General features: G+C 74.8%; 53 protein-coding genes (1 of these 53 cut by a window edge). 23 read left to right on the top strand and 30 right to left on the bottom strand.

From position 1 onward, the window contains the following. On the bottom strand, positions 1–36 hold the beginning of the coding sequence (locus tag LWC33_RS19515) for an NAD(P)/FAD-dependent oxidoreductase (protein WP_233305849.1). The gene continues 1,317 nt to the left of window position 1, outside the view; only the first 36 of its 1,353 coding nucleotides appear in the window; its start codon is at positions 34–36; its stop codon lies beyond the left edge, outside the window. A gap of 221 nt (positions 37–257) precedes the next feature. On the opposite strand from LWC33_RS19515, the gene LWC33_RS19510 reads away from it, so the two are divergent. Next, a complete protein-coding gene (locus tag LWC33_RS19510; protein ID WP_233305848.1) occupies positions 258–1,082 on the top strand; it encodes an SDR family oxidoreductase in 825 nt (274 codons plus the stop codon). 70 nt (positions 1,083–1,152) lie between these two features. On the opposite strand, the gene LWC33_RS19505 is transcribed toward LWC33_RS19510, so the two are convergent. Next, a complete protein-coding gene (locus tag LWC33_RS19505; RefSeq protein WP_233305847.1) occupies positions 1,153–1,725 on the bottom strand; it encodes a histidine phosphatase family protein in 573 nt (190 codons plus the stop codon). Positions 1,726–1,842: 117 nt separating this feature from the next. Here LWC33_RS19505 and LWC33_RS19500 point away from each other — a divergent pair, with 117 nt between their 5' ends. Then, positions 1,843–2,958 (top strand): NDMA-dependent alcohol dehydrogenase, encoded by a 1,116-nt coding sequence (locus tag LWC33_RS19500; protein ID WP_233305846.1) that lies wholly within the window; start codon positions 1,843–1,845, stop codon positions 2,956–2,958. Positions 2,959–2,965: 7 nt separating this feature from the next. Here LWC33_RS19500 and LWC33_RS19495 read toward each other — a convergent pair whose 3' ends face one another. Both LWC33_RS19495 and LWC33_RS19490 read right to left on the bottom strand, forming a co-directional pair. Continuing rightward, positions 2,966–3,604 carry a biliverdin-producing heme oxygenase gene (locus LWC33_RS19495; protein ID WP_233305845.1) on the bottom strand — a complete coding sequence of 213 codons (639 nt, stop codon included), beginning with the start codon at positions 3,602–3,604 and terminating at the stop codon, positions 2,966–2,968. 71 nt (positions 3,605–3,675) lie between these two features. Further along, on the bottom strand, positions 3,676–4,272 hold the full coding sequence (locus tag LWC33_RS19490; RefSeq protein ID WP_233305844.1) for a TetR/AcrR family transcriptional regulator: 597 nt from the start codon (positions 4,270–4,272) through the stop codon (positions 3,676–3,678). Between the two features lie 184 nt (positions 4,273–4,456). On the opposite strand from LWC33_RS19490, the gene LWC33_RS19485 reads away from it, so the two are divergent. Together LWC33_RS19485 and LWC33_RS19480 are read left to right on the top strand one after the other, a co-directional pair. Continuing rightward, positions 4,457–4,825: an STAS domain-containing protein gene (locus LWC33_RS19485; protein ID WP_233305843.1), complete on the top strand. Its 369-nt coding sequence runs from the start codon at positions 4,457–4,459 to the stop codon at positions 4,823–4,825. Between the two features lie 28 nt (positions 4,826–4,853). After that, complete coding sequence (locus tag LWC33_RS19480; protein ID WP_233305842.1) at positions 4,854–5,780, top strand: TIGR03564 family F420-dependent LLM class oxidoreductase; 927 nt, start codon at positions 4,854–4,856, stop codon at positions 5,778–5,780. A gap of 13 nt (positions 5,781–5,793) precedes the next feature. On the opposite strand, the gene LWC33_RS19475 is transcribed toward LWC33_RS19480, so the two are convergent. Beyond that, the gene (locus tag LWC33_RS19475) at positions 5,794–6,501 is read right to left on the bottom strand and encodes a dienelactone hydrolase family protein (RefSeq protein ID WP_233305841.1); all 708 of its coding nucleotides are present in this window, start codon (positions 6,499–6,501) and stop codon (positions 5,794–5,796) included. Between the two features lie 292 nt (positions 6,502–6,793). Between LWC33_RS19475 and LWC33_RS19470 the strand changes: the two genes are divergently transcribed. After that, positions 6,794–7,687 carry an acyl-CoA desaturase gene (locus LWC33_RS19470; protein ID WP_233305887.1) on the top strand — a complete coding sequence of 298 codons (894 nt, stop codon included), beginning with the start codon at positions 6,794–6,796 and terminating at the stop codon, positions 7,685–7,687. 3 nt (positions 7,688–7,690) lie between these two features. On the opposite strand, the gene LWC33_RS19465 is transcribed toward LWC33_RS19470, so the two are convergent. The 4 genes from LWC33_RS19465 to LWC33_RS19450 form a co-directional block, all read right to left on the bottom strand. Continuing rightward, entirely contained in the window at positions 7,691–7,924 is a 234-nt protein-coding gene (locus tag LWC33_RS19465; protein ID WP_233305840.1) for a hypothetical protein, read from the bottom strand. 71 nt (positions 7,925–7,995) lie between these two features. Continuing rightward, a complete protein-coding gene (locus tag LWC33_RS19460) occupies positions 7,996–9,150 on the bottom strand; it encodes a polysaccharide pyruvyl transferase family protein (RefSeq protein ID WP_233305839.1) in 1,155 nt (384 codons plus the stop codon). A 25-nt stretch (positions 9,151–9,175) separates the two neighbouring features. Continuing rightward, complete coding sequence (locus tag LWC33_RS19455; RefSeq protein ID WP_233305838.1) at positions 9,176–9,973, bottom strand: SDR family NAD(P)-dependent oxidoreductase; 798 nt, start codon at positions 9,971–9,973, stop codon at positions 9,176–9,178. A gap of 42 nt (positions 9,974–10,015) precedes the next feature. Further along, positions 10,016–10,519 (bottom strand): mycothiol transferase, encoded by a 504-nt coding sequence (locus LWC33_RS19450; protein WP_233305837.1) that lies wholly within the window; start codon positions 10,517–10,519, stop codon positions 10,016–10,018. Positions 10,520–10,636: 117 nt separating this feature from the next. Between LWC33_RS19450 and LWC33_RS19445 the strand changes: the two genes are divergently transcribed. The 3 genes from LWC33_RS19445 to LWC33_RS19435 all read left to right on the top strand — a co-directional run bounded on the left by LWC33_RS19445 (position 10,637) and on the right by LWC33_RS19435 (position 14,666). Next, positions 10,637–11,266 carry an L-threonylcarbamoyladenylate synthase gene (locus LWC33_RS19445; protein ID WP_233305836.1) on the top strand — a complete coding sequence of 210 codons (630 nt, stop codon included), beginning with the start codon at positions 10,637–10,639 and terminating at the stop codon, positions 11,264–11,266. Between the two features lie 427 nt (positions 11,267–11,693). Continuing rightward, positions 11,694–13,328, top strand: coding sequence for an ATP-binding protein (locus tag LWC33_RS19440; protein ID WP_233305835.1), 1,635 nt, complete (start codon positions 11,694–11,696; stop codon positions 13,326–13,328). Between the two features lie 120 nt (positions 13,329–13,448). Continuing rightward, positions 13,449–14,666 carry a cytochrome P450 family protein gene (locus LWC33_RS19435; RefSeq protein WP_233305834.1) on the top strand — a complete coding sequence of 406 codons (1,218 nt, stop codon included), beginning with the start codon at positions 13,449–13,451 and terminating at the stop codon, positions 14,664–14,666. Between the two features lie 48 nt (positions 14,667–14,714). Here LWC33_RS19435 and LWC33_RS19430 read toward each other — a convergent pair whose 3' ends face one another. The 4 genes from LWC33_RS19430 to LWC33_RS19415 form a co-directional block, all read right to left on the bottom strand. Then, positions 14,715–16,217 (bottom strand): CoA transferase, encoded by a 1,503-nt coding sequence (locus tag LWC33_RS19430; RefSeq protein WP_233305833.1) that lies wholly within the window; start codon positions 16,215–16,217, stop codon positions 14,715–14,717. Then, complete coding sequence (locus LWC33_RS19425; RefSeq protein ID WP_233305832.1) at positions 16,214–17,959, bottom strand: acyclic terpene utilization AtuA family protein; 1,746 nt, start codon at positions 17,957–17,959, stop codon at positions 16,214–16,216. The genes LWC33_RS19430 and LWC33_RS19425 overlap by 4 nt, the downstream gene beginning before the upstream one ends. A 171-nt stretch (positions 17,960–18,130) precedes the next feature. Continuing rightward, entirely contained in the window at positions 18,131–18,805 is a 675-nt protein-coding gene (locus LWC33_RS19420) for a COG4315 family predicted lipoprotein (RefSeq protein WP_233305831.1), read from the bottom strand. Positions 18,806–19,071: 266 nt separating this feature from the next. Then, complete coding sequence (locus LWC33_RS19415) at positions 19,072–20,001, bottom strand: RluA family pseudouridine synthase (protein ID WP_233305830.1); 930 nt, start codon at positions 19,999–20,001, stop codon at positions 19,072–19,074. A 157-nt stretch (positions 20,002–20,158) separates the two neighbouring features. On the opposite strand from LWC33_RS19415, the gene LWC33_RS19410 reads away from it, so the two are divergent. The 4 genes from LWC33_RS19410 (at position 20,159) to LWC33_RS19395 (ending at position 23,288) form a co-directional block, all read left to right on the top strand. Continuing rightward, the gene (locus LWC33_RS19410) at positions 20,159–21,577 is read left to right on the top strand and encodes a PP2C family protein-serine/threonine phosphatase (RefSeq protein ID WP_233305829.1); all 1,419 of its coding nucleotides are present in this window, start codon (positions 20,159–20,161) and stop codon (positions 21,575–21,577) included. Continuing rightward, positions 21,574–22,059, top strand: a complete 486-nt coding sequence (locus LWC33_RS19405; RefSeq protein WP_233305828.1) for a cobalamin B12-binding domain-containing protein — start codon at positions 21,574–21,576, stop codon at positions 22,057–22,059. Before LWC33_RS19410 ends, LWC33_RS19405 begins: the two co-directional genes overlap by 4 nt. Beyond that, on the top strand, positions 22,056–22,460 hold the full coding sequence (locus LWC33_RS19400; protein WP_233305827.1) for an STAS domain-containing protein: 405 nt from the start codon (positions 22,056–22,058) through the stop codon (positions 22,458–22,460). Before LWC33_RS19405 ends, LWC33_RS19400 begins: the two co-directional genes overlap by 4 nt. Before the next feature lie 114 nt (positions 22,461–22,574). Beyond that, positions 22,575–23,288, top strand: coding sequence for a DUF4253 domain-containing protein (locus LWC33_RS19395; protein WP_233305826.1), 714 nt, complete (start codon positions 22,575–22,577; stop codon positions 23,286–23,288). Positions 23,289–23,291: 3 nt separating this feature from the next. On the opposite strand, the gene LWC33_RS19390 is transcribed toward LWC33_RS19395, so the two are convergent. After that, positions 23,292–23,768 (bottom strand): hypothetical protein, encoded by a 477-nt coding sequence (locus tag LWC33_RS19390; protein WP_233305825.1) that lies wholly within the window; start codon positions 23,766–23,768, stop codon positions 23,292–23,294. A 174-nt stretch (positions 23,769–23,942) separates the two neighbouring features. On the opposite strand from LWC33_RS19390, the gene LWC33_RS19385 reads away from it, so the two are divergent. Both LWC33_RS19385 and LWC33_RS19380 read left to right on the top strand, forming a co-directional pair. After that, entirely contained in the window at positions 23,943–24,428 is a 486-nt protein-coding gene (locus tag LWC33_RS19385; protein ID WP_233305824.1) for a peroxiredoxin, read from the top strand. Positions 24,429–24,493: 65 nt separating this feature from the next. After that, the gene (locus LWC33_RS19380; protein ID WP_233305823.1) at positions 24,494–25,468 is read left to right on the top strand and encodes an NADPH:quinone oxidoreductase family protein; all 975 of its coding nucleotides are present in this window, start codon (positions 24,494–24,496) and stop codon (positions 25,466–25,468) included. A 49-nt stretch (positions 25,469–25,517) separates the two neighbouring features. On the opposite strand, the gene LWC33_RS19375 is transcribed toward LWC33_RS19380, so the two are convergent. Genes LWC33_RS19375 through LWC33_RS19360 form a run of 4 tightly spaced genes read right to left on the bottom strand, consistent with a single transcriptional unit; the run spans position 25,518 to position 31,529 of the window. Next, a complete protein-coding gene (locus tag LWC33_RS19375; protein WP_233305822.1) occupies positions 25,518–27,776 on the bottom strand; it encodes a DEAD/DEAH box helicase family protein in 2,259 nt (752 codons plus the stop codon). Next, on the bottom strand, positions 27,777–29,393 hold the full coding sequence (locus tag LWC33_RS19370; protein WP_233305886.1) for a site-specific DNA-methyltransferase: 1,617 nt from the start codon (positions 29,391–29,393) through the stop codon (positions 27,777–27,779). Between the two features lie 13 nt (positions 29,394–29,406). Then, a complete protein-coding gene (locus LWC33_RS19365; RefSeq protein ID WP_233305821.1) occupies positions 29,407–31,389 on the bottom strand; it encodes a M13 family metallopeptidase in 1,983 nt (660 codons plus the stop codon). Then, positions 31,386–31,529, bottom strand: coding sequence for a hypothetical protein (locus tag LWC33_RS19360; protein WP_233305820.1), 144 nt, complete (start codon positions 31,527–31,529; stop codon positions 31,386–31,388). The genes LWC33_RS19365 and LWC33_RS19360 overlap by 4 nt, the downstream gene beginning before the upstream one ends. A gap of 420 nt (positions 31,530–31,949) precedes the next feature. Here LWC33_RS19360 and LWC33_RS19355 point away from each other — a divergent pair, with 420 nt between their 5' ends. Then, complete coding sequence (locus LWC33_RS19355; protein WP_233305819.1) at positions 31,950–32,855, top strand: TauD/TfdA dioxygenase family protein; 906 nt, start codon at positions 31,950–31,952, stop codon at positions 32,853–32,855. A gap of 63 nt (positions 32,856–32,918) precedes the next feature. After that, positions 32,919–33,857 (top strand): NADP-dependent oxidoreductase, encoded by a 939-nt coding sequence (locus tag LWC33_RS19350; protein ID WP_233305818.1) that lies wholly within the window; start codon positions 32,919–32,921, stop codon positions 33,855–33,857. 36 nt (positions 33,858–33,893) lie between these two features. Here LWC33_RS19350 and LWC33_RS19345 read toward each other — a convergent pair whose 3' ends face one another. Further along, on the bottom strand, positions 33,894–35,621 hold the full coding sequence (locus tag LWC33_RS19345) for a flavin-containing monooxygenase (protein ID WP_233305817.1): 1,728 nt from the start codon (positions 35,619–35,621) through the stop codon (positions 33,894–33,896). Between the two features lie 185 nt (positions 35,622–35,806). After that, positions 35,807–36,298, bottom strand: coding sequence for a nuclear transport factor 2 family protein (locus LWC33_RS19340; protein ID WP_233305816.1), 492 nt, complete (start codon positions 36,296–36,298; stop codon positions 35,807–35,809). A gap of 112 nt (positions 36,299–36,410) precedes the next feature. Between LWC33_RS19340 and LWC33_RS19335 the strand changes: the two genes are divergently transcribed. Beyond that, positions 36,411–37,628, top strand: a complete 1,218-nt coding sequence (locus LWC33_RS19335) for a CoA transferase (RefSeq protein WP_233305815.1) — start codon at positions 36,411–36,413, stop codon at positions 37,626–37,628. A gap of 112 nt (positions 37,629–37,740) precedes the next feature. Further along, on the top strand, positions 37,741–38,787 hold the full coding sequence (locus tag LWC33_RS19330; protein ID WP_233305814.1) for an alcohol dehydrogenase catalytic domain-containing protein: 1,047 nt from the start codon (positions 37,741–37,743) through the stop codon (positions 38,785–38,787). A 76-nt stretch (positions 38,788–38,863) separates the two neighbouring features. Here LWC33_RS19330 and LWC33_RS19325 read toward each other — a convergent pair whose 3' ends face one another. From LWC33_RS19325 to LWC33_RS19295, 7 genes are all read right to left on the bottom strand, one after another. Next, positions 38,864–40,258 (bottom strand): amidase, encoded by a 1,395-nt coding sequence (locus LWC33_RS19325; protein ID WP_233305813.1) that lies wholly within the window; start codon positions 40,256–40,258, stop codon positions 38,864–38,866. Positions 40,259–40,561: 303 nt separating this feature from the next. Continuing rightward, positions 40,562–40,888, bottom strand: a complete 327-nt coding sequence (locus tag LWC33_RS19320; protein ID WP_233305812.1) for a DUF3311 domain-containing protein — start codon at positions 40,886–40,888, stop codon at positions 40,562–40,564. 119 nt (positions 40,889–41,007) lie between these two features. Next, positions 41,008–42,375 (bottom strand): L-serine ammonia-lyase, encoded by a 1,368-nt coding sequence (locus tag LWC33_RS19315; protein WP_233305811.1) that lies wholly within the window; start codon positions 42,373–42,375, stop codon positions 41,008–41,010. An 18-nt stretch (positions 42,376–42,393) separates the two neighbouring features. After that, a complete protein-coding gene (locus tag LWC33_RS19310; RefSeq protein ID WP_233305810.1) occupies positions 42,394–42,966 on the bottom strand; it encodes a sarcosine oxidase subunit gamma in 573 nt (190 codons plus the stop codon). 4 nt (positions 42,967–42,970) lie between these two features. Then, positions 42,971–45,712, bottom strand: coding sequence for a 2Fe-2S iron-sulfur cluster-binding protein (locus tag LWC33_RS19305; protein WP_233305809.1), 2,742 nt, complete (start codon positions 45,710–45,712; stop codon positions 42,971–42,973). Further along, entirely contained in the window at positions 45,709–45,951 is a 243-nt protein-coding gene (locus LWC33_RS19300; protein ID WP_233305808.1) for a sarcosine oxidase subunit delta, read from the bottom strand. Before LWC33_RS19300 ends, LWC33_RS19305 begins: the two co-directional genes overlap by 4 nt. A 23-nt stretch (positions 45,952–45,974) precedes the next feature. Next, positions 45,975–47,210 (bottom strand): sarcosine oxidase subunit beta family protein, encoded by a 1,236-nt coding sequence (locus LWC33_RS19295; protein WP_233305807.1) that lies wholly within the window; start codon positions 47,208–47,210, stop codon positions 45,975–45,977. A gap of 114 nt (positions 47,211–47,324) precedes the next feature. Between LWC33_RS19295 and LWC33_RS19290 the strand changes: the two genes are divergently transcribed. Continuing rightward, a complete protein-coding gene (locus tag LWC33_RS19290) occupies positions 47,325–47,978 on the top strand; it encodes a GntR family transcriptional regulator (protein WP_233305806.1) in 654 nt (217 codons plus the stop codon). A 112-nt stretch (positions 47,979–48,090) separates the two neighbouring features. On the opposite strand, the gene LWC33_RS19285 is transcribed toward LWC33_RS19290, so the two are convergent. Genes LWC33_RS19285 through LWC33_RS19275 form a run of 3 tightly spaced genes read right to left on the bottom strand, consistent with a single transcriptional unit; the run spans position 48,091 to position 51,385 of the window. Then, positions 48,091–50,235 (bottom strand): TPM domain-containing protein, encoded by a 2,145-nt coding sequence (locus tag LWC33_RS19285; protein ID WP_233305805.1) that lies wholly within the window; start codon positions 50,233–50,235, stop codon positions 48,091–48,093. A gap of 22 nt (positions 50,236–50,257) precedes the next feature. After that, a complete protein-coding gene (locus LWC33_RS19280; RefSeq protein WP_233305804.1) occupies positions 50,258–50,740 on the bottom strand; it encodes an HIT family protein in 483 nt (160 codons plus the stop codon). A gap of 9 nt (positions 50,741–50,749) precedes the next feature. Further along, entirely contained in the window at positions 50,750–51,385 is a 636-nt protein-coding gene (locus tag LWC33_RS19275) for a TetR family transcriptional regulator C-terminal domain-containing protein (RefSeq protein WP_233305803.1), read from the bottom strand. Between the two features lie 86 nt (positions 51,386–51,471). Between LWC33_RS19275 and LWC33_RS19270 the strand changes: the two genes are divergently transcribed. From LWC33_RS19270 to LWC33_RS19255, 4 genes are all read left to right on the top strand, one after another. Beyond that, positions 51,472–53,082: an FAD-dependent oxidoreductase gene (locus LWC33_RS19270; protein WP_233305802.1), complete on the top strand. Its 1,611-nt coding sequence runs from the start codon at positions 51,472–51,474 to the stop codon at positions 53,080–53,082. Continuing rightward, the gene (locus tag LWC33_RS19265) at positions 53,082–54,701 is read left to right on the top strand and encodes a class I adenylate-forming enzyme family protein (RefSeq protein WP_233305801.1); all 1,620 of its coding nucleotides are present in this window, start codon (positions 53,082–53,084) and stop codon (positions 54,699–54,701) included. Before LWC33_RS19270 ends, LWC33_RS19265 begins: the two co-directional genes overlap by 1 nt. 72 nt (positions 54,702–54,773) lie before the next feature. Continuing rightward, positions 54,774–55,178 carry an SRPBCC family protein gene (locus LWC33_RS19260; RefSeq protein ID WP_233305800.1) on the top strand — a complete coding sequence of 135 codons (405 nt, stop codon included), beginning with the start codon at positions 54,774–54,776 and terminating at the stop codon, positions 55,176–55,178. Further along, a complete protein-coding gene (locus tag LWC33_RS19255; RefSeq protein ID WP_233305799.1) occupies positions 55,175–56,137 on the top strand; it encodes a PfkB family carbohydrate kinase in 963 nt (320 codons plus the stop codon). Before LWC33_RS19260 ends, LWC33_RS19255 begins: the two co-directional genes overlap by 4 nt. Positions 56,138–56,224 lie beyond the last annotated feature (87 nt).

The following is a 56,224-nucleotide window of genomic DNA, read 5'->3' as shown; positions in this document are numbered from 1 at the left end:
CTTCCGGACCTTGCGCACCACGTCCGCGATCGCCATCTCGTGCTCCTCCGTCGGTCGTGTCCAGGGCTACCGGGCCCCTACCCGACCACCCCGGGTCCGACACGGCAAGCGGGTGGCCGTCGACGCGTCGGGATGGCTGATCCTCGACCGGACCGTCGGGTGCCGGTGGGTGTGAGCGCGGCCACCGTCCGAAATACGGAGGAGCCTCCGCTCCTTGTGCGGGACGGCAGACTTGCCGATCCGGAGAAGGTGGAGACATGAAGGTCTGGTTCGTCACCGGTGCGTCCCGCGGCTTCGGTCGCGAGTGGACGATCGCGGCGTTGGAGCGCGGCGACTCGGTCGCCGCCACGGCACGCGACGCGTCCACGCTGGACGACCTGGTCACGAAGTACGGCGACAGCATCCTGCCGCTCACCCTCGACGTCGACGACCGGGAGGCCGACTTCGCCGCGGTGGCGAAGGCGCACGAGCACTTCGGCCGGCTCGACGTCGTGGTGAACAACGCCGGCTACGGGCAGTTCGGCATGATCGAGGAGCTCTCCGAAGAGGAGGCCCGCGCGCAGATCGAGACGAACGTGTTCGGGGCGCTCTGGGTGACCCAGGCGGCCCTGCCGTTCCTGCGGGCGCAGGGGTCCGGGCACATCCTGCAGGTCAGCTCGATCGGCGGGATCTCGGCGTTCCCGAACATCGGGATCTACAACGCGTCCAAGTGGGCGCTCGAGGGCTTCAGCCAGGCCCTCGCCCAGGAGGTCACGGACTTCGGCGTCCACGTGACGCTGATCGAGCCGGGCGGCTTCGACACCGACTGGGGCGGCGCCTCGGCCAAGCACGCCATGAAGAACCCGGCGTACGACGAGTTCCGCGTCAAGGCCGCGGAGCAGCGCAAGTCCCGCACCGCGAAGTCCGGCGACCCGGCGGCGTCCAGCGCCGCGGTCCTGAAGCTCGTCGACTCGGAGAACCCGCCGCTGCGGGCCTTCTTCGGCGAGGTGCCCCTGAGCATCGCGGAAGCGGACTACGAGCGCCGGCTCGCGTCGTGGCGCGAGTACCAGCCGCTCGCGGTCGAGGCCGGCGGCCGGGACTGAGACAGGCGGTGGCCCGGGCCGGATGACTCCGGGCCGGGCGCCAATGGTCGGCTGCCACGGGGCGGTGTGCTCAGGGCGGGGTGCCGTCGGCGCCCCGCCCGGGCCCGGTCCGCAGGGCGCGCAGGTTCCAGCGCCCCGGCTCCCCGACCAACACGGCCACCGACAGCGGGTCGACGTCGATGCGCCAGACCGCCGTCGCGGGTGCGCCCAGGGCGTGGGCCAGGGCGGCCCGCACCACGGCAGGATCGACCACCGCGAGGAGCCCGCGGGGCCGGTGCGGCACCACGCGCAGCCACGCGCCGATCCGCCCGACGAAGGCGGCCATCGACTCCCCGCCGTGCGGCACGGCGTCGGGGTCGGTGAGCCAGCGGGTGAGGCCGTCCGGGTCGGCGGCGGCGACGTCGTCGAGCGCCCGGCCGGCCCAGCCGCCGTGGTCGAGGCCCGTGAGCCCGGCGTCGACGGCGGCGGGCAGGCCCAGCGCGTCGGCGGTCTGCCGGCAGCGCAGCGACGGGGCGCAGCGGACCTCCTCGTAGCGGGGGAGGCCCGGGACCTCGAGCTCGGTCGTCTCAAGCCCCTCGTCGTCGGCGAACCCGGACCGCCGGGTGGCCGCCGTGGCGGCGTGGGCCAGCAGCACGAGTCGCACAGTTCCAGTGTGGACCGGGGTGGAGGGACGTCGCCCCGCAGGGTCCTCCGACGCGCCGGTGCCGGCCGGTCCGCTGCGCACGTGAGCCGAGGGCTGAGGCTGGCGTAGCGTGATCCCGTGTTGACGCGAGGCGCGGTGCTGCGCGAGGTCCCGGGCAGGTTCGAGGTCGTCGAGCTCGAGGTCGACGACCCCCGGCCGGGCGAGATCCGGGTGAAGATGGTGGCGAGCGGGCTCTGCCACTCCGACGACCACCACGCCACCGGCGACCAGAAGGTGGGGATCCTGCCGTTCGCCGGCGGGCACGAGGGGGCCGGGATCGTCGAGGCCGTCGGGCCGGGGACCACCGGGTTCGCCGAGGGCGACCACGTCGTGTTCTCGTTCCTGCCCGCGTGCGGGCGCTGCCGCTGGTGCGCGCACGGCATGCAGAACCTCTGCGACCTCGGGGCCTCGCTGGCGACGAACGCGCGCTGGGAGGACCCGACGTCGTTCCGGCTCGCCCTCGACGGGATGCCGGTCGGGCAGATGTGCGGACTGTCGACCTTCTGCGAGTACACGACGGTCTCGACGGCATCGGCGGTCAAGGTCGACCCGTCGATCCCGCTCGAGATCGCCTGTCTGACCGGCTGCGGCGTCGGCACCGGCTGGGGCGCGGCGGTCAACTCCGCCGAGGTGCGGCCCGGCCAGGTCGTGATCGTGATGGGGATCGGCGGGATCGGGATCAACGCCGTGCAGGGCGCGGCGCACGCGGGCGCGTCCGCGGTGATCGCCGTCGACCCTGTGGCGTTCAAGCGGGAGTCGGCGCTCGGGCTCGGCGCGACGCACGCCGTCGAGGACATCCGCGAGGCCGCCGAGATCGGCCGCTCGCTGACCAACGGCCAGGGGGCTGACGCGTCGATCGTCACCGTCGGCGTGACCCGCGGTTCGCACGTGGGGCAGGCACTGCGGGCGGTCCGCAAGGGCGGGACGTGCGTGGTCGTCGGGCTGGGCGACGTGCGCAGCCGCGAGGGCGACATCCCGTTGATGGAGCTGACGCTCTACCAGAAGCGGCTGCAGGGCTCGCTGTTCGGCGCCAGCGCCCCGACCGCCGACATCCCCGCACAGCTGGAGCTCTACCGGCAGGGCGCGCTCAAGCTCGACGAGCTGATCACCACCCGGTACACGCTCGACGAGGTCGCCACCGGCTTCGACGACATGCACGCCGGCCGCAACCTGCGCGGCGTGATCGTCTTCTGAGCAGGCCTCAGGCGGCGGCGGGCAGCCCGGTCGCCTCGGCCAGCTCGTCGAACACCGCGATGTTCAGCTCGAACGCCCGGACCGCCTCGTCGGCGGCCCGGCGCTGCTCGATCTCGTCGAACGGGGCGCCGTCGAGCAGGGTGCGGTAGCGCTTGCGGAACACCGACGGGCTGCCGAGCGCCGAGAAGTCGTAGAACAGCGCGCCGGGGCCGGTCACGCCGTAGGTGCGCTCCAGCATCCTGCGCACGACCTGGCCACCGGCGAGATCGCCCAGGTAGCGGGTGTAGTGGTGAGCCACGAAGACCGGCGCGTCGGTCGCGGCCTCGCGCAGGCGGGCCACGTACGCCCCGGTCGCGGGCAGGACCCGCGGCGAGTCGACCGATCCGCCCAGGGCGGTGACGTCCCGGCGCAGGGCGGGGAGCCGGCGCAGCTCGTCGATCACGAACGGACCCGCGGCCGGGTCGGCGGCCAACGCGTCGCCCGTGGCCTCGAGGGCGCCGTAGATCGCGAGGTACTGCTGGGCGAGCAGGGTGTACGCGGACAGCGGGAGACGCCCGTCGAGCAGGGCGGCCATGTAGGTGGACCGGTGGGCACGCTCGTGGATCTCGGCCGTCGCCCGTCGCAGGCCGGTGGAGAGCTCGCCCATGCCGTTCCTCCCGCATCTTCCTGACACCGTGTCAGAAAGATGCTAGAGCACCCGCTGGACCGAGGCCAGCCTCAGCTCGTCGGCCGGACCATGCCCAGCACGACCCGCACGGCCGCCTGAACCGAGTCCGTCAGCTCGTCGGGCGGCACGTCCACGATCTGCCGGGCGGACAGCGCCGCGCCGATCATCGCCACGAGCACGGCCGGGTCCTCGGCGGCCATCTCACCCGCCTCGATCCCCTCCCGCACGATCCGGGCCAGTCGGTCGCCGATCGGGTCCGCGTGCGCCGCGATCCGCCGGTAGGCCTCGGGATCGAGGGTCCCGGCGAGGCCCTGGCCCGGGGGCAGGTGGAACTCCGCGAGCCGGTGCAGCTGCAGCCGTGCGAAGACGGCGAGCCGCTCGGTCGGCGTGGCCGCCGCGGTCAGCGCCCCCTCGAGCTCGGCGACGTACCGGTCCGCCTCGTGCTCCACGAACGCCACGAGCAGCGCCTGGCGGTCCGGGAAGTGGTTGTAGATCGACGTCCGGCCCACGCCGGCCGCGGCCGCGACCCCGGCGAGGGTGACGGCGTCGAACCCGCGCTCGTAGAGCAGCTCGCGCAGCGCGGCGAACACGCGGGCGCGGACCTCGTCGCGATGGGCGGCGAGCGACCCCCCGAGCACCTTCGGCACGCCGGCCTCCTCCCGCCGTCGGGACCCAGGGTAGAGGGATGCCGTGCGCCGGCGCGGGTGTCACGTGTAGCCCGTCGCGGCGTCGGGCAAACGTGGTGATCACGTCACCCAGGCGTCGGTTGACCCCTCCCTGACCTGGCGGGAAGGTGAGGTCCGGCGGTGTGAGGCGAAGGAGGCCATCGGCGTGACGCGCGCACTGGAACGATCGCCCAGCTCCTTCACGGCCGAGAGCCGGACCCTGGACCACGGCGTGGTCGCGCTCCGGCTCGTCGGCGAGCTCGACGCGGACTCCGCGGCGCGGCTGCACGACGCGCTGCACGCGGCCGCGGTCGGCGCGCGCGCCGTGCTGGTGGACCTGTCGGAGGTCACCTACCTCGGCTCGGTCGGCGTGAGCGCGCTGCTCGGCGTCTACACCCGCTCCGGCGGCCGGGTGCACCTCGCCGGGCTGCACGCCCACCCCGGGGTGAGCCGGGTCGCGATGCTGCTCGGGCTGGACCGGCACTTCGTGGTGCACCGCGACGTCACCGCGTTCCTGGCGGCCGTGCGGGGCTGAGCGGTCCCGGGCTGGGATGCTGGCCCGCATGGCGATGCGGATCAGCATGTTCGGCTACCTGGGCGACGGCGGGGGCCGCTCCGTCGTCGACACCTACGTCGAGGTGCTCGCGCGGCTGCGCGACGAGGGCTTCCGCCGGTACTGGACGGCGCAGCTGCCCTACGAGCCCGACCTGCTGACCGTCCTCGCCGTGGCCCTGCGCGAGGTGCCGGGGATCGAGGTCGGCACCGGCGTGCTCCCGATCCAGCCGCAGCACCCGATGGCGCTCGCCCAGCGTGCGCTCACCGTCAACCTGATCGGCGAGGGCCGACTGACGCTCGGGCTCGGGCTCAGCCACCGGCCCGTCGTCGAGGGGGTCTGGGGTCTGCCGTTCGACCGCCCGGTCCGGCGGGCGTCCGAGTACCTCGACGGGCTGCTGCCGCTGCTGGCGGGGGAGAAGGCCGCCGCGGAGGGCGAGCTCGTCACGACCCGGGGCTCGCTGAAGGTACCGGGCGCGCCGGCGCCCGAGGTGTACCTCGCCGCGCTCGGCCCGCAGATGCTGCGGCTCGCCGGGCGTCGCACCGCCGGCACGGTCACCTGGATGACCGGCCCGCGGACCCTCGCCGAGCACGTGGTCCCGACGATCCGCGGCGCCGCCGAGGAGGCCGGCCGGACCGTGCGGGTGGTCGCCTCGCTGCCGATCACCGTGACCGACGCGGTCGACGCGGCCCGCACCGAGGCCGCCCGGCAGTTCGCGATCTACGGCCGGCTGCCGTCCTACCGCGCGATGCTCGACCGCGAGGGCTACGCGGGCCCCGAGGACGCGGCGATCGTCGGCGGGGAGCAGGAGGTCGCGGAACGGCTCGGGGAGCTGCGGGAGGCGGGGGTGGACGAGTACGTCGCTCTGCCCTTCTCGCCCGACCCCGAGGAGCGCGCCCGCACCCGCGCCCTGCTGCGGAAGCAGGAGGGCGAGTAGCCGACCCCTCCGCCTACTTCAGGTGCTCGGCGAGGAAGGAGGTGGTGTGACCCCACGCCTCGGTGGCGGCCTTCTCGTCGTACATCGAGGGCGCGTCCCAGTTGGAGAAGGCGTGGCCGGCGTCGTAGTGCCGCACCTCGACCTGCGGCTTCCCGCCCGCCGCGGCCTCGACCTTCTCGATCTGCTCCTGCGGGATGAACGGGTCCCGGTCGCCGTAGTGGAACAGCGTGGGGCACTCGAGGTCGTCGGCGCGGTCGAGCATGTCGTGGATGCCCGAGCCGTAGTAGGGGACCGCGGCGTCGATGCCGGCACCGTCGACCCGGGCGGTGGTGGCGCACAGCCAGGTGAGCGTGCCGCCGAGGCAGAACCCGATGGCGCCGACCTTGCCGGTGCTCTCGGGCATCGCGCGCAGGTGGGCGAAGGCCGCGGTGATGTCGCCCACGGCGGCGGCGAAGTCGAGCCGCTGGACCATGCCCATGCACTCGGCCAGCGCGGACTCGTCCTTGCGCTCGAAGCGCGGCTCGAGCCGCCAGAACATGTCCGGCGCGAGGGCCACGTACCCCTCGCCGGCGAGCCGGTCGCAGATCCCGCGGATGTTGTCGTTGATCCCGAAGATCTCCTGGAACACGAGGACACCGGGCCCGCGGCCGCTCCCGGGGAGGGCCAGGTAGGCGTCGAACTCGCCGCCGTCGGGGGCGGGCACGCGCTCGTAGCGGGTCATGGGTCTCCTTCTCGTCGCCGACGTCGGGTCCGACGATCCTGGCACGTCCGGCCCGGTGGCTCGACGGTTCCGGACCGGTGACACACGGACGGCGACCGCGTGAGGACTACCCCTGCGCCCTGCGGGTACCAGGTGCTCGCCCTTAGGCTTCCCTCAAGTCCGCCCGATCCGCCCCCGACCCCACGAGGTGACCCGCTTGAGCGTCGAGGCCCCCGACCTCCCCGCCCCCGATCCCGCTCCCGGCCCGGTGACGGGCCCCGAGTCGAGCAGCGCTCCGCGGGGCCCGAAGCCGATGATCGGCGAGTACCGCAGCACGTGGCAGCAGGGCCTGGTCTGGGCGTTCGTGGTGATCCCCGTGCTCGCCCTGGTGGCGACCGTCCCCGTCCTGTGGGGCTGGGGCCTGGGCTGGTGGGACCTCGCGATCGCGGCGGTCTTCTACACCGTGGGCATCCTGGGCGTGACCGTCGGCTACCACCGGCACTTCACCCACCGCTCCTTCAAGGCGCGCCCGTGGCTGCGGGTGGCCCTGGCGATCACCGGCTCGATGGCGATCCAGGGCTCGATGATGGCGTGGGTCGCCGACCACCGCCGCCACCACGCCTACTCCGACAAGGAGGGCGACCCGCACTCGCCGTGGCGCTACGGCACCACGCCGTGGGCGGTCGCCCGCGGCTTCTTCTGGGCGCACATCGGCTGGATCTTCGACCGGCGCAAGACGAACTGGGAGCGGTTCATCCCGGACCTGCTCGCGGACAAGGCGCTGCGCCGGGTGAGCGGGCTGTTCGGAGTCTGGGTGGCGGCGAGCCTCGTCCTGCCCGCGCTGCTCGGTGGGCTGCTGACCTGGTCCTGGGCCGGCGTGCTGACCGGGTTCTTCTGGGGCGGGCTGGTGCGCATGGGGGTGTGCCACCACGTGACCTGGTCGATCAACTCGATCTGCCACATGGTGGGCGCGCGACCGTTCCGCTCGCGGGACCGCTCCCGCAACTTCTGGCCGCTCGCGATTCTGTCCATGGGCGAGAGCTGGCACAACCTGCACCACGCCGACCCGACCTGCGCGCGGCACGGCGTCCTCAAGGGACAGATCGACATCTCCGCCCGGGTGATCTGGCTGTTCGAGCGGTTCGGCTGGGCGCACGACGTGCGCTGGCCCACCACGCGTCGGCTCACCCAGCTGCAGGAGACCTGATCCTCACCGGTGACGGCACCGGCGCCGGCCGCCGCTCCGACCGGTCCGCGGCATCCGCATCACCTGGCGCCAGAGCACGAGGGCGCGCACGACGGGATCGGGGTCGTCGAGGGCACGGCGCCCGGTCCTGATGTCCTCGACCAGGCGTTCGTCGGCGGCGACGGGGTCCTCGGGGGCCGGACGCTGGGCGGGAACCGGGACGGCCGCGGCCCCGTGGTCGTTGCTGATCGCGTCCATGCCTGCTCATCGTGGCGCTGCCGCCGAACGTGTCCCCCCATGTGGGTGATCGTCGGCACGTTTCGCCGCCGTCACGCCGTGCGGCGGATCCCCGTGCGCACGCGGCGACCGTAGACGCGGTCGGCCAGCGCCGCCTTCCGTTCCCGCAGGCCGGCCAGGACATCGGCGCGGAAGCCGCCGGGACGCGGCCGGTCCGGTGTGGCGTCGAGGTCGGTGACCAGGTCCCACCCGCTGCCCAGCGCGATCAGGGAGCGGTGCTTCGTGGGGTAGTAGTCGCCGTCGATGCTGACCGCGAGCCCGCCCGCGCCCACCGCCGCCGCCACGAGGTGCGGGTGGAACCGGGTGGAGATCCACGTCTGATCCGCCGCGACCGGCAGCCCGTCCTGCCACACCGCGTCGAACGGCACGAACCGCGCTCCGGGCAGCTCGTGCTCCAGCAGCGCGTACACCACCCGGTCCTGCCCCGGGATCCCCTCGACGACGGCGACCTCCTTCGGGTCGACCTCCCACCTGCGCAGCGCCCCGAGCACGAACGTGGCCAGCGCCTCGGCGGGCCGCTCGCTGAGGTCGGACTGCAGGCAGAGCACGACCCGCGGAGCGTCGGCGCGGGCCGGGACGGCGGCGGCCGGGAGGAAGGCGTCGTCGAGCCCGAGGGTGTCCGGCCGGTCGAGCAGACGGGCCGAGGCCTCGTCGCGCACCTCGACCAGCGCGAACCGCTCCAGCAACGAGCGCAGCAGCGGGCCGGCGCCGTCGGCCGCCGGCGTGAGGCCCTGCCCGGTCGCGACGGCCCGCCCGCCCGAGTGCTCGACGGCGGCGACCGCGCCGGCGAGGACCCCGGCGTGCCGCGGCCAGATCCCGTTGACGTACCCGCCGCCGATCACATGCACGACGTCCGCGCGGCGCAGCAGCTCGACGCCCGCGACCCACCGGGGTGCGCGGCCCGGTTCGGCCACCGCGTTGCGCACCCACGCCACGGTCTCCCACGGCCCGCCCTCCGGCGCCGCGTGGCACAGCCGCCAGACGGTGTCGGTGAAGCGCGCCCGCGGGTGCAGCCCGTCGAGGAGGGTGGCCGCGGTGCCGGGGGAGGGGCAGTCGAGCCACACGTCCGCCTCCGGTGCGGTGCGGGCCAGGTGCCGCAGCCAGCCGGCGGCGATCAGCTCGTCGCCGTAGTTCGGGTACCCCGCGGTCCCGACGAGGTGGTACAGGGGCCGTCGGTCGTCCGCCACGGCCCGAGTATCCCGATCCCGGATCTCAGTAGTAGGTCACCCCCGGCTGCCCGCCGCCCGCGGCCACGGCGTCGCCGTTGATCGCGACGCTGCGCGGCGAGGCGAGGAAGGCGACGACGTCGGCGACCTCCTCGGCGGTGATCATCCGGCCGACGGTGGTCCTCCGCCCGAGGGCGCGCTCGGCCTCGGCCTCCGACGTGCCGTCGGCGGCGGCCTTCGCGGCGATCATCCCGGGGGTGCGCTCGGTGACGGTGAGCCCGGGGTGCACGACGGTGACGTTGACGCCCTGCGGGCCCAGCTCGTCGGCCAGCGCGGCGGTCATCGCGGAGACCGCGACGTTGCGCACCGACCCGACCAGCGACGACGAGCCGCGCGCGTTGAGCCCGCTGATGTTGACGATCCGGCCCCAGCCCTGCGCGGTCATCAGGGGGGCGACGGCGCGGGCGCAGCGCAGGTAGCCCAGCACCTTGGTCTCGAACTGCGCGCGCACGAGGTCGTCGCCGGTGGTGGAGGCCGCGGCCTGCGCCCCCGACGACGCGGGCCTGGCCGCCGCGTTCACCAGGATGTCGACGCCGCCGAGCGTGGTCACCACCTCGTCGACCATCGCGCGCACGGACGCGTCGTCGGTGGTGTCGGCGACGAGGGGCACGATCCGGGTGCCGTGCGCGGCGAGCCGGGCGGCGGCCTCGTCGAGCGCCTCCTTGCCACGCGAGACGATCGCGACGTCACAGCCCTCGGCGGCCAGCGCCGCCGCCACCGCGAGCCCGATGCCGCGGCTCCCGCCGGTCACGATCGCCCGCCTGCCGGTCAACTGGAGATCCATGTCCCCACCTCACACCAGGCGCGGCCCGGCGGCCAGACTCGATCAGCCCGGCAGGAGCCCCCGGACGTACTCGGCCTGCCCGAGGTGCCTGGCGTCGTCGTCGACCACGGAGACGAGCCGGACGCCCCGGGTGACCGGCGGGTCCCAGTCGTCGTCGATCACCTCGTCGAGCTGCTCCGGGGTGAGCTTCGCCAGCAGCTCGACGGTGCGCTCCGCGACGGCGGCGTGGTACCCGGCGAGCAGGTCCGCGGTCGCGCGCACGGAGACGACCTGGTCGGGGCCGTGCCCGTAGCCGGTGTCGGCGGGTTCGAGGTCGAGGCCGAAGCGCTCCTGCCAGCCGTCGGCGAGCCAGACCTGCTCGGTGCCGAAGGCGTCGGCCAGGTGGTCGTCCTGCACCCGGGTCAGGTGCCACAGCAGCCACGCGATCGAGTTGCCCTCGTTGTTCAGCCGCAGCGCGAGCTGGTCCTCGGACAGGCCGTCGACCACGGCGGGCACGCCCTCCGCGATGCGGCCGAAGGCGTCGGTGAGCAGCTCGGCGGGGGTCACGGCGTCCTCCTGGGATCGGCGGGCGGTGCGGCCGGCGGTGCGGCCGCCCCCCGACGCTAGGTGATCCCCGGCCCGCTCCGCACCCTGACGACGGCGCCGCGACGCTACGCTGCGGCGGTGGCCCGGTACATCGACGTGCACCCGGACAACCCGCAGCGCCGTGCGATCGGTCAGGCGGTCGACATCGTCCGCGGGGGCGGTCTGATCGTCTATCCCACCGACTCGGTCTTCGCCCTGGGCTGTCAGCTCGGCAACAAGGAGGGCCTCGACCGGATCCGCACGATCCGCAGGCTCGACGACCGTCACCACTTCACGCTGGTCTGCAGCGACTTCGCGCAGCTCGGGCAGTTCGTCCAGGTGGGCAACTCCGTGTTCCGGGCGATCAAGGCGGCGACGCCCGGCCCGTACACGTTCATCCTCCCGGCGACCAAGGAGGTGCCGCGCCGGCTGCTGCACCCGAAGAAGAAGACCGTCGGCGTGCGCATCCCGGACCACCTGGTGGCCCAGGCCCTCCTCGCCGAGCTCGGCGAGCCGTTGCTCTCCTCGACGCTCCTGCTGCCCGACTCGGCGGAACCGGACGTCCCGCCGACCCAGGGCTGGGAGATCAAGGAGCGGCTCGACCACGCCGTCGACGCGGTGCTCGACTCGGGGGAGTGCGGCACCGAACCGACCACCGTCGTCGATCTCTCCGGCCCGGAGCCCGAGATCGTCCGCACCGGAGCGGGTGATCCGTCCAGATTCGAGTGATCACGCGGAAATCCGTCCACCCGGCCCCTGGACGACCGGGCAGGTGCTGACCTAGCCTCTGTGACCGGGCGCACCGCCGCAGCGTCGCGGACGGCGCGCCTGTTCCGTTCTCGGGACCCCCTCGGCCGGACCGTCGCGGTGCGACGGCCGGCGGCCCCGGAGGAATCACTCCTCCCGCTCGGCGTGTCGGCTTGCCGATCGCCGCCGGTCCACCTCCCGCCGACCGGTCATCGCACGCCCGCCCGACGGGCGGCCGGGGGCCGGACCGCCGGGTAGTGTCCTGTGGACGTACAGATGTCGGGTCGCAGCTCCCCCGGCGGACGCGGGGCCCGAGTGCGCCCGCCTGCTTCGGTGGGCGGTCGCGGGCGGGCGGCCCGGTCCGTGCGGCGTCCCGGTCGGATCGGGGTACGGACCAGCGGAGGACAGCGTGGAGCGAGACGTCTCGTCCGCCTCCTGGCTCGACGAGCCGGGCGAGGGTGCGACCGGCGTGAACGGCACCGGCGGTCGCGGCGTCACCGGCGGCACCGGTGACGAGCGGCCCGACCTGCTGCTCGCGGGCCTCGCGCGGCGGATCTGCGGCCACGCCGAGCGGCAACTCTCGGTCGCCGAGCGGCTCGGTCCGGACTCGGCGGAGGGCGCCGAGATCGCCGCCGGGGCCCGGCGCATGCTGCGCGACGGCGAGAGCGTCCTCAGCCTGGTCGGTGGCCGCCCCGAGCGGCGCGGCCCCGTCCCGACCGGCATCGGCCGGATCCTCGCCGACACCGCCGCGGGCGCCGAGGACCCGCAGCGCGTGTCGGTCCCGCCCGCCCCGTCGGCCTCGCTCGCCGCCGGCAGCGCGGTGGGTGCCGGGCAGGTCCTCGCCGAGCTGGTCGCCCACGCCGAGCGCACGGTCCCGCGCAGCAGCCGCATCGAGCTGGTGGGGCGCTGGGCGGGCGACGGCGGCGTCACGATCGAGCTGCAGGCCGAGGGCGTCGAGCTGCCGTGGCAGGAGGCCGCGGCGCTGGAGAACGAGATCGCCGGCGGCGCGAGCGCCCCCATCCCGCCCGAGCGGCTCGGCCTGCACCTGGCCGCGCGGCTGGCCCGCCGCTGCGGCGCGCGCCTGGAGCTGCAGGCCCCGCTCGGCGGCCCCGCCACCCCGGGGTTCGGCACGGTCGCGCTGGTCCGGTTCCCCCGGTCGCTCGTCGAGCCGGCCGCGGGTGTGCAGGTCCCGCAGGAGGCGGCGCCGGCTCCCGCGCCTCCGCCCACCCCGGCGCCGCGGGAGCCCCGGGACCCGGGGTCGGGGATCACCTGGGAGCCGGTCCGCGCCGGGTCCGCGCCCGCGCCCGCTTCCGTCGACGAGCTGTTCGGCTCGTTCGACGCCCCGCTCGCCCCGTCCGAGGAGGACCTGGCCGGCACGCCGATCTTCGCGGCCGTCGCCTCGGCCTGGTTCCGCACGAACGACGACCCGGCCCCGGCGACCAACGGCTCGTCCCACGGCTGGTCGAACGGCTCGTCCAACGGTCATGGCCTCAACGGCCACGGCACCAACGGGCGGAACGGGCACGGCGGTGGCCACAACGGCAGCGGCCTGGCGGACAGCTGGCTCGACACCGGCACGTCGGTCGGCGGGGATGCGCTCGGCGGGGGCTGGGCCGGCTCGGCCGACGACGAGTGGCGTGCGGCCGCCGAACGCGCCGCCCGGGCCGACACCGAGCTGCCGACGACCGGCAGCGGCCTCCCGCGCCGCCAGCCCGGCCGGCAGATGGTCACGCCGCCGCTGCGCAGCCGGCGCGGCGCGGCGAGCGGCGCCGCGGCCGGCGGGGAGACCTCCGCCGAGCGGCAGCCCGACCGCGTGCGCAACCGGCTCTCGACCTACCAGCGCGGCCTGGAGGCCGGCCGGCACCGGGCGACCGACCCCGAGGACGAGCCGTCGTACCAGTCGGGCGGGCCCGAGCTCGAGCCCCAGCCCGAGGCCGGCGGGCCGGCGGTCCAGGGCCCCGTGCCCGGGCCCACGCTCGAGCGCCGCTTCGAGGAGACGCGCGACCCGTGGACCGGCGAGGGGCTGTGGGGCGACGACCGCTGAGCCCGTCCGCGGGCCGACCGGGCGTGCCCGTTGTGGGCTGTCCGTTCTGAGGAGTACTCAGGGCGCGGTGGCCTAGCGTGGGCCCCGGCCCGGGGCGAGCCCGGCCGGGGGGAGGACGTGATGACCCAGGCGGACACCGTCGAGCTCGGCGAGGAGTTCTTCGCCGACCCGGACGAGCTGTACCGGACCCTGCGCCGGGAGGCGCCGGTCGTGCGGATGAGCACCCCGATGGGCCTGCGGGCCTGGGTGGTGACCCGCTACGCCGACGCGCGGCCGGCGCTCAACGACCCGCGGCTGTCCAAGGACGGCGGGCGCTTCGCGGAGATCCTGGAGCGTCGCTCGGTGGCGCCGGAGAAGCGGATGCAGTTCGCCGACTCGCTCGCCGGGCACATGCTCAACACCGACCCGCCGGACCACACGCGGCTGCGCAAGCTGGTGAACCGGGCGTTCACGGTGCGGGCCATCGCCCGGATGCGGCCGCGGATCGAGGAGATCGCGCGCGGGCTGGCCGACCGGATGGCCGAGAAGGCCGCCCGGGAGGGGACGGTCGACCTGCTCGACGAGTTCGCCTACCCGCTGCCGATGACCGTCATCTGCGAGCTGCTCGGTGTGCCGGAGGGGGAGCGGGACGACTTCCGCGGCTGGACCACCACGCTGCTGTCGGCCGCGCCGCCCGAGGAGCGCGGCGCCGCAGCCGCGGCGATGGCCGAGTTCCTCGCCCGGCTCGTCGCCGACAAGGCCGCGAACCCGGGCGAGGACATGCTGTCGGCGATCGTGAGGGCCTCGGAGGACGGGGACACGCTGTCCGCGCGCGAGGCGACGTCGATGGCGTTCCTCCTGCTCGTCGCCGGGCACGAGACCACGGTCAACCTGATCGGCAACGGCACGCTCGCCCTGCTGCGCCACCCCGACCAGCGCGCCCTCCTGCAGGCCGACCCGGATCTGGTGCCCAATGCCGTCGAGGAGTTCCTGCGCTTCGACGGCCCGATCAACCTCGCGACCTTCCGCTACACCACCGAGCCGGTGGAGATCGGCGGCACCACGGTCCCCGAGGGCGAGGTCGTGCTGATCTCGCTGGTCTCGGCCAACCGGGACACCGAGCGGTACCAGGAGGCGGCCGCGCTCGACGTCACGCGCGACGCGAGCGGGCACGTCGCCTTCGGCTACGGCGTGCACCACTGCCTCGGCGCCCCGCTGGCCCGGTTGGAGGGCGAGATCGCGTTCCGCACGCTCCTCGAGCGCTTCCCGGACCTCGCCCTCGCGGGCGCGCCGGAGACGCTCGGCTGGCGGCAGTCCACGTTGATCCACGGCCTGTCCCGCCTTCCCGTCAGCGTGTGAGCGATCCCTGCCCCGGCAGGACCTCCCCGGACCGCCCGATGGGAACGGTCAGCCCACCCAGGCCGGCCGGGAGCTGCCGCGCGGCACCAGGAGCGTGCGGTAGCGCCCGGGCGTGCCGGACATCCGGACCTGGTCGGTCACGCCCTGGTAGAGCCCGAGCGGGGTGTCGGCGGTGAAGGTCTCCGGGTCGAGGTAGGCGTGCTCCTCCCCGGTCCCGGCGACCGACCGGGCGTACCCGAGGTCGAACACGCCGAGCTCGAGGATCCACAGCGCGACCCGGGTCAGGGAGACGTGGACCTTCCAGCTGCCGCCCTCCACGGCCCGGCGGCGCAGCGCGGCGACGATCCCGGCGGCCGTCAGCCAGGAGACGATGTAGTCGTTGACCACGAGGATCGGCGACAGCGTCGGTGCCACCTCGGGTGAGATCCCACCGGCCTCGAGGTCGAACATCCCGGTGAGCGCGCCCGCCGTCTGGTCGAAGCCGACGCGGTCGCGCCACGGGCCCCGCTCGCCGTGGAGCGTGTTCGTGGCGTGCACGATGCCGGGCCGCACCGCCGCCGCCTCCTCCGCGGACAGCCCGATCGACGCCAGGTAGCGCGGTCGGCGGTTGGCGTAGAAGACGTCCGCGCCGGCCAGCAGCTCCCGCACGACGCGCGGCCCGTCGCCGCGGGCGGGGTGCACGGTCGCCGACCGGACCCCGACGTTCGCGGTCACGTACGTGGTGTCGTGCTCGAACTCGGTGGGCCGCCAGAGGTTCAGCACGTCGGTGCCGTGCAGCGCGAGCGTGCGGCCGGTGCCGGCGCCGGCGATCACGTGCCCCATCCCGAGCGCGCGGACGCCGTCGAGTGGCTGCTCGGCGCCGCCCGGCAGCGGCTCGGGCTCGGCGTCGCCGATGCGCGTGATCTCGATCAGCGGGGTGTCCTCGAGGGCGGCGTGCTGCTCGGTGGCGAGGAACTCGGCGGGCGTGCGGACCAGCGGCATGACGACGCCCGCCTCGGCGCCCGCACGTTCCAGCTCGGCCGCCTCCCACCGGGCGACCGCCCGCTCGACCGCCTCCGGGGTGTCCGCGCAGTCGAGCAGGCGTTGCGTGGCGACCTTGAGTGCCGGATAGCCGTTGAGCGGCATGACCCAGCGACCGTCGCCGGCCCGGTAGAAGCGGAACCCGAAGGCCGGCGACGGGTTGGCCGGCGACGCCACCGGATAGCCGTTGAGCAGCTCCCAGCGCCGGTCGTAGAAGGGGCAGAGGCGGTGCGGGGCGCTGCGCAGGTCGACCGTGACGTCCTGGCCCGCGCCGCCGCGATCGCGGTGCAGCGCCGCGACCGCGACCGACTTCGCGGCCAGCGCCAGCGCCGCCGCCCCGCCGAGCCGCAGGGCGCTCGGCACGACGGGGTCGGCGCCGAGGAACCGCACCCGCCCGCCGGTGTCCACGGCGGACAGCCCGATGCCGTCCAGCAGGGTGTCGAGCGCGCCGTCGACGGCGAACGCGTCGTCGGTGGCCGGGTCCGCGACAGCGGCGCGGATGCGCCCGCCCAGCCCGAGGACCGCTGTCACAGCAGCTCCTCCGGCACGGTGACGTACTTGGACCGCAGGTACTCACCGACGGACTTGCCGATCTGGTCCACCCGCAGGTTCGACGACCCGCCGGTGCCCAGCAGCCCCTTCAGCACCACGTGCACGGCGCGCAGGTGCGGGAACTCGTGCCGGACGACGTCGCAGTCCTTGGCCTCGGGCAGCAGCGCGCGGATCGCCGCCGTGCTGAGGGTGGACCGCAGCCACTCCCAGTGCGCGGGATCGGGGGCCCAGATGCCGACGTTGGAGTTGCCGCCCTTGTCGCCGGCGCGCGCGTAGGTGAGGGTGCCGAGGGGCATGCGCCGGCCCGAGGTCGTCGCGGCGGGCGGCTCCGGCGAGCGGCCCTGCGCGAGCTCCTCGGGCGTGGCCCAGCGCGAGGAGACCGGCGCCTCGAGCCGGGTGCCGTCGGCGAGGACGGCCGTGTTCGGGACGAGCTCGGCGGGCAGCAACGCGGGCCAGTAGTCGATCCGCGGCCACGGCGCGCGGACCGGCTGGGCGCCGCCGTCGTGGTGGAAACCGGGGAAACCCTGCAGGTAGAGGCTGCCGACGGCGGGCGGGAACTGCTTCAGCGCCTCCGCCGCGCGGGCGGTGGCCATGACCCGGATGGGGACCGTGGCCTCCCACTGCGAGTGAGGGTCCTCCGCGGCGGTGCCGAGCGGGGTGACGTCGAGCTGGTCGACGTGTCCCTCCAGCTGCGCCCGGAGCTGGTCGCGCAGCAACGCCACCTTCTCGGTCACGTTCGGCGAGGTGCAGAACAGCATCTGCGAGATCTGCCAGCCGATCTGCGCGAACACCGCGACCTTGGCCGTGGGCGGGGGCGGCGAGCCGACGACGGGCGCGATCGCCACCCGGTCCTTGCCGACCTGCTCCAGCCGGATGGAGTCGAAGTGGACGGTGGCGTCGGGGTTGAGGTACCGCGGGCCCTGGATCTCGTACAGCAGCTGTGCGGTGGCCGTGTCGACGGTGACCATGCCGCCGTCGCGGGCGTGCTTGGTGATCACGCACGAGCCGTCCGCCGCGACCTCGGCGATCGGGAAGCCGCACTTCACCATGCCGGGGACCTGCATGAAGCCCGAGAAGTTGCCGCCGGTCGCGTGCGCCCCGCACTCGATGACGTGCCCGGCGGTGATCGCCCCGGCGAGCGGGCCCCAGTCGTCGGGCGTCCAGCCGTGCCACCACGCGGCCGGGCCGGCGGTGAGGGAGGCGTCCGTGACCCGCCCCGTGACGACGATGTCGGCGCCGGCCCTCAGTGCCTCGGCGATCCCGAACCCGCCCAGGTAGGAGTTGGCCGCGATCGGCTCCACGCCCCAGTCCTTGAGCGGGGCACCGGTGTCCAGGTGCTCCATGGCGTGCCCGTCGGTGTGGAACTCGCCGAGCCGGTCGAGGACGTTGTCGCCCTCGACGTGGGCGACGGTGAGGTCGACGCCGTCCTCGGCGAGGTCCTCGCGCAGCGCCGCGGCGAGGCCTGCCGGGTCGAAGCCGCCCGCGTTCGTGACGATCTTGATCCCGCGCTCGGCGATCGTCGCGAGGTGCGGCCGCAGCTGTTTGCGGAAGTAGTCGACGTAGCCTCGGCGGTCCGCCGCGAGCGACGCGAGCGTGACCTCGGCGAGGTAGTCGCCCATGAGGACGTCGACGGGGTCGCCCGCCATCGCCTCGTCGATGGCCGTGAACCGGTCACCGAGGTAGCCCGAGAAGTTCCCGATCCTCACCGATCGTTCGTTCATGAGGACCGACGATAGTCCCCTCGCGGGGATTCGAGGAGGGGTCGGTGATGCAGTTGCATCCCGGCCCCTCCGGTCGGTGCGGGTTCAGTGCGGGTTCAGTGCGGGTTCAGTGCCGGTTCAGCGTCGGCTCGGCGCCGGCTCGGTGTGGCTCGGTGACGGCTCGCTGCCGGCTCAGTGACCCCCGGCGGGGGCGGCGCCGGTCGTCGCCGCGGTGCCGGTCGTGGTCCCGACGAGGGCCCCGGCGGTCGTGGCGGCGTTCGTCACGCCCAGCGACCCGGCGGGGACGGCGGCCGGTGCGGCCGCGGGGCTCGCGCCCGGCCCGTTCGCGGCCGGGGTGCCGTTGACGCCCATGGCCTGCCAGGTTCCGCCGACGCCCTCGCCCTTCGCGTCGCCGGGCTTGGTGTCGCCGCTGAAGCGGTAGAGCGGCCAGCCGTTGAGCGTGAGCTGCTGGGTGCCGTCGGGGCGGCCGATCGTGCCGACCAGGCCGGACGGGATGCCCTGCAGCGCGGGCTGTCCGTCGCCCTGCACCGGCGGCCACTTCTTCGCGCAGTCACCGGTGCAGGTGGCGGCGGAGGGGTCGTTGCGGTCGTTCGCGAACCGGTAGACGGTGAAGCCGTCCGTGGTCACCACGGTGCCGACGGTCGTCACGCCCGTGCCGAGTCCGCCGGTCGGGGCGACGGTGGTGCCGTTCGTGCTGCCCGTCGTGCCGCCGGCGGGCACTGCGTCGCCGGCGTCGACGAACCCGGAGGATCCGCAGGCGGACAGCGCGGTCGCGGCGGTCAGGGCCGCGGCCGCCACGAGGACGGGCCGCAGGCGGGCGTGCCGGAGGAGACGGGGGAGCGTCATCTCGGTGTTCCTTCGGTGTTCTTCGCGGGGAGCGAGTCGTGCGGTCCCGCCCACGGCGGCGGGGGGCGGTGCGCCGGGGGACGGGCCGCTGACGGTCACCCTATGAAGTCACCGCGGCCGCGGGTTGCCACGCTGAGAGACGATCCCGGCACGCGACGCGACCGGTGCGCCGAGCGGCGGCCGCCTGCTGCCGATGCGCAGCGGCACTGCTCCGAACGCCACGCCGCGCCCTCAGGATCGCGGACGGAAGCGGCCCGGGCGGCCGCTCACCCGCCCACCGGACCGTTCTCCGGCCAGGACCGCAGCCGCAGCCGGCTGTCGAACCGCCGCTCCGTGCCGCTCACCGGATCGGTGAACTCCAGGGTGCGGGCGAGCAGCTGCAGCGGCGAGGAGAAGTCGTCGAGCGGGGTCTCGTGCAGGTCGGGGTAGAAGTCGTCGCCCACGATCGGGATGCCGAGCCCGGCCAGGTGCAGCCGCAGCTGGTGGGTGCGCCCGGTGTGCGGGTGCAGCCGGTAACGGCCGTGGCCGCCGCGCCGCTCGAGCAGCTCCACCCGGGTCTCGGCGTTCGGCTCGCCGGGCACCTCGTAGGCGCGGATCACCCCGCGCTCCTTGACGATCCGGCTGCGCACCGTGCACGGCAGCTCGAGGTCCGGCCGGTAGGGCGCGACGGCCTCGTAGGTCTTGCGGACCCGCCGGTCCCGGAACATCGTCTGGTAGCGGCCGCGCAGCTCCGGGCGGACCACGAACAGCACCAGCCCGGCGGTGACCCGGTCGAGCCGGTGGGCGGGGGAGAGCTGCGGGAGGTCGAGCCGGTGCCGCAGCCGCACGAGCGCGGTCTCCAGGACGTGCCGTCCCCGCGGGATCGTGGCCAGGAAGTGCGGTTTGTCGACGACGAGGAGGTCCTCGTCGCGGTGCACGATCCCGATCTCGAAGGGGACCGGGACCTCCTCGGGCAGATCCCGGTGGAACCAGACGAACGACGCCGGCACGAAGGGCGCGTCGACCGCGAGGGGCCCGTCGAGGCCGACGATCCGCTCCTCGCGGAGCATCTCCTCGATCCGGCCCGGCTCCACCCGCGGCAGCCGCTCGACCAGGTGCTCGCGCATGGTCCGCCACGGTCCCTGGTCCGGCGTGCGCAGCCGGACCGGGTCGAGCCCGTGCCGCTGCGGGAGCGGGGCCGGGCGGCGTCGTCTCACCGGCGCGAGGATACGGGGCAGTCGGCGCCGCCACGGTCCACCGCGGTCGATCACGCCTTGAACGGTCAACCTGGCGAGACGTGCGCGCCGCATCCCAGTGCGTCCGCGTCGGGAGGGGAGCGCGATCATCCGCAGCAAGGACGCCGACGCGGGTCGGATGACGGCGGGGATCGGCGGGGGCTCCGTGGACCACCCGGCCCACCCGGCCCACCCGGCCCATCCGGTCGACCCGGCCCACCCGGTCGCCTCGGTCGCACCGAGGGTCGTCCCCCCGCGCACCCCTGCCCGCACCCTCGCCGACCGGCTGCTCGACGGCGCCGACTTCGGCGTCCTCTCCGTCGACGAGCGCGGCCTCGTCCGCCGCGCCAATGCCGCGGCCCGCCGCCTGCTGCCGGGCCTGCGCGAGGCGGAACTGCTGCCCGGGCCCGTGGCGGCCGGGCTCACCGGAGGCCCGGACGACGGCCCGGCCGAGCTCGAGCTGGGCGGCCGCGCCCTGCGGGCCCGCCGCCAGGAGCTGCCGGACGGCTGGGTGGCCTGGCACGTCGAGGACGTCACCGAGCACCGCAGGCGGCTCGACAACCTGCTCGCGGAGCGCGCCCGCTCGCGCTTCCTCGCGACCGCCAGCCGCCGGCTCGGGCTGTCGCTGCACCCGGGGCGCACCGCGCGGGCGGTCGTGGAGCTGGCGTCGTCGGAGCTGGCGGACCTCGCGGTCGTCGTGCTGCCGGTCCGCGGCGGCGTGTCGGAGTGGTTCGCCTGCACCGGGGACCGGGTCGCCCGCAGCGGCCGCACGGACGTCGCCGACATGCCCGCCGAGCTGCGCGACGCGCTGGCGGGGATCGCCACCGGGCCACGCCCGTTGCTGGCCGAGGATCTCGCCGGGCAGCCATGGGCGGCCGGGTCGACAGGCGCACCCGCCGCCGCGGCGCTGATCTCCCTGCCCGGCAACGGCGTCCCCGCAGGCGCGCTGGTGCTGCTGCGCCACGAGGCCGACTCGGCGGCCGCCCCGGGCGTCGACCAGGCGCTCACCGAGGAGTTCGCCCAGCGTTCCGGGCTGGCGCTCGCCGCGGCCTCGCTCTGTGCGGGTCAGGCCGGGACGGCAGCCGTGCTCAAGCGGAGCCTGCAGCAGCCGGAGCTGCCGCGGCTGCCCGGGATGGCCTTCGGCGCGGCCGACGGCGGCCTGGAGCTGGAGCTGGCCGGCGGCGGGCACCTGCCCCCGCTCGTCGTCCGCCGCGACGGGGTCGAGGAGGTCGAGATCGGCGGGATGCTGGTCGGCGCCGTCCCCGGCGCCCGGTTCGCCTCGCGCACCGTCCGGCTCGCCCCGGGCGAGGCCTGCGTGCTCTGCACGGACGGCGTCAGCGAGGCCCGCGGCGGCGTCGACGGGCGCGAGACCCTCGGCGAGACGCGGCTGGCCGCGCTGCTGGCGGGCGCGCACGTGATGCCCGCGCCCGCGATCGCCGAGCGGGTCGAGCAGCACACCACCCGCTGGCTCGCCTCCGGCGCGCACGACGACATCGCGGTCCTCGTCGTCCAGGCGCCCCTGGCCCTGCCGGCCCCGGCCGTGGAGGACCGCCCGTGACCCCCTCGCTGGCCCACCTGCACCAGGAGGGTCCGGACGTGGTCGCCGTCAGCTGTGCGCTGCCCGTCCACCTGCCCGCCGCGCACCGCACGATCGTCGCCGCGCAGCGGACCGGCACACCTGTGCTGGCCGGTGGGCCGGGCTTCGGCGACGGCCGCTGGGCCCGGCGGCTGGGCGTCGACGCCTGGGCGCCCGACGCCGTCGAGGCGGTTCGGCTGCTCGACGAACTGCCGTGGCCGGAGCCCGAGCCGGACCAGCTCGGCGAGGGTGGTCCCGGGCCCGAGTACGCGAGCCTGCGCGCGCGGCGGGGCGAGCTCGTCGTCGCCGCGACCCGGGTGCTCGACGGCCGGACCGAGTTCCCTGCCGGGTTGCATGACTTCCCCTTCGCCCAGGAGTGTCTGCGCCGCGGTGCGGCGCAGCTGCAGGACCGTCCGGCCGCACCCGTCGACGGGGCGGCCACCATCAGGGAGGCCACGGTATGAGCGCCAATTCCGGGGTGCACCGCGACCCCACGCGTCCCCAGCCGCTGCGTGTGCAGGCGCGTGCGGAGGCGGCGCAGGTGACGCTGGTGCTGGTCGGCGACCTGACGTTCGGCACGGCGCCGAGCCTGGAGGAGCACGTCCGTGCGATCGCCGAGGAGCCCGGCCCGGGCCTGCCGGCGGACCTGGTGATCGACGTCGCCGGACTCGACTTCTGCGACTCCGCCGGCCTCGCCGCCCTGATCGGCCTGCAGCGTCGCGCCGCCCGCCGGGGCGGCACCGTCACCCTCGCCGGTGCGAGCGGCACGTTGCAGCGGGTGCTGCGGGTGACGGGCGCCGAGATCCTCTTCACCCTCCGCCCCGCCGACTCCGCGGGTGGGGCCGCGGAGGGGCAGGTGGGGTAGGCCGTCGCCGACTCGCGCGACCCGGGTGCGGTCCGACCAGCGCGACCCGTTCACTGCCGTGAACACCTCGCCACGGCCCGGACCCCTCACGCCACCCGCCCCGTCCAACCGGGCATGACGACGATCGACACCCACCTCCCCTTCGACCTCCACGACCTCCCGAACCCCGACGTCTACGAGGAGCTGCTCCGGGCGGCGCCGACGACCGGCCGCTGTCCGGTGTGGATCACCAACTGGACCATCGGCCGCGTCGGGCCGCTCACGGGCGCGGAGCGCACGGCCCGGCTGCTCGACGTCGCGCGGGCGGACCCGGCCCGGCTCCTCGAGCAGGCCTGGCCCGGACCGTGCCCGCCGACCTGCTCGTGCTCGGAGCCGCTGCCGGCGTGGCCGGGCCTGCTGCCCGTGCCGGACCGCAACGCGACGGCGCTCGAGGGCGACCTGCCGGTGGTCGCCGCCGCCCGGTGGGCCCGCGAGCGCTCCTGGAACTCGGCGCTCGCCGTGGTCGACGCCTCGCGCCCGGCCGACGTCCCGGCCGTGGTGGACTGGAGCGGCGCCGCCAACTACGACCAGGACGTCGCGGAGATCTCCGCGGTGCTGCGCAGCTGGGAGGAGCGCTTCGGCGCCGTCCTCGTGGAGCTCGACGCCGCCACGCTGATCCTCTCGGTCGCCGCACCGCCGATGACCCGGCAGGAGTGCGAGACGGTCGCGGCCGAGCACTTCGCCTTCTGCCCCGACCAGCAGGACCCGCAGGACGGCCGGATCTTCACCCTGCGCAGCTACGCCGACCTGATCCGGGGCGCGCGGCAGTGGCGGTTCTGGTGGGACTGAGCGTCACGCCTCCCGCCGACGCCCCCACCGGCGCCGCGGCTCCTCCGGCTCGGGCTCGGCGGGCGCCGGCCCGAGCGCCAGCTCGGACGCCTGCTGGGCCAGCACCTCCAGCTGGGCCGTGACGCCGGCGTGCGCCGGGTCGAGCGCGGCCTGCTCGGCGATGGTGGCGGCCTGGGTGACGGCGTCGGCGAAGGACGCGCGGGCCTCGTCGAGCCGTTGGGAGATGCGCCGGGCCGGCGCCTCGCGCACCCGGAAGCGGGCGGGCTCGATGGAGTCGCCGACGATGGCGAGCCGGCGGACCGCGCCGAGCTCGCCGTCGAGCTGCGCGGCGATCCGGTCCAGCCACTCCTGCGCCGGGCTGACCGGGATGGCCGAGACGATCCGCCGGAACCGGGCGACGGAGCCCTCGCAGTCCGCGACGTAGCCGTTCCAGTAGCGGGACAGCCGCGGCGGCGGCGGTTCGGGCTGCGAGCGGGGCACGCGACCAGGGTGCCCCACGACGGCGCCGGGGGCCCGCAGGGTGGCCGCCGCCTCACCGGAAGGTGGGGGCGGACGCACCGGGACGGGCGCACCGACCGCATCGACCTGCCGACAGGGCGCGGAGCAGCGCTAGCGTGAGGCGTCCGCATCTTCCCTAGCAGCGAGGAGCTCGGAGTGACCCTCTCGATCGGCGACACCGTCCCGGACGTCACCCTCATCACCGTCCGCGACGGTGGCCCGACGCCGGTGCAGAGCAAGGACGTCCTGGGCTCGGGCACCGTGGTGCTCTTCGGCGTGCCCGGCGCCTTCACCCCCGCCTGCTCGGACCAGCACCTGCCCGAGTACGTGCTGCGGGCCGGCGAGCTGAGGGCGAAGGGTGTCGACACGATCGCCTGCGTCGCCGTCAACGACGCGTTCGTGATGGACGCCTGGGGGAAGTCCCGTGAGGTCGGGGGCAAGATCCTGATGCTCGGCGACGGCAACGGCGACTTCGCCAAGGCGGTCGGCCTCACGATGGACGGCTCGGGCTTCGGACTCGGGATGCGCTCGCAGCGCTACGCCGCGGTGCTGGAGAACGGCGTCGTGAAGAGCCTGTGGGTGGAGGAGAAGCCCACCGACGTGACGGTCAGCTCGGCCGACGCGGTGCTCAAGAGCCTCTGACCCTCGGGCCGTGGCCGTGCTCACGGCCCCGGGACACCGAACGGACGATCGGCCAGGGTGGACCGATGTTGCGTGTGGTCTGCACCGAGTTCGGCGATCCGGAACTGCTCACCGTGGTCGAGGAGCCCACCCCGGCCCCCGGCCACGGTGAGGTCCTGATCGAGGTCGGCGCGGCCGGCGTCAGCTTCGTCGACGGCCTGATCGTCCGCGGCGGCTACCAGGTGAAGCCGCCGCTGCCGTTCACCCCGGGGTCGGCGGTCGCGGGACGGGTCGTGGCGGTCGGCGAGGGCGTGGACACCAGCGAGGTCGGCAGTGTCGTGGCCGCCTCGGTGACCGGGTTCGGCGGGTTCACCTCGCACATCACGGTCCGGGCGACGCTCGCGGTCCCGGTCCCCGCGGGCGTCGACGTCGCCGTCGCCGCCTCGGCGATGGAGAGCTACGCGACGCTCGTCTTCGCCGTCACGCAGCGGGTGACGATCGCACCCGGCGAGCAGGTCGTCGTACTCGGCGCGGGCGGCGGGATCGGGCTGGCGGCCGTCGACGTGGCGCGGAGCCTGGGCGCGCGGGTGGTGGCGGTGGCGTCGTCGGAGGAGAAGCGGGCCGCGGCCAAGGCCGCGGGCGCCGAGGTGACGATCGACTACGCCGACCTCAAGGACGCGATCCGCGCGGCGACGGAGGGCGGCGCCGACGTCGTGATCGACCCTGTCGGCGGAGCGGCGGCCGAGTCGTCGTTGCGGGCGCTGCGCACGGGCGGGCGGTTCTGCGTGCTGGGCTTCGCGTCCGGCGAGATCCCCCGGCTGCCGGCGAACATCGTGCTGCTGCGCAACCGCGCGGTGATCGGGGTGGACTGGGGCGACTGGGCCCGCGAGGTCGGTGGACCGGAGGGCAACGCCGCGCTGCTGGCCGACGTCCTCGGCCGGATCGGCCGCGGCGAGCTGCACCCGCCGCGCCCCTCGGTCGCGCCGCTCGACGGGGCCGGGGCCGTGCTGCGGCGCTACGCGGAGCGCCGGATCACGGGCAAGTACGTCCTCGTGCCCTGATCACGGTGGAACGGGCGAGCGCGGCGACACGGTCGGGAACCGGTGCCGCTCACGGCCGGGGTGACGACAGGTAGACCGCCTCGCCGTCGACGTGCGCGGCCCGCGGACGGACCGGCCCGAGCGGGGTGTCGACGGCGAAGGCGCGCGGCAGCGCGACCGGCTCGCCCCGTACCCCCTCCGCGGCCCGGAGCTCCCCGCCCGCGATCTCCAGCACCGGCGGAAGCTGTGCCCGCAACGCCGCGAGCAGCGCGGACGCGGCGCGGTCGAGCACCATCACCGGGTTCACCGCGACGCAGCCGAGCAGCCCCGCCTCGCCGAGGACACGGCACACGGTCGCGCGGGTCAGCCCGGTCCGGGCCTGCACCTCGGCCACGACCTCCTGCTCCGAGAGACCCGGGTCCGGCTCCAGCGCGTAGTCCGGGCCGGTCACGGACTCGCCGGTGGCGGTGTCCGTCGTCCGCACCCGGACCAGCGGCGCGGTGACGGGGCCCGCCTCCCGCAGCGCCCGGACGGCGTACCGGACCAGGTCCTCGGTCGACAGCGGCAGCCGGGCCCGCAGGCCCTGCCCGATCCGCGCCCACAGCGCCGTGAACTCGGCGCCGCGCACGGCCGGGTCGGGCTCGCCGGCCCGTCTCACGACGATCCCGCGCCCGGTGTCCGCCCGGTACTCCTCCTGCAGGGTGCGGGCGAACTCGTCGTAGGACTCGTTGGCGATCACGGTCAGGCGCGCGACCCGCGGGTCCCCGACCCGGCGGCCCGTGCCGTCGACGGGGAGCCGCAGGCCGCGGCCGATCTCCTGGCGTTTCCGGTCGGGGGAGCGGGTCTCGTTGAGCGTGCAGATCTGGAAGACGTTCGGGTTGTCCCAGCCCTCGCGCAGGGCGGAGTGGCTGAACAGGAACCGCATCGGCTCGGCGGCCGAGAGCAGTCGCTCCCGGTCCCGCATGATCAGGTCGAACGCCGAGGCGTCGGTCTCGCCGCCGTCGACGTATCCGGTCCGCGGGTCGCCGGCGAAGTAGCCGCCGTGCACCGCCCCGACCGGCGGCAGGTCCAGCTCGGGGTGGGCAGGCGCGAGCCGCGTGTAGGCCTCCTCGAACCAGCGGCCCGCCTCGCCGAGCCCGCCGTCGGGCGCCCGGTAGCTCGCCACCCGGTCGACGAAGATCAGCGACAGCACCTTCACGCCGTGCGGCGCGAGCACGCGTTCCCGGTCGAGGTGGCGGCGGACCGTCTCGATCACCTGCGCGCGCCGGACCCCGGCGTCGTAGGTCCCGGCCGGGGTCGAGGGCGTGACGACGAGGCCACCGGAGAAGGTGACCGAGGACTCCCGGAACCCGATGTCGGCGACGACGTGACCGCGTCCGTACTCCCGCCGCCCGCCGGACAGCGCGGCGAGGTCGTCGCCGAGCCGTACCCAGAGGGTGCGTTCGCGCTGCTCGTGATGGATCGTCAGGCGCGCACGGGAGCGGCCGGCGTCGACCGCGAGCAGCCGGACGAGGGGTTCGGACGCCCGCCCGTCCGGCACCACCGACGCCACCTCGATGCCCTTGACCAGCCCCTGCTCCCGCGCCTCGACCGGGTCCAGCCGGTACACGAGCTCGTGCGGGTTCCGGTGGGTGGCCGAGTAGCGGAGCGTGCAGAAGGGGTTCAGCTTGGCGATGGCCGCCGCGGCGCCGTCGGACTCCATGTTCTGCGGCTCGTCGAGGATCACGACCGGCCGGGTCGACGCCACGACCTCGATCGGCCGTCGCCCGGCCATCTGGTCCTGCGCACGGTGCACGACGTTGCCGCCCCGCCCCGCGACGTCGCGGCGGAAGGCCTGCAGGGTCATCACCAGGAACTGCACGCTGCCCGAGGTGGCGAAGCGCCGGACTCGGCCGAGCCGGCGGGCGTCGTAGGCGACGGCGTCGAAGGGCTCGGAGTACAGCGCGGTCAGGTGCTCGCGCAGGGCCTCGACGCTCGCGAGGACGCCCTCGCGCACGGCGACGCTCGGCACCACGACCACGAACTTCCGGAAGCCGAACGCGCGGTGGAGCTCGAAGGCCGTCCGCAGGTAGACGTAGGTCTTGCCGGTGCCGGTCTCCATCTCGACGGCGAAGTCGCGGGTGAGGCCGGCGGTCACCGGCAGCCCGTGCCGCTCCTGGACCGCGCGGAGGTTGGCCGGGAGCCGCGCGTCGAAGCCCGGGCCGGGCGGGTTGGCGACGCCGGTCTCGGTGAAGGTCGGGTGCGGCGCGCGGGGCAGTCCGGCGAACAGGTCGACGACGGCGGCGACGGCCGCGGCCTGGTGGGGGAGCGTCGCGTCGAAGCGGAGCACTCACACCACCTGGAGCGCGAGGTCGACGCCCTGCCGGTTGCGCTCGCGGACGGCGTGCAGGGTGTGCAGGCGCAGCGCGTCGTCGCCGCCGAAGCCCTCCTCGGTCACCGCGAGCACCGCGGGCTCGCGCGCGAGCATCGCCTCGACCGCCGCCGGGGTCAGCGGCCCGAGGCAGGCGAGCAGCGCGCCGCCGGCGACCGACCAGCCCGCGACGCCGCCGAGGTCGACCTCCTCGACCGGGGCGGTGAGCGGGTGTCCGGCCGCCAGCATCAGGCCGGTGAGGTCGGCGCCGCCCGCGGCGGTGAGCCGGTAGGCCCGGAAACCGAGGTCCGCGTCGGCCGGCGCGTCCGGCCGCAGCGCCGCCCCGGCCCGTCGGACCCGCTCCCGGGTGACCTCGGCGATCGACGCGTACGCCGTCCCCGGCGTCGGTTCCGGCAGCTGGACCAGCAGGAACCGCCGCTCCTCCCCGCTGGCCAGGTTCTCGGCGTACACCGCGTGGCCGAGCGTCCCGGAGCCGGCGAAGAAGTCGAGCACGAGGTCGCCGGGACCCGTGCCGATCTGCAGCATCCGCCGGACCAGCCGGGTCGGCTTCGGCGTGGTGAACGGCTCGTCCGCCCCGAACAACGCGACGACCTCGCGCTTGGCCTCCTGGTTGTGCCCGGTCTCGTCGTGCCGCCACCAGGTGTCCGGCACGATCCCGGCCTGCACCTCGCTGCGGAAGCCCTTGACCCGCGGCGGGTGGTCGCCGTCGCGGCCGAACCAGATGCGCCCGTCGGCGCGCAGCTCCTCGTACCGCGTCCGGTCGCCGTTCCAGTGCCGCCCGGCGGGCGGCCACACCTCGCGGCCCGACGGCAACGTCACCGCGTACCGGTACGTCCCGGCCCGTTCCACGCCCTCCGACCGCACCGAGAAGGAGACGCTCTGCCAGGGCCCGCGCGGGTCGTCGTCGGGGTTGCCGAAGGCCTTCTCCTGCGCCGCGCCGCGGGGGAGGAGCCGCCGGTCCCACGCCTCGACGTCCCGCGCGTAGACCAGCACGTGGTCGTGGCTGCCGGAGATCAGCGCGCGGTTCTTCTTCGCGAACACCTTCTGCCAGGCGACGGTCGCGACGAAGTTCTCCTCGCCCCAGATCTCGTCCATGATCAGCCGCAGGTGGGCGACCTCGGTGTCGTCGATCGTCACGAAGACCGCCCCGTCGGGCCGCAGCAGCTCGCGGGCCAGCACCAGCCGCGGGTACATCATCGACAGCCACCGCGAGTGCCGGCGCCCCGCGGTCTCCACGGCCGCGTTGGCCCGGCGGCCGAGGTCGTCGACCTGGCCGGAGAAGCGCAGGTAGGCGGCCATGGGGTCGGCGAAGTCGTCGCGGTACAGGAACTCCCGGCCGGTGTTGTAGGGCGGGTCGATCGTGATCAGCTTGACCGCGCCGTGGTAGGCGCGGGACAGCAGCTTGAGGACCTCGAGGTTGTCGCCCTCGACGATCACGTTGCCGGTGGTGGCCCAGTCCACGGACTCCGCCGGCATCGGCTCGAGCGTCCCGGTGGGCGGCTCGCCGATCACGCGCAGGCACTCGGCCCGGCCGGGCCAGGTGAGCCCGAAACGCTCACCCGGCCCGTCGGTCACGGTCAAGGAGCCGTCACCAGATGCGCACGCGCGCCTCGGGGGCGGTGAACAGCGCGTCGGACTCCTGGACCTCGAACGCCTCGTGGAAGGCGTCGAGGTTGGTGACCACGGCGTTGCACCGCAGGTCCGGCGGCGAGTGCGGGTCGATCGTGAGCCGGCGGATCGCCTCCGCGTCCCGGGTGGCGGCCCGCCACACCTGCGCCCAGCCGATCAGCACCCGCTGCAGCCCGGTGAAGCCGTCGATCACCGGCGGCTCCGTGCCCTCCGTCGCGATGCGGTACGCCTTGATCGCGATCGTGAGGCCGCCGAGGTCGCCGATGTTCTCGCCGACGGTGAGCGCGCCGTTGACCTTGTGGTCGGGCAGTCCGGCGGGGGAGAGCGCGTCGTACTGGTCGATCAGCGCCTTGCTGCGCCGGTCGAACTCGGCGCGGTCGGCGGCCTCCCACCAGTCCGTCATGTTGCCGTCGCCGTCGTAGCGCGATCCCTGGTCGTCGAAGCCGTGCCCGATCTCGTGCCCGATCACGGCGCCGATGCCGCCGTAGTTGGCGGCGTCGTCGGCCTCGGGGTCGAAGAAGGGCGGCTGCAGGATCGCGGCAGGGAAGACGATCTCGTTCATCCGCGGGTGGTAGTAGGCGTTGACCGTCTGCGGGGTCATCAGCCACTCGTCGTGGTCGACCGGCCCGCCGATGCGGTTCAGCTCGTAGTCGAAGTCCCACTCCGCGGCGCGCAGGACGTTGCCGAGCAGGTCGTCGGCCGCGATCTCGAGCGCGGAGTAGTCCTTCCACTTGTCCGGGTAGCCGATCTTCGGGGTGAACTTGCCGAGCTTCTCCAGCGCCCGCTCGCGGGTCGCCGGGCTCATCCAGTCCAGCGCGGAGATGCTCTGCCGGTACGCCTCGACGAGGTTCGCGACCAGCTCGACCATGCGGTCCTTGGCCGCGGCCGGGAAGTGCCGCTCCACGTAGAGCTTGCCGACGGCCTCGCCGATCGCGCTCTCGACCACCGACACGCCGCGCTTCCAGCGTTCGCGCAGGGCCGGGGTGCCGGACAGCGTGCGGCCGTAGAAGTCGAAGTCCTCGTCGACGACGGCCCCGGTCAGGTAGTCCGCCGACGCCGACGCCGTGCGGATCGACAGCCAGGCCTTCCACTGCTCGAGCGGGAGCTCCTCCCAGAGCTTGGCCGCCGCCAGCACGAACGAGGGCTGCCGGACGACGACCTCGTCGAACGCGCCCTCCGGGGCGCGCAGCGCGGCGTGCCAGGACGCCCAGGGGAACTCCGGCGCGTTGGCCTGCACCGCGGCCCAGGTCATCAGGGTGTAGGTCTTCTCCGCGTCGCGGTTGGTCACCCGGTCCCAGGACGCGGCGGCGAGCGCGGTCTCCAGCTCCATGACCGTCGCGGCGAGGCCCGCCGGGTCCTCCAGGCCGACCAGGCCGGCGAGCCTCTCCAGGTGGGTCACGTACTTCGCGCGGATCTCGGCGTAGGCGTCCTCGCGGTAGTACGACTCGTCGGGCAGCCCGAGACCGGACTGCGAGAGGTGCACCAGGTAGCGCTCGGAGTCCTTCGCGTCCGTCGAGACGTAGATGCCGAACAGGGAGGCCCGCTCGTGCCGCTGCCGGCGGCCCAGCACGGCGGCGAGCTCGGCCTTGTCCGCGGCGTGCGCGATCTCCGCGAGCAGCGGGCGCAGCGGGTCGACGCCCTTGGCCTCGATGGTGGCGGTGTCCATGAACGAGGCGTAGAGGTCGGCGATCTGCCGGGCCTCCGGGCTGTCGGCCGCCCCTGCAGCGCCCTCGACGATCGCCCGCACGTCCTCCTCGGCCCGGTCCCGCAGGTCGCGGAAGGCGCCGTCCTGCGCCCGGTCGTCCGGGATCACGTGGCCGGTCAGCCAGCGTCCGTTGACGTGGCCGAACAGGTCGTCCTGGGGGCGGGTGCCGGGGTCGACCCACCGGAGGTCCAGACCGCTGCGGCGGGTTCCGTTCGCTGTCTCGGGGGTGGTCGTCACGCCGTCCATCCTGCCGTCCGCCGCGCCCCGGCCGCCACGGGTTCGCGCACGGCGGAGAGAGCGCGGGCCGCGGCGTCGATCCCGCGACGGGAGCCCGTGGCCCACCACATCCGGTCGAGCAGCCCGGGGGCGTCGGGCACGAGCGAGACCCCGTCGAGGATCTCCCGCAGACCGCGACCACGCCCGTGCCGAGCCGGATCCGGCTCGTGGCCTGCGCGACCGCCGCGAGCAGGACGACACCTGCCTGATCACCCTTGCGCGCCACGGTCCTGTGACGCGAGTATCCGGAGGTGACCCCGGAACTCCGACTGGTGGCTCGGCTCTATGTCGACCTGTGTCGGACGACCGTGTCCCTCTGTCCGGTGGACGTCGACCTCTTCTGGACGGGGTCGGCGACGCGCTGCTGGTTCGGTTGAGTGCGGCGGCCAAAGAGCCGCCTGCACCGCACCTCCGCCGTGCACCCGTCGGTGCCGCGGAGGCCCAGCCCGTCGACGACCTCGTCGCCCACCCGACCCCCGGTCGCGGCGTGCGCGCCGCGCCGATCTCCCCCGGAGCCGCCCATGTCGCCTGCGTCCCTGTCCGCCCTGCCCACCCCCGGCGCCGCGGTCCTGAACCTCGAACCGCTCGGCCCGCGCTTCGGCGCGATCGTCCACGACGTCGACCTCGCCACCGCCTCGGACGAGCAGGTCACCGCGATCCGCGCCGCCCTCACCGCGCGCAAGGTGCTGTTCTTCCGCGTCCAGCACGCCCTCGACCCGACCGGCCAGGTCCGGCTCGGCAACCGCCTCGGCGAGCTGACGGCGTCGCACCCGGTCGTCCCGGGGATCGACGAGAGCCACACCGAGATCTACGCGCTCGACTCCGCCGACGACGGCTACGCCGACGTCTGGCACACCGACGTCACCTTCATGAAGCGCCCGCCGCTCGGTTCGATCCTGCGCGCGGTCACCCTGCCCCCGGCGGGCGGCGACACGAACTGGGCAGACCTGGAGCTGGCGTTCGAGTCCCTGGCCCCGCCCGTGCAGCGCCTCGCCGAGCAGCTCGACGCGGTGCACGACGGCGCCAAGGACTTCGGCTACTACCTGGCGCAGCGTCGGCAGGGCCGGGGCAGCGAGTGGGAGGGCGAGACCGTCACCAGCCTCGACCCGGTCGTCCACCCCGTCGTGCGGGTGCACCCGGAGACCGGGAGGAAGTCGCTGTTCGTCAACCCCGGCTTCACCGTGCGGATCGACGGCGTGTCGGAGGCCGAGAGCCGGTCGCTGCTCGACCTGTTCTTCGCGCACCTCACCAAACCCGAGCACATCGTGCGGCACCGCTGGGCCGAGGGTGACGTCGCCATGTGGGACAACCGGGCCACCGCCCACTACGCCAACCGCGACTACGGCGACGCCCGGCGCGTGATGCACCGCGTGACGCTGCGCGGCGACGCGCCCGTCGGCGTCGAGGTGCTGCGCGACGCCGGGTGAGATCCGGCCCTCGTTCGGGGTCCCGGGCGCGCCGCCGCGACGCGCGGATGGGAGTCTCGGGGCATGCGCGCGATCGGGGTGAACCAGTACGGCGGGCCCGGGGCCCTCGAGGTCGTCGAGCTACCGGAACCGCACGCCGGACCCGGCGAGATCCGGGTGCGGGTGCACGCGGCGGCGGTCAACCCGACCGACACCTACGTCCGGGACGGGTCGCGCGCCGAACGGCAGCGCAAGGACCCGCCACCGTACGTGCCCGGCATGGACGCCGCCGGCGTGGTCGACGAGATCGGCGAGGGCGCCGAGGGCGGGCTCGCCCTCGGCGACGCGGTCATGGCGGTCGTGGTGCCCGACGGCGCACACGGCGCCTACGCCGAGTACGTCGTGGTGCCGGTCGGGTCGGTCGTGCGGGCGCCGGCCGGCGCGGACCACGCGCACGCGGCGACCCTGCCGATGAACGGGCTGACCGCGCGCCGGACCCTGGACCTCCTCGACCCGGAGCCCGGGGCCACCCTGGCCGTGACCGGGGCGGCCGGGGCCTACGGCGGGTACGTGGTGCAGCTGGCGAAGGCGGCCGGGCTGCGGGTGGTCGCCGACGCCTCCGACGCGGACGTCGAGCTGGTGCGCAAGCTCGGCGCCGACGTCGTGGTCCCGCGCGGCGACGCCGTGGCCGAGCGGATCCGTGAGGCGGTGCCCGAGGGCGTCGACGCGCTGGCCGACGGCTCGGTGCAGGGCGACCTGCTGCTGCCCGCGGTCCGCGACGGCGGCGGCATCGCCACCGTCCGCGGGTACCGCGGGCCGGAGAAGCGCGGCATCACCTGGCACCCGGTATGGGTGCGCGACGTCGCCGAGGACCGCGAGCGGCTCGACGCGCTGCGCGTGCTGGCCGAGTCCGGCGCCGTCACGCTGCGGATCGCCGAGACCTACGCGGCCGAGCGCGCCCCCGAGGCCCACGCCCGCCTGGAGCGGGGCGGGACCCGGGGGCGGCTGGTGCTGCTCTTCTGAGGCCGAGGCCGGTGGAGACGGCGTCGGCGGGCCGTTCTAGGAGGCGGCCTCGGCCGCCGCGGCCGCCTCCTCGGCCAACTCGGTGTACCGGGCCCGCGCGATCCCGCTGAACCTGCCGTTCGTGGCTGCTCCGCTCTTGCCACGGGCGAACCCGTCGTAGTCACGGGCGGCGACCTCGTCGCACAGCTGCCGGTACACCCCCACCCCGCCCGCGTACGGGTACAGGCGGCGTGGCTTGCCCGGGATGTTCGCTCCCACCCACCAGGAGTTCGCCCGCGGCAGCAACGTCGTCGCGGTGACCTCGTCGTGGTGGGCGACCCAGTCGTCCTCCGCCGCGGGCAGGGCCTCGATGGTGTCGTACCCCTGCTCCTCCAGCCGGCGGAGGCAATCGGTGATCCAGTCGACGTGCTGCTCGATCGACACCGGCATGTTGCTCAGGACCGACGGGCTCTGCGGGCCGGTGATCATGAACAGGTTCGGGAAGCCGTGGGTGGCGAGGCCGAGGTAGGTGTGGGGTCCGTCGGCCCACTTCTCCTCGAGCCCGACCCCGTCCCGTCCCCGGATCCCGAGGGTGAAGAGGGTTCCGGTCATCGCGTCGAAGCCGGTGGCGTAGACGATGGCGTCCACCTCGTACTCGGCCTCGGCGGTCCGGACCCCGGTGGGCGTGATCTCCTGGATCGGTGCCTTCCGGACGTTCACAAGGGTCACGTTCTCGCGGTTGAACGTCTCGTAGTAGCCGTTCTCCAACGGCGGCCGCTTGGTGAAGAACGGGTGGTCGCGGGGCGAGAGCAGCTCGGCGATCTCCGGGTCCTGCACCCGCTCGCGGATCCGCGCCCGCAGGAACTCCGCCGCGGTCTCGTTCGCCTGCTCGTCGAGCAGCAGGTCGTTGAAGGTCGTGCCGAGCCGGAACCCGCCGCGTTCCCAGGCCTCGGCGAAGATCCGCTGCCGTTCCTCGTCCGACACCGACAGGGCCGTGCGGGGCGCGACGTCGTAGGGGAAACCGAAGGCCGTCTCCCGGGTCGCCTTCCAGATGTCGCGGTACCGCTCCTTGATCTTGCGGCCGTCCTCGGCGTCCATCGGCCGGTTGCCGCCCGCGATGTCGTAGTTCGCGGTCCGCTGCAGCACGTACACGTGCGCCGCCTGCTGGGCGATCTCCGGGACGGCCTGCACCGCCGTGGCCCCGGTGCCGATCACCGCGACCCGCTTGCCGGTGAAGTCCACGCCCTCGTGGGGCCACACGCCCGTGTGGTACGACTCGCCGCGGAAGCCGTCCCGGCCCGGGAACTCGGGCAGGTTCGTCGTCGACAGGCAGCCGACCGCCGTGATCAGGAAGGTCGCCGTCACCTCCGCGCCGTCGTCGGTGCGGACCGTCCACCGTCCGGTCGCGTCGTCGTACTCCGCGGCGACGACCCGGGTGCCGAACCGGATGTCCTTGCGCAGGTCGTACCGGTCGGCGACATGCCGGAGGTAGCTCAGGATCTCCGGTTGGGCCGCGAAGCGCTCGCTCCACGTCCATTCCTCGAGCAGGTCCTCCGAGAGCCGGTCCGAGAAGCTGTAGAAGTAGCTCTCCGAGTCGCACCGCGCGCCCGGGTAGCGGTTCCAGTACCAGGTGCCGCCGACGTCGTCGCCGGCCTCGAACACCCGCGCCGAGAGGCCGAGCGTGTCGCGGAGCCGGTGCAGCATGTACAGCCCCGAGAATCCGGCGCCGACGACGACGGCGTCGAGTTCGGTCGCCTCCTGGTGGTCCGTGTGCGCGTGGGACATGGGTTCTCCTCGCCCGTTGGTCTCCGTTGACCCGACACGGCGCCGTCGACGTGACGACAGCGTCACATGACCGGACTAACGATCGTAAGGTCGAGGGCAAGGGCCGGGGGACCGCCGATTCGGGGGTCCTGTGCACTCCGGACACAGGCCGGGCGGGTGGTCCCGTCCTACTCGTCCCGCCCGATTCATCCCCGGTCGAGCGCGGCCTCCGCGGGCGGGAAGCCGACCTTCCCCTTGTCCCAGCCCCCGGCGAGCGGGGTCCAGTAGAAGAACGTCACGATCCGCTCCGCGAACCTCCACCTCCCGTCGGCGCCGCGGGTCATCCGGTCCCGGTAGCGGCCGGCGGCGATGTGGGCCTCGCCGTCGACCACGCAGGGCTGCCACAGCCGGGTCTCGCCGGTCGCCGTGTCGCCGTCGATCTCCACGGTCTCGTTCGCGCTGTAGTGCCACCACGCCGTCAGCGGACCCTCCTGCAGGGCGCCGAAGAAGGACTCCAGCTCGGCGGTGCCGCGGGCGGTGCCGAGGCCGGTGAACACGCCGTCGGGGGTGAAGAGCGCGGCCAGGTCGGTCCAGCGGCCGTCGTCGAGGTACTGGCAGTAGCGGGCGCGCAGCTGGGCGATCTCGTGCGCGTCCTCGACGCGGCGCAGGCGGGCTTCGAAGGAGTCGGTGACCGGCACGGCGGACCTCCACGGTGAGGGGACGAACGATCGTTCGTACCCTAGGCGGGTCTGCGCCCGCGGTCCACGGGCGGCAGGATCGGGAGCCGAGCACGAGCCGGGGAGGAACGAGATGAGCCGTCCGCTGGAGGGCCTGCAGGTCGTGGAGTGCGCGAGCTTCGTGGCCGGGCCCACGGGTGGGATGACGCTGGCGCAGCTGGGTGCGAGCGTGATCCGGATCGACCCGGTCGGCGGCAACACCGACCACCGGCGCTGGCCGGTGGTGGGCAGCGGGACCGGTCCGGCCGACGCCGAGTCGTACTACTGGGCCTCGTTGAACAAGGGCAAGCGCTCGGTCACCGTCGACATGCGCTCCGACGAGGGCCGCGAGCTGGTGACCGCGCTGATCACCGCGCCGGGCCCGGACCGCGGGGTGGTGGTGGACAACGTCGTCGGGCGCCGCTGGATGGCCAACGACGTGCTGGTCGGCCGCCGCCCGGACCTGATCCACCTGCGGGTGCAGGGCTACCCCGACGGCCGTCCGGCGGTGGACTACACGGTCAACGCCGAGGTCGGCATCCCGCAGATCACCGGCCTCGAGGAGGGCGGCGCACCGGTGAACCACGTGCTGCCGGCCTGGGACCTGGTGACCGGGCTGAGCGTCTCGACGGGGGTGCTGGCGGCGCTGTACGAGCGGTCCCGCACGGGCCGCGGCACCTACGTCGAGCTGGCGCTGGCCGACGTCGCGCTCGCCGGGGTGGCGAACCTCGGCTGGCTGTCGGAGGCGGCGGAGCGGGGCCGGGAGCGGCCGCGGCACGGCAACCACGTCTACGGCTCGTTCGGCGTCGACTTCGCCTGCTCGGACGGGGCCCGGGTGATGGTGGTGGCGCTCACCGAGGGGCAGTGGGCCGCGCTGCGCACGGTCACCGGCACCGAGGACGTGTTCGCGGCACTGGAGCAGGCGCTCGACGCCGACCTGACCAAGGAGTCCGAGCGCTACCGGCTGCGCGAGACCATCGCCGCGGTGCTGCGGCCCTGGTTCGCCGCGCGCGACCTCAAGACCGTGTCCGACGAGCTCGACGCCGCCCGCGTGCTGTGGGGCCGCTACCGCGGCATGACCGAGGTGGTGGGGGCGCACCGCGAGGGCCGCCACCCCGTGCTGGCCGACCTCACCCTCCCCGACGGCACGGCCTCGATCACGGCACGCTCGCCCCTGCGCTGGGGCGGGGAGCACGGACCGGCGGGGGAGGCCCCGGTGCTCGGCCGCGACACCGACGAGGTGCTCGCCGAGGTCCTGGGCCTGGGCTCGGCGGAGATCGGAGGCCTGCACGACCGCGGCGTGGTCGGCTGATCCCACGGGGGTGAGCGGTCCGCAGCCGCCGGTCGCAGAGTGAGACACCCGCATGTGACCAGCGCCACTAACGTCCATCAGCGGCGGTAGTACCGACCGAGGGAGGGCACGGATGAAGGCGCTCGTCTACCACGGACCGGGTTCCAAGGCGTGGGAGGAGGTCCCCGACGCGGCGGTGCAGGAACCGACGGACGTCGTGGTCAGAGTGGACACCACCACGATCTGCGGCACGGACCTGCACATCCTCAAGGGCGACGTCCCGGCGGTGACGGACGGCCGGATCCTCGGCCACGAGGCCGTCGGCACGGTCACCGAGGTGGGCTCGGCGGTCACCGGGTTCCGCGAGGGCGACCGGGTGCTGGTCCCGGCGATCACCCGCTGCGGACGCTGCACGTACTGCCAGAACGGCATGCCGTCGCACTGTCAGACCGTCGGCGGCATCGGGTGGATCTTCGGGCACCTCATCGACGGCACCCAGGCCGAGTCGGTCCGCGTGCCGTATGCGGACACGTCGCTCTACGCCGTCCCGAACGAGGTCACGGACGAGCAGGCGATCTTCCTCGCCGACTCGCTGCCCACCGGGTACGAGGTCGGCGTGCTGGCCGGGCAGGTCCGGCCCGGCGACACGGTCGCGGTGGTGGGCGCCGGTGCGGTGGGGCTCGCCGCCATCCTGACCACCGGCCTCTGGGGTGCGTCCCGCGTCATCGCCGTGGACAGCAACAAGTTCCGGCTGAGCAAGGCCGTCGAGTTCGGCGCGACCGACACGGTCGAGGCGGGCCCGGACGTCGTCGACGCCGTGACGGCGATGACGGACGGCCTGGGCGTCGACGTCGCGATCGAGGCGGTCGGCTACCCGGAGACGCTGCGCACGACCGCCGCGCTGGTGCGCCCCGGCGGGCACATCGCCAACATCGGCGTGCACGGCGCGCCGGTCGAGCTGCCGCTCGAGCAGATGTGGATCCAGAACGTCACGTTGACCATGGGGCTGGTCGACACCGTGTCCATCCCGACGCTGCTGAAGATGGTCGCGAGCGGCAAGATCCCCGCCGAGAAGATGGGCACCCACACCTTCGGCCTCGACGAGATCGACCGCGCCTACGAGGTGTTCGCCGACGCCGCCGCCAACGAGGCGCTCAAGGTGGTGATCAAGCGCGCCTGACGCCGGTGGGTGGCGACGGTTCCGCCGTCGCCACCCACCCCGTCACTCACACCACCGTCACTCACACACCCGGCACTCACACCACCGGCCAGGGGCGCGGTGCCGGGCGGTGTTCCTCGTACGCCATCGCGAGGGCCAGAACGCCCGCGTCGTCGAAACGCCTGCCCACGATCTGCAGGCCGATCGGCAGCCCGCCCGTCGTGTAACCGCAGTTCACCGAGAGCGCGGGCTGGCCGGACATGTTGAACGGCAGGCTGGTCGCGATGTGCTCGAACGGCCGGGCCGGGTCGTCGAAGGCCGAGGCGTACTCGACCGGGAAGGGCGGGATCGGCGCGGTCGGGAGCAGCAGGAAGTCCAGGCCGGCGAGGGCGCGGTGGGCGGCGACGGCCATGGCGTCCATCTGGCTGTAGCCGTGGAAGACCTCGGCACCGGTCAGGTCCGCGCCGGGAGCGGCCCATTCGAGGATGGCGGGCAGGACCTTGGCGCGGCGCTCCTCGGGCAGCGCGCCGAGGTCGGACCAGGCGCGGGCGCGCCAGAAGCGGTCCATCCCGTCGAGCATGTCGCGGGTCAGGAACGGCGCCACGGGCTCGACGACCGCGCCGGCCGCCTCGAGCGTGCGCGCCGCCTCCTCGACGGCGGCGCGCACCGCGTGGTCGGTGGCCAGCCCGACGCCGACGTCGGGGAGCAGCCCGATCCGCAGCCCCTGCACCGCGCCCGCCGCCTCCGGCCAGGCGATGTCGGCCGCGGGCAGGGCGGTGTGGTCCCGCGTGTCCGGCACCGCGACGACCGACATGAGCAGGGAGACGTCGCCGACGGTCCGGCACAGCGGCCCGATCACCCGGCCCGCGTACGGCGGCACCACCGGCACCCGCCCGAAGGTCGGCTTCAGCCCGGCGATCCCGTTCCAGCCCGCGGGCTGGCGCACCGAGCCGCCGATGTCCGTGCCCAGGTGGAGCGGGCCGTAGCCGGCCGCGGCCGCCGCGGCGGCGCCGGAGCTCGACCCGCCGGGCGTGCGGGTGGGGTCCCAGGGGTTGCGGGTGACCGGGTGGAAGCTCGACTGGGACGACCCGAGCATCCCCAGGTCCGGCATGGTCGTCTTGCCGAGGATGACCGCCCCGGCCTCGCGGACCCGGGCCGCCGCCGGGGCGTCGCGCTCGGCGGGGACCAGCTCGGTCGCGGCCGTCCCGACCGGCGTCGGCACCCCGCGGGTGGCGATGTTGTCCTTCAGCGTGATCGGGACGCCGTCGAGCGGGCGCGCCTCGCCGCCCCGCCAGCGCGCGGCCGATTCCGCCGCGGCGGCCCGCGCCCCGTCGGGGTCCAGCGCGTAGGTGGCGTGCAGCCGGGGTTCGTCGGTCTCGATCCGGGCCAGGACGTCGTCGACGACCTCGACGGGGCAGAGGGCGCCGGCGCGGTAGCCCGCGAGCAGCTCGCGGGCGGTCAGGTCGGCGAGCCGGTCGGTGGTGCGGGTCAACGGTCCTCCTCGGGGCCGGAACGGGCGGGGACGAGCTCGGGCGCGGCCAGCCGCTCCTCGGGTGCCGAGCCGGGACGGGCGAGCGAGACCGCCGCCGTGACCAGGAGGTTGAGCACCAGCCCGATCGCGCCCGCGTTGCCATCAACATCACCACGACGACCAGTCCCGCCACCAGCCCCGCGACGCCCCCGGCCAACGACATCCGGCGCCAGACGAGGGCGATCACGACGAGCGGCAGGAGCTGCGCGAGCCCCTCGTAGGAGATCACCGAGAGCCGGACGAGGGCGTTGGGGAACAGGTAGGTCATCCCGAGTGCGAGCCCGCCGGCCAGGAGGGTGACGAGCTGGGCCAGCTGCCGCTGCCGGCCGCGGGTGCGGGAGTGCAGGCGGCCGGCGGTGCCGTCCCGGGTGTCGTCCCCCGGGCCGACCGCCAGACGGGGTCACCCCGGGCCGCGAGCCACACGCAGACCGGGGAGAGCAGCGTGGCGAGCAGCAGCCAGAAGACGAGGAACGGCATCCCGAGCACCCACGGCTCGACGCGGTTCGCGGGCACGACCGCCACGCAGAACAGGACGGGCGGGCCGAGGAGCCACCACAGGGAGCGCCGCGAGGATCGGGACGGCCCACTCATGGGAGCACCGTCCGTCGTGCACCGGACTCCCGCAACCGCTGGGTCCCCGGCACAGGAGCCTCGGTCGCCCGGGTCCCCGGTGCCGGGCCCTCAGCGCCGGTTCCCCGGCCGCCGGGCCCTCAGCACTCGACGACGGTCAGGGCCAGCCCGCCGCGGCTCGTCTCCTTGTACTTGGTCTTCATGTCCGCGCCGGTGATCCGCATGGTCCGGATCGCCTTGTCCAGGCTGACGTGGTGGTGCCCGTCGCCGCGCACGGCCATCCGGGCCGCGGTGATCGCCTTGGCCGAGGCGACGGCGTTGCGCTCGATGCACGGGATCTGGACGAGCCCGCCGATCGGGTCGCAGGTCAGCCCGAGGTTGTGCTCGATGCCGATCTCGGCGGCGTTCTCCACCTGCTCCGGTGTACCGCCCATGACCTCGGCGAGGCCCGCGGCGGCCATCGAGCAGGCCGAGCCGACCTCGCCCTGGCAGCCGACCTCGGCACCCGAGATCGAGGCGTTCTCCTTGAACAGCGAGCCGACGGCGGCGGCCGTGAGCAGGAACCGGACCACACCGTCGTCGCACGCGGCCCGGCAGAACCGGCGGTAGTAGTGCAGGACGGCGGGGACGATCCCGGCCGCGCCGTTGGTCGGGGCGGTGACGATCCGCCCGCCCGCGGCGTTCTCCTCGTTCACCGCCAGGGCGAAGAGGGTGACCCACTCGCCGGACTCGGCGGTGGACTCGGCCTCGAGGGCCTGCCGCAGGGCGGCCGCGCGGCGGCGGACCTTCAGCCCGCCCGGCAGCACGCCACTGGTCGTCGAGCCCCGCTCCACGCACTCCTGCATGACCGCCCACAGCTCCAGCAGCCCGCGGCGGACCTCGGCCTCGGGATCGGTGCCGGGCCGGAGCCGCCGCATCCGCGCGCACTCGTTGGCCAGCACGAGCCCGCTGACCGGCAGCCCGGCCTCGCGGCAGCGGGCGAGCAGTTCCGCGCCGGTCGCGAAGGGGTACGGGACCTCGGGCTCGGGCGGGAGCAGCGCCTGCTGCGCCTCGTCGAGCACGAACCCGCCGCCGACCGAGAAGTACTCGGCGCTGAGCAACGCCGTGCCGGTGCCGCTGTGCGCGGTGAACCGCATCCCGTTGGGGTGGAAGGGAAGCGTCCGCCGCCGGTGCAGCACGACGTCCTCGGCCCGGAACCCGATCTCCTGCCGGCCGAGCAGTCGCAGCCGCCCGGTCGCCCACACGTCGTCGACGGTGGGGCTGCGCGGGTCGACGGTCTCGGGTGCCTCGCCTGCCAGCCCGCGCACCACCGCGCCGACGCTGCCGTGGCCCTTCCCGGTCGCGCCGAGCGAGCCGAACAGCTCCGCCCTCACGTGCGCGACGCGGGGGAGCAGCCCCTCGCGCTCGAGCCGCCCGGCGAACCGCAGCGCCGCGCGCATCGGCCCGACCGTGTGCGAGCTCGACGGGCCGATGCCGACGCTGAACAGGTCGAACGCGGAGACCGTCACGGCACCGTCACCGCCCCCTCATCGCCATTCGCTCGCGGCGTCGAGCAGCCACTCGGCGAGGTAGGCCGCGAAGGAGGACCGCACGAGGATGCGGTAGTCCGACGGCCCGAGGCCGAGCAGCACCACACCGGACTGGCCCAGCAGCGTCACCGCGGCGGACCCTGCCCCGAAGCTCCGCGGAAGCAGGTCGATCGCGCAGCCGGTCTCCAGCACGTCGCGGGCGTGGGCGCCGCGGAGCCGGACCGTGGTGCGCTGGGCGGAGACGTCGACCACGGCGAGCCGTGCATCGGGCAGAGCGGCGGCCCCCGTCTCGCGCGCGGCCCCCTCCAGCTCGGCCGGCGAGAGGAACGGGCTGGTCAGCAGCCATTCGTCCGGCCCCAGCCAGATCGCCGTGACGCGCTCGCCGCCGCTCCACGCGTTCGGGCCGGGCAACGGGGCGCCGACCAGGCGCTCGAGCGCGGCCGGGTCTGCGGTGCGGACGTCGACCATCGCGTGGAAGGGCTCGGCCAGCAGCGTCACCGAGTCCGGCAGCGCGGCGAAGCGGCCGGCCCAGCCGTCGAGGGCGCCGGCAGGACGCAGGACGTCGGTCACGACATCACCGGACACTCGGCTCACCATCCCGTCGGGTTCCCTCCGGGTCGAACAGCACGGAGCCGGTGACCTCGACGGGCACCAGCGCCCCGTCGACCGGCACGGTCAGGCGCTCGCCGATCCGCGCGTGCCCGCCCTTGACCAGGGCGAGCGCGAAGGTCCGGCCGAGCGCGGCACTGCGGTAGCTCGACGTGACGTGGCCGAGCATCGGCACCGGGGGCGGCGGCAGCGCGTCGGTCAGCTCGACGATCTGCGACCCCTCCGGCAGCTTCAGGTCGGGATCGACCGGCAGCAGGCCCACGAGCTGCTTGCGCAGGGGGTCGAGGTTGGCCGGGCGGGCGAAGGAGCGCCTGCCCACGAAGTCCGGCTTCTTCTTCGACACCGCCCACTCCGTGCCGAGGTCCTGCGGCGTGACGGTGCCGTCCGTGTCCTGGCCGATGATCGGGTAGCCCTTCTCGGCGCGCAGCACGTGCATGGTCTCGGTGCCGTACGGCGTGATCCCGTGGGGCGCACCGAGGTCCAGCAGGCGCCGCCAGACGGCGGCCGCGTGCCAGCCGTCGACGCTCACCTCCCAGGCCAGTTCGCCCGAGAAGCTGATGCGCGCCAGCCGGACCGGGACGCCGTCGACCTCGGTGTCCAGCCAGCTCATGAACGGGAAGGCCGCGTTCGACACATCGACGTGCGGTGCGAACGCGCCGATCACGTCCCGGGACCGCGGCCCGACGACCGGGAAGGTCGCCCACTGCTCGGTCACCGAGGTCAGCGACACGCGCAGCTCGGGCCACTCGGTCTGCAGCCACTCCTCGAGGTGGTCGAGGATCGGCGCGGCGCCGCCGGTGGTCGTGTAGACGAGGAAGCGCTCGTCGTCGATGCGCAGCACGGTGCCGTCGTCGATCACCATGCCGTCAACCCCGCACATCACGCCGTACCGGACCCGGCCGGGCTTCAGCGAGGACATCATGTTCGTGTAGATCCGGTCGAGGAGGACGCCGGCGTCGGGCCCCTGGACGTCGATCTTGCCCAGGGTGGAGCCGTCGAGGATGCCGACGCCGGTGCGGGCGGCCGCGCACTCGCGCAGCACCGCGGCCTCCATGTCCTCGCCGGGCCGCGGGTAGTACCGGGCGCGCTTCCACTGCCCGACGTCCTCGAACACCGCGCCCGCCTCGACGTGCCAGGCGTGCAGCGCGGTCGTGCGCTCGGGGTCGTAGAGCCGGCCGCGCTGGCGCCCGGCCAGCGCCGCGAAGGCGACCGGCGTGTACGGCGGCCGGAAGGTGGTGGTGCCCAGGGACTCCACCGGCACGCCGAGCAGCTCGGCGGTGATCCCCGAGGCGATCACGCCGGAGGTCTTGCCCTGGTCGTGTGCGGTGCCGATCGTCGTGTAGCGCTTGACGTGCTCGACGCTCCGCATGCCCGAGGCCACGGCACGGGCGATGTCGGCGACCGTCGAGTCACGCTGCAGGTCGACGAACTGCCGCGCCGGCTCGCCCTCGGTGCGCCACAGGACGTGTGTCCTGCGCGCAACCGGTTCGGGCGTCTCGCCCCTGCCCTCGGCCAGACAGCCCGCGAGGTCGAACGTCCCGTTCGCCGCCCCGACGACGGTGCCGCCGTCGAGCGGCTCACCGGGCCGGAAGGCGCCGAGCTCGGCGTCGTACCGCAGCGCGCCGCGGACGTGCGAGAACAGGTGGGCGGTGGGGTTCCAGCCGCCCGAGAGCAGCAGGGCGTCACAGGGGAGGACGGTGCCGTCGTCGAGGGTGACGGCGGTGACCGCGCCGTCCTCCGACCCGGTAGCGCTCGTCCCCACCACCCGTGCGTGGTGGGTGGCGCTCCCGCCCGCCCCGGGGCGCGGATCGACGACGGTGACCCGCGCGCCGGCGCGCTCGAGGTCGGCGGCGGCGTCGTACGCGGCGTCGTCGGTCGTGAAGACGACGATCTCCCGGCCGACCAGGACGCCGTACCGGTGCAGCAGGTCGCGGGCGGACGCGGCCAGCATGATCCCGGGGCGGTCGTTGTCCTCGACCACGATCGGCCGCTCGTGCGCCCCGGTCGCGACGACCACGTGCCCGGCCCGGATCCGCCAGACCCGCTGCCGGGAGACGTCCCTCGGCGGCTGGGCGAGGTGGTCGGTGCGGCGCTCCAGGGCGAGGACGAAGCCGTCGTCGTAGTGCCCGAACGCCGTGGTGCGCGGCAGGATCCGGACGTCCGGGTCCGCGCGCAGCTCTGCGACGGTGTCGGCGACGAAGTCGAAGGCGCTCCGCCCGCAGATCCGCTCCGTGCCGAGCAGCGAGCCGCCCGCGGCGGGGCGGTCGTCGACGAGCACCACGCGGTCGCCCCGGCGCGCGGCGGTCCGTGCGGCGAGCAGGCCCGCGGGCCCGGCACCGATGACGAGGGTCTCGCAGTGCGTGTACCTGCGGTCGTAGCGCGCGGTGTCGGGGACCTCCGCGAGCCGGCCGCGGCCGCCGAGGCCGCGGGCCACCAGCCCGTCGACCAGGTCGACCGTGGTGGCGAGCAGCATCGGCTCCGGGAAGGGCTCCTCGACCTGCACCAGCCCGGTCGGGTCCTCGCTCCATGCGGCGGTGATCCCGCGCGGCCGGTCGAGCTTCACGCTCGTGCCGACGCGGCGCACGCCGTTCGCGAGGAGGGCGGAGGCGAGGGTGTCGCCGGGGTGACCGGCGTACTGCTCGCCGTCGAAGGTGAAGGTCAGGGTGCGGGAGCGGTCGATGCGGCCGTACCCGTCGACGCGGCTCATCGCTCGAACCGGTAGGTCACGGTGTCCCGGACGGCGGTGAACCAGCGCCGGCAGCCGGCGCTGTGGCTCCACCGCTCCTCGAAGCGGCCCTTGGGGTTGTCGCGGACGAACACGTAGCGGGCCCACTCCTCGTCGGACAGAACGGCGGGGTCGGCGGGGTAGGCCACACCGGCCTGGCCGCCGTAGTGGAACTCGACCTCCTCGCGGGGGCCGCACCAGGGGCAGTGGATCAGCTGCATCGAGGGTCTCCTGAGGTGCCCGGTCAGTGGGCGACGGCGGCGGCGCCGTGCTCGTCGACGAGCGCGCCGGTGACGAACCGGTCGAGGGCGAACGGGGCGACGTACGGGTGCGGCCGGCCGTTCGCGACCGTGTCGGCCAGACACCAGCCGATGCCCGGGGTGGCCTTGAACCCGCCGGTGCCCCAGCCGCAGTTGAGGTACACGTTCTCGTACGGGGTGTGCCCGACGATCGGGCTGGCGTCGGGGGTGACGTCGACGATCCCGCCCCAGCTGCGCAGCAGGTGCGCGCGGGCGAAGACCGGGAACAGCTCCACCGCGGCGGCCATCTGCCGTTCGATGATGTGGAAGGCGCCGCGCTGGCCGTACCCGTTGTAGGAGTCCACCCCGGCGCCCATGACCAGCTCGCCCTTGTGCGCCTGGGACACGTAGACGTGCACGGCGTTGGACATCACGATCGTCGGGTGCACCGGCTCGAGCAGCTCGGACACCAGCGCCTGCAGCGGGTGGGACTGCAGCGGGGCGGGCACGCCGAGCATGTCCAACAGCACCGAGCTGTGCCCGGCCGCGCACAGCGCGACCCGTCCGCAGGCGATGTCGCCCTTCGTCGTGCGCACGCCGGTGACCCGTGCGGTGCCGTCGTCCGGGCTGCCGTCGGTGGTGAAGCCGGTGACCTCGCAGTCCTGGATCAGGTCGATCCCGGCCTCGTCGGCGCGCCGGGCGAACCCCCACGCGACGTAGTCGTGCTTGGCGATCCCGGCGCGGGCCTGGTAGGTGGCCCCGTGCACCGGGTAGCGGATGTCGGCGGAGACGTTGACGATCGGGCAGATCTTGGCGACCTCGTCCGGGCCCAGCCACTCGGCGTCGATCCCGTTGAGCTTGTTCGCCTCCACCCGACGGACGGAGTCGCGCACGTCCTGCTCGGTGTGGGCCAGGTTCAGCACCCCGCGCTGGGAGAACAGGATCGGATACCCCAGATCCTCCTCGAGACCTTCCCACAGTGTGAGTGAGTGCTCGTAGATCGCCGCGGATTCGTCCCACAAGTAGTTCGATCGGATCAGGGTGGTGTTGCGGGCCATGTTCCCGCCGGCCAGCCAGCCCTTCTCCACCACCGCCACGTTCGTGATCCCGTGGTTCTTCGCGAGGTAGTGCGCGGTGGCGAGGCCGTGCCCACCGCCACCGACGATCACCACGTCGTAGGACTTCTTCGGCTCGGGCGTACGCCACAGGAAGTCGGGATGCTCCGGTAGCTGCTCGGCCATGCAGGACTCCGTCCGACGGTCTGCGCGACAAGATCTTGCAGACTGGTATATCAATCGTGAGGTACGGTAGGGACCGTAGCGAGGTCGGTCAAGGGGTTCGTCAGGGGAGGGCACATGAGCGTGGCGACGTCGGGAGAGGTCATGTCGCTGGCGGAGCGCGCGTACACGGCGATCCGCGACCGGCTCGTCATGCTCGAGATACGCCCGGGCGACCCGCTCAACGACGACCGCCTGGCCGCCGAGCTCGGCACCGGGCGCACGCCGGTCAGGGAGGCGTTGAAGCGGCTCGAGGGGGACCGGCTCGTGATCGCCTACCCGCGGCGCGGGACGTTCGCGACGGCCGTCGACATCACCGACCTCGCGAACCTGTCCGAGGTGCGGCTCGCGCTCGAGCCGCTCGCCGCCCGGTCCGCGGCGCGGTCGGCCGGGAGCGCCGACCGGGCGGAACTCGCCGCGCTCGGGGAGCGGATCAGTGCGCTCGACCCCACCGGCGACCCGCGCGAGCTGCTCCGCGCCGACGTCGAGGTCCACCGGGCGCTCTACCGCGCCACGGGCAACCCGCACCTCGAGGACGTCTGCGTGCGGCTCGACAACCTCGCCACCCGGATCTGGGTGCTCTTCCTCGACCGGCTCCCGACCCTGCCCGGGCACGTCCACGAGCACGCCGACCTCCTCCGCGCCGTGGTCGCGGGGGAGGAGGAGAAGGCGGCGGAGCTGGCGCTCGCCCACGTCGTCGGGTTCGAGAAGGCGATCCGCGGGGTCCTGTGAGCCGCCCCCGCCTGCGCACTACGGCTCCATAACGCGCTCAGAGGTGGGCGTTGGGCGCGTTATGGTTCCATAACGCGCCCAGAAGTCGGAATTGGACGCAATGCGCGCTGCGTCAGAAGCGGCCGCCGCCGCCTCGCCTGCCGCGGCTGGAGGAGCCGCCGAAGCTGCCGGGCACGCGGCCGCCCGAGCGCCCGCCGCCGAAGCTCCCGCCGCCCCTGGAACCGCCCCCGATGCCGCCGCCGCGATAGCCGCCGCCGCGCATCGCCTCGGAGAGGATCCCGCCGAGCACGAGCGCGCCGAGCTCGCCACCGAAACCGCTGCCGCCCCCGGAGGGCCCCGACCAGCGCGACACGTCCGACTGCGCGAGCCGTAGGGCCTCCTGGGCCAGCGCCTCCGCCTGCTGCGCCTCCCGCAGGGCGGCCGCGGGGTCGCCGCCGGCGGTCGCCACGGCGAGGTGCCGCTGCGCCTCCGCGAGCCGGGTGCGCGCCGGAGCGCCCACCGCGCCGCGCCGGGTGGACACGAAGTCCGACGCCGCCGCCACGGCCGACCGGGCCGTCACCAACGCCTGCTCCAGGGCGGCGGTCGCGCGGCGCGTGCGCTCCGCGGTCTCCCGGGCGCCGGCGATCGCCGTGTCCAGCGCCGCGGCCGCCTCGTCGAGCAGCCGCAACGCCGCGATCGGGTCGGGAAGACCCACGCCCGACGTCGCCGCGCCGCCTCCGGCCGCCCCGCCCGTCGCCGCCCCGCCCGTCGCCGCGCCGCCCGTCGCCGCGCCGCCCGTCGCCGCGCCGCCCGTCGCCGCCCCGCCCGTCGCCGCGCCGCCGCCGACGGATCCGGCGCCGGCGCCCCGCGCCGCTTCCGTCGCGGCCTCGATCGCCGCCCGCGCCCGGGCCGTCACCCCCGGGTCGACCCCGGGCAGTGCTGCGGCCTCGGCGAGGTCCTGCTCGACCTCCGCCCGCGCGGCCGGCACCCGCCCCGACGCCTCGGTCAGCTCCGTGCCGCGCCGGGCGATCCCGTCGAGGAGGGTCTCGGCCTGGGTCTCCGCGTCCTCCGCCGCCCGCCCGTCGACCACCGCGAGAGCGGGCTGCGACGCACCCAGCCGGGCTCGCGCCTCGTCGATCTCCTTCTGCGCGTCGGCGAGCAGCGCGCGGGCCTGCGGCAGGTTCTCGGCGACCGGCTCGAGCGCCGTGGGCGCCCACCGCCGGCCGAGCTCGGCCCACTGCCGCTCGACCTCCGGCAGCCGGGCGGTGAGCCCGAACAGTCGGGCGGCGATCCCGTCGACGTAGCCCTGGGCGTCGGCCTCGAGGGCGCGGAGCCGGTCGAAGCCCTCGACCTGGGCGTCGAGCCGGTCGTCCGCCTGCGTCGCGAGCCGGATGATCTCGGCGTGCATCGCGCGCCGCTCGGGCTCGGTCTCGGGGACGTCGTCGTCGAGCCGCTGGCGGATCTCGAAGGCGGCGAGCATGTCGGCGCGCGAGGCCTCGAGTGCCGCGGCGAACCCGGCGACCGCGTTCTCGCCGAAGTGGGTGCGGGCGGCCGAGAGCTCCCGCTCCGAGGTCCCGACGGCATCGTCGACCTGGAGGAGCGCCTGGCTGGAGCGGTAGGCGAGGTCCTCGGTGGACTCGCCCGGCGCGGGGTCGGGCGGGCCGGCCGGGACCGGGGCGGGCGGCGTGACCTCCGGCTTCGGACGGCGCCGCCGGCTCACCAGCCACGCCGCCCCGCCCACGACGACCACTCCGCCGCCGACCAGCAGCGGGATCGAGACGCCACTGCTGGTGTCACGCAACCCGTCGGCCAGGCCGACCGCGGCACCGGCCCAGTCGGACCGCGCGAGTGCCGGCTCGACGGCGTTGCGCCGGATCTGCAGGATCGACGCGTCGGACTCGGGGAAGTTGTCGTCCACGGACATCCCGTAGACCCGGTCGTCCGTCGCCACGGCGAGCAGCACCTGGTCGCGCCCGAGCTGGGAGGCGACCGCGGTGGCGTCGGCCCACTGCTGCCCGTCCCGGCCGTCGAAGGACCTCACGTAGACGACGAACAGGTCGTAGCCGCGGTCGGCGTGCAGCCGGTCGACCGCCTCGGTGACCCGGGCGCGGTCGGCGGCGTCGAGCACCCCGGCCCGGTCGGTGACGCGGTCCGGCGCACGGAAGGGCGGGTCCGCGGCGGCGGTGCCGGGCAGCAACAGCAAGGGCAGGACGAGCAGGGCGGCGAGCGCGGCGAACCGGCGCACGGTGATCTCCTTCGGCAGGGCGACGCCCGCCATCTTGGCCCCCCGCCCCGACGGGCTACAGACCGCCCGTGAGCAGGCCGCGCAGCTCGAGGGCGATCCGTTCCTTCAGCTCCTCGTGCCGGGTTCCGGCGGCGTGCTCGGCGGCGCGCAGGTCGGGGTAGCGCCAGACGGGCAGGAACCTGTACTCGTCGGGTTCCCACTCGTACCGCGCGTGGACGTGTCCGTGCAGGTGCGGCCACGTGTTGCCGAGGACCTCGTAGTTGATCCGGCGGAACTGCCCGTCCGTACGCAGCGCGGTGCGGACGGCCTGGCCGAGCAGCGACAGCTCGTAGAGGAACCGGATCCGTTCGGGCTCGTCGAGGTCGTCGAGGTGCTCGACCTCGGCCCGGTGGATCAGCAGGCAGTACCCGGGGAGCTTCTGGTGGTCGCCGAACACCGCGAAGCCCGACGCCGTCTCGGCGATCAGGTTCGGGAGCTTCTCGCCGCGCCGGAGGGCCTCGAGCCGGGTGTCGGACGACGGGTCAGCGCTGTCGCTCATGGTCCGACGCTAGAGCGGATCGCCCGCCGGCGCAGCCGGTGAGTCCTCACCGGACGGTGGCGTCGCCAGTGCCGCGACGTGCCTGGTGATCAGCGCGCGCTGCCGGGCGGGCGGCCAGTCCTCCGGGTCGAACGCCGCCTCCACCGCGACCCCGTGGGTGAGTGCCAGCAGGGTGCGGGCCTCCTCGTCCGGGTCCCGCGCCGGGTCGACGGTCCCCAGCCGCTGCCCGGCCCGGACGGCGTCGGCGATCAGGTCGCGGTGCCCCGTCACCCGCCGCCGCTGCACGGCACCCAGGTCTGCCTCCCCGACGGCGATGCCGAAGAAGGCCAGCCAGGTGCGCCAGTTCTCGGCCCGGGGCGCGTCGAGCGGGAGCACGGCCTCGCACAGCGCGACGAGCCGGCGCGGGTCGTCCTCGCCCGGTGCCTCGCGTACCCGGTCGCGGGCCTGGTCGACGGCGGCGTGGTACGCGCTCTGCAGCAGCTCCTTCTTGTCCGCGAAGTAGTGCGTGATCACCGTGGTGCTGGCTCCCGCCGCCGCGGCCAGGGCGCGCAGGGACAGGCCGTCCGTGCCCCGGCGGGCGACGAGGGCGGCGGCCAGCGCGGCGATCTCGCGGCGCCGGGCGTCGGCGTCGATGCGACGGGGCATTTGACGGAGCTTACAACACGCGTTATACAAAACCGAGCCATCTACCGGACGTTTGGCAGTGATCACTGCGGGCAGGGAGGGTGTGCATGGAGACCGTGGACGTCGTGGTCCTCGGGACCGGTGGGGCCGGCCTGGTCGCGGCGGTCGCCGCGGCCGATGCGGGCGCCGGGGTCGCCGTCGTCGAGAAGGGGGAGCGGGTCGGCGGGACCACCGCCCTCTCCGGCGGCACCACCTGGATCCCCGCCAACCCCCACCAGCCGACGCCCGACGGCCGCGCGGACGCCCTGGCCTACCTGGACTCGTTGTCGCACGGGCTGATCGAGCCCGCGCTCGCCGAGGCGTTCGTCGACACCGGACCCGAGTTCGTGCGGTGGATCGAGGCGGCCACGCCGGTGCGCTACCACGTGGTCCCCGGGCTGCCGGACTACCACCCGGAGCATCCCGGCGGGAAGCCCGGCGGCGGCCGCTCGCTCGACCCCGACCTGTTCTCGTTCCGCGAGCTGGGGGAGTGGGCGGACCGGGTCGTCATGCCCGAGCGGTTGCCGCGGCTGATGCTCACCGAGACCTTCATGGGTGGCGGGCGGCCCGGTCCGCCGAGCCGCGACCAGCGCCGCGAGCGGGACCTGCGCGGCTGCGGGCACGCGCTGGTCGGTGGGCTGCTCAAGGCGCTGCTGGACCGCGGGATCGCGCCGCGGACCGGCCTGCGCGCGACCTCGCTGATCCTCGGCGACGGCGTGGAGGGCGTCCGGTTCGCCGACGGCACGGAGATCCGGGCGCGGCGGGGCGTGGTGCTGGCGACCGGCGGGTTCGAGTGGGACCCGGAGCTGGTGCGCGCCTTCCTGCGCGGCCCGATGACCAGCCCGGCGTCGGTCCCGACCAACACCGGCGACGGCCTGCGCCTCGCCATGGCCGCCGGCGCGCAGCTCGGCACGATGCGCGAGGCCTGGTGGGTCCCGACCGTCGAGATCCCGGGCGACGAGGCGTTCGGCCGGCAGCGAGCCCAGCTGATCCTGCGCGAGCGGTCGCTGCCGCGGTCGATCATGGTCAACCGCACGGGCCGGCGGTTCACCGACGAGGCCGCGAACTACAACGCCCTCGGCGGCGCCTTCCACCAGTTCGACCCGACGACCTTCACCTACGCCAACCTGCCCTGCTGGCTGGTCTTCGACGCGGAGTACCTGCGGCGCTACGGGTTCCTGTCGCTGCCGCCCGGCGCCGAGCCCCCGGCGTGGATGACGAGCGCGCCCACGCTCGACGAGCTCGCCCGCCGGATCGGTGTGCCGCCGCCGGCGCTGGCCGCGACCGTGGCCCGGTTCAACGCGCACGTCGCCGAGGGCGCGGACCCGGACTTCGGTCGCGGTGCCGGCGCCTACGACGGCTGGAACGGCGACCAGCACCACTACCCGGGCCCCGGCGCCACGCTCGGTCCGCTCACCGAGGGCCCGTTCCACGCCGTCGAGATCCACAGCGGGGCGCTGGGCACCAAGGGCGGTCCTCGCACGGACGTCGACGGCCGGGTCCTCGACCTCGGCGGCACGTCGATCCCGGGGCTCTACGCCGCCGGCAACGCGATGGCCGGGGTGACCGGCATGGTCTACGGCGGCGCAGGCGGCACGCTCGGCCCGGGCATGGTCTTCGGGTACCGGGCCGGCCGGCACGCCGGCGCCCGCGTACCCGCGTCCGCCGGGGCGGCGTGATGGCGGAGCGGACCTGGCGCGAGCTGCCCACCCTCGCCGACCTGCTCGTGCGGACGGCGGCCACGGCCGACCCGGTGGCGGGCATCGTCACGCCCGACGGCCGCACCTCCTGGTCCGAGGTCCTCGCCGCCGCCGAGCGGATCGCCGAACAGCTGCTGGACCTCGGCGTCGGGCCCCGGGCCCGGGTGGCGGTGGCCGCGGACTGCTCCGCCGAGGGCGTCGAGATCCTCTTCGCGTGCGCGGCGCTGGGTGCGGTGGCGGTCCCGGTCAACACGCGGTTCGCCGTCCCCGAGGTCCGGCACGTGCTGGCCGACGCCGGCATCGAGGCCGTCGTCGTGACGGGGCACCCGGACTCGCCCGCGGACTACCCGGAGCTCATCCGCGCGGCGACGGGGCTGGACGGCGACCCGGCGGCGCTCGCCCTCGACGGGCTCCCGGCTCTGCGGGTCGCGGCCGCGATCGGGCCGGTCGAGGGTTTCGTCCCGCTCGATCTCGAAGGCCCGGACCCGGACGCGACGGCCGCCCGGATCGGGCCGTTCCGCGAACGGGTCTCGCTCCGGCAGACCGCCTTGATGGTCTACACGTCCGGGACCACGGCGCACCCGAGCGGCTGCCCGCTCAGCCACGAGGCCGTCGTCGGCGTGGGGGTCGCGGTGGGCCGCACGCGCTTCCGCTGCACCCCCGCGGACGTGCTCTGGGACGTCCTGCCGCTGTTCCACCTCAGCTTCCTCAACCCGCTGCTCGCGATCCTCGACGCCGGCGGCACCTTCGTGACCACCCGCCGGTTCGACCCGGCGCGCGCCCTGGCCCAGATCCGCGACGAGCGCGTGACCGTGGCGTTCACCTGCTTCCCGACGATCATCGAGGCCCTCGTCGCGCAGCCGGACTTCGCCGCTGTGTTCGCGGGGGTGCGGCTGATGCTCAACGTCGGGCCGCCCGAGACGCTGCGCCGGCTGCAGGCCCTCGCGCCCTCGACGGTGCAGCTGACCTCGTACGGCAGCAGCGAGGTCGGCGGGATCGGCGCCACCACCGCGCCCGACGACCCCGACGACATCCGCCTCGGCACCAACGGCCGCCCGCTGCCCGGGATGGAGATGGCCGCGATGGACCCCGTCGACGACGAGCTCCTCCCGCCGGGGACGCAGGGCGAGATCGTCGTGCGCGGCCCCGGGCTGTTCGACGGCTACTGGAACGACCCGGGGAAGACCGCCCGCACCGCGGCGGCCGGCGGATGGTTCCGCACCGGGGACCTGGGCTTCGTCGACGCCGACGGGCGGGTGAGCTACCGCGGCCGGATCAAGGAGATGATCAAGGTCGGCGGGGAGAACGTGGCCGCGACGGAGGTCGAGGTCGTGCTCGCGCGGCATCCCGACGTGGCGGTGGTCGCCGTCGTCGGCGTGCCGGACCGGCGGCTCAGCGAGGTGCCCGCGGCGTTCGTGGAGCTGCGCCCGGGTGCGACGACCTCCGCCGACGACCTGCTGGCGCACTGCCGCGCCTCGCTCGCCGCGTTCAAGGTGCCGCGGCACCTGCGCTTCGTCGACGACTGGCCGATGTCCGCCACGAAGATCCAGAAGGTCGCGCTGGCCCGGAAGCTGGCCGCGGAGCTGGGGGTGGGGTAGGGGAGCGGCCGGTGGGCGTGATCGGAGTCGGTGGGGCGTGGGAGGGTGGCGGCCCGAGCGGAAGGAGCGCCCGTGTCCACACTCCCGAGCCGGCACCTCGGCGTCCGGATCGAGGCACCGGCGGCCGAGGTGTACGCCTTCGTCGCCGACCCCACGAACCTGCCCCGGTGGGCGGCCGGCCTCGCCTCGTCGTGCGTCGAGCTGCGCGAGGGGCGGTGGGTCACCGAGTCGCCGATGGGCACGGTCGAGATCACCTTCGCGCCGCGCAACGAGTTCGGCGTGCTCGACCACGACGTCGCGCTCCCGGGCGGCGAGGTCGTCTCCAACCCGCTGCGGGTGCTGCCCAACGAGGACGGCTGCGACCTCGTGTTCACCGTCCGCCACCGCCCCGACATGAGCGACGAGGACCTGGAGCGGGACGTCGCGGCGGTGCAGGCCGACCTGGAGACCCTCGCCCGGCTGCTGTCCGGCCCGTGACCGAGCACGTCGCACCGAGGGTCGTCGTGGTCGGCGCGGTCAACGTCGACATGGTGGTGCGGGCCCCGCGGCTGCCCGGCCCCGGCGAGACCGTGGTGGGGCCCGGGGTGGAGCGGTTCGGCGGGGGCAAGGGTGCCAACGCCGCGGTCGCGGCTGCCCGGGCGGGCGCCGAGGTCCGGTACGTCGGGGCCGTCGGCGCGGACGACGTCGGGTCCGGCGCCGTGGCCGAGCTGCGGGCCGAGGGGATCGACGTCGGCGCGGTCGCGGTCCTCGAGGGCGTGCCGACCGGCGTCGCGCTGATCGTGGTCGACGAGGCCGGCGAGAACCAGATCGCCGTCGGCGGCGGGGCGAACGCGGCCGTCGACCCGGAGGCCGTGCGGTCGGCCGTCGCCGGGGCCGCGGGCTGGGCCGGATGCGTGCTTGTCAGCACGGAGATCCCGGAGGAGGCCGTCGCCGCCGCCGTGGAAAGCGCTGCGGCACAGGGGATCCCGTGTGTCGTCAACTCCGCGCCGGTGCTGCCGGTGCTCGGCCGGCTGCTACGGCACGGGCCGGTGCTCACCCCGAACGCGACCGAGATCCGGGACCTGGCCGCCCTGCTGCCCGCGGGCGACGGACCCGCCACCGAGGCGGACCGGGCGGCCGCCCTGGCCCGGCGGACGAACGCCGAGGTCGTGGTGACGCTCGGCGGCGACGGGGTGCTCGTCGTCGACCCCGGTGGCGGGACCGAGCACGTCCCGGCCCATCCGGTGGCGGAGGTCCGGGACACCACCGGCGCCGGCGACACGTTCAACGGCGTCCTCGCGGCCGGCCTCGCGGCGGGGGATCCGGTGGTGCGGGCGGTCCGGCGGGCGGCGGTGGCGGCCGCGCTGTCGGTCGCGGAGAGCGGCGCCCGGAGCGGTATGCCGGGCGGCGCCCGGATCGAGGCCGAGCTGGCCGCATCGGCCCGGCGGCGGGACTGACGTGGGTCTATCGTCGGCGCCGTTGTGACTCCCTCCGACGGCTCCGACGGCTCCGACGGCTCCGACGGCTCCGACGGCTCCGACGGC

Origin of the sequence: Pseudonocardia terrae (assembly GCF_021343995.1) — a bacterium.
Taxonomy (GTDB): domain Bacteria; phylum Actinomycetota; class Actinomycetes; order Mycobacteriales; family Pseudonocardiaceae; genus Pseudonocardia; species Pseudonocardia terrae.
Note: the sequence above shows the minus strand (reverse complement) of the source record. Positions and strands in the feature narration are given on the sequence as shown.

What these genes read in the sequence shown, in the direction of transcription:
- LWC33_RS19510 (WP_233305848.1), top strand. Translation starts at nt 258, where the DNA reads ATGAAGGTCTGGTTCGTCACCGGTGCGTCCCGCGGCTTCGGTCGCGAG.
- LWC33_RS19495 (WP_233305845.1), bottom strand. Translation starts at nt 3,604, where the DNA reads ATGGGCGAGCTCTCCACCGGCCTGCGACGGGCGACGGCCGAGATCCAC.
- LWC33_RS19480 (WP_233305842.1), top strand. Translation starts at nt 4,854, where the DNA reads ATGGCGATGCGGATCAGCATGTTCGGCTACCTGGGCGACGGCGGGGGC.
- LWC33_RS19475 (WP_233305841.1), bottom strand. Translation starts at nt 6,501, where the DNA reads ATGACCCGCTACGAGCGCGTGCCCGCCCCCGACGGCGGCGAGTTCGAC.
- LWC33_RS19470 (WP_233305887.1), top strand. Translation starts at nt 6,794, where the DNA reads ATGATCGGCGAGTACCGCAGCACGTGGCAGCAGGGCCTGGTCTGGGCG.
- LWC33_RS19465 (WP_233305840.1), bottom strand. Translation starts at nt 7,924, where the DNA reads ATGGACGCGATCAGCAACGACCACGGGGCCGCGGCCGTCCCGGTTCCC.
- LWC33_RS19455 (WP_233305838.1), bottom strand. Translation starts at nt 9,973, where the DNA reads ATGGATCTCCAGTTGACCGGCAGGCGGGCGATCGTGACCGGCGGGAGC.
- LWC33_RS19435 (WP_233305834.1), top strand. Translation starts at nt 13,449, where the DNA reads ATGACCCAGGCGGACACCGTCGAGCTCGGCGAGGAGTTCTTCGCCGAC.
- LWC33_RS19425 (WP_233305832.1), bottom strand. Translation starts at nt 17,959, where the DNA reads ATGAACGAACGATCGGTGAGGATCGGGAACTTCTCGGGCTACCTCGGT.
- LWC33_RS19420 (WP_233305831.1), bottom strand. Translation starts at nt 18,805, where the DNA reads ATGACGCTCCCCCGTCTCCTCCGGCACGCCCGCCTGCGGCCCGTCCTC.
- LWC33_RS19410 (WP_233305829.1), top strand. Translation starts at nt 20,159, where the DNA reads ATGACGGCGGGGATCGGCGGGGGCTCCGTGGACCACCCGGCCCACCCG.
- LWC33_RS19400 (WP_233305827.1), top strand. Translation starts at nt 22,056, where the DNA reads ATGAGCGCCAATTCCGGGGTGCACCGCGACCCCACGCGTCCCCAGCCG.
- LWC33_RS19395 (WP_233305826.1), top strand. Translation starts at nt 22,575, where the DNA reads ATGACGACGATCGACACCCACCTCCCCTTCGACCTCCACGACCTCCCG.
- LWC33_RS19380 (WP_233305823.1), top strand. Translation starts at nt 24,494, where the DNA reads ATGTTGCGTGTGGTCTGCACCGAGTTCGGCGATCCGGAACTGCTCACC.
- LWC33_RS19355 (WP_233305819.1), top strand. Translation starts at nt 31,950, where the DNA reads ATGTCGCCTGCGTCCCTGTCCGCCCTGCCCACCCCCGGCGCCGCGGTC.
- LWC33_RS19350 (WP_233305818.1), top strand. Translation starts at nt 32,919, where the DNA reads ATGCGCGCGATCGGGGTGAACCAGTACGGCGGGCCCGGGGCCCTCGAG.
- LWC33_RS19345 (WP_233305817.1), bottom strand. Translation starts at nt 35,621, where the DNA reads ATGTCCCACGCGCACACGGACCACCAGGAGGCGACCGAACTCGACGCC.
- LWC33_RS19335 (WP_233305815.1), top strand. Translation starts at nt 36,411, where the DNA reads ATGAGCCGTCCGCTGGAGGGCCTGCAGGTCGTGGAGTGCGCGAGCTTC.
- LWC33_RS19330 (WP_233305814.1), top strand. Translation starts at nt 37,741, where the DNA reads ATGAAGGCGCTCGTCTACCACGGACCGGGTTCCAAGGCGTGGGAGGAG.
- LWC33_RS19320 (WP_233305812.1), bottom strand. Translation starts at nt 40,888, where the DNA reads ATGAGTGGGCCGTCCCGATCCTCGCGGCGCTCCCTGTGGTGGCTCCTC.
- LWC33_RS19305 (WP_233305809.1), bottom strand. Translation starts at nt 45,712, where the DNA reads ATGAGCCGCGTCGACGGGTACGGCCGCATCGACCGCTCCCGCACCCTG.
- LWC33_RS19300 (WP_233305808.1), bottom strand. Translation starts at nt 45,951, where the DNA reads ATGCAGCTGATCCACTGCCCCTGGTGCGGCCCCCGCGAGGAGGTCGAG.
- LWC33_RS19295 (WP_233305807.1), bottom strand. Translation starts at nt 47,210, where the DNA reads ATGGCCGAGCAGCTACCGGAGCATCCCGACTTCCTGTGGCGTACGCCC.
- LWC33_RS19290 (WP_233305806.1), top strand. Translation starts at nt 47,325, where the DNA reads ATGAGCGTGGCGACGTCGGGAGAGGTCATGTCGCTGGCGGAGCGCGCG.
- LWC33_RS19285 (WP_233305805.1), bottom strand. Translation starts at nt 50,235, where the DNA reads ATGGCGGGCGTCGCCCTGCCGAAGGAGATCACCGTGCGCCGGTTCGCC.
- LWC33_RS19280 (WP_233305804.1), bottom strand. Translation starts at nt 50,740, where the DNA reads ATGAGCGACAGCGCTGACCCGTCGTCCGACACCCGGCTCGAGGCCCTC.
- LWC33_RS19275 (WP_233305803.1), bottom strand. Translation starts at nt 51,385, where the DNA reads ATGCCCCGTCGCATCGACGCCGACGCCCGGCGCCGCGAGATCGCCGCG.
- LWC33_RS19270 (WP_233305802.1), top strand. Translation starts at nt 51,472, where the DNA reads ATGGAGACCGTGGACGTCGTGGTCCTCGGGACCGGTGGGGCCGGCCTG.
- LWC33_RS19265 (WP_233305801.1), top strand. Translation starts at nt 53,082, where the DNA reads ATGGCGGAGCGGACCTGGCGCGAGCTGCCCACCCTCGCCGACCTGCTC.